General features: G+C 70.8%; 47 protein-coding genes (1 of these 47 only partly in view). 28 read left to right on the forward strand and 19 right to left on the reverse strand.

What is annotated here, in order from left to right:
- Window positions 1-95: 95 nt before the first annotated feature.
- From aqpZ to AC1DXJ_RS14350, 3 genes are all read left to right on the forward strand, one after another.
- Complete coding sequence (gene aqpZ, locus AC1DXJ_RS14340) at window positions 96-887, forward strand: aquaporin Z (RefSeq protein ID WP_477624939.1); 792 nt, start codon at window positions 96-98, stop codon at window positions 885-887.
- A gap of 149 nt (window positions 888-1,036) precedes the next feature.
- The gene (locus tag AC1DXJ_RS14345) at window positions 1,037-3,250 is read left to right on the forward strand and encodes an NADP-dependent isocitrate dehydrogenase (RefSeq protein ID WP_477637310.1); all 2,214 of its coding nucleotides are present in this window, start codon (window positions 1,037-1,039) and stop codon (window positions 3,248-3,250) included.
- A 43-nt stretch (window positions 3,251-3,293) separates the two neighbouring features.
- Entirely contained in the window at window positions 3,294-3,704 is a 411-nt protein-coding gene (locus AC1DXJ_RS14350) for a nitroreductase family deazaflavin-dependent oxidoreductase (RefSeq protein ID WP_477637311.1), read from the forward strand.
- 49 nt (window positions 3,705-3,753) lie between these two features.
- On the opposite strand, the gene AC1DXJ_RS14355 is transcribed toward AC1DXJ_RS14350, so the two are convergent.
- Together AC1DXJ_RS14355 and AC1DXJ_RS14360 are read right to left on the reverse strand one after the other, a co-directional pair.
- On the reverse strand, window positions 3,754-4,158 hold the full coding sequence (locus AC1DXJ_RS14355) for a DUF6855 family protein (protein WP_477633619.1): 405 nt from the start codon (window positions 4,156-4,158) through the stop codon (window positions 3,754-3,756).
- Window positions 4,155-5,207: a GNAT family N-acetyltransferase gene (locus tag AC1DXJ_RS14360; RefSeq protein WP_477637312.1), complete on the reverse strand. Its 1,053-nt coding sequence runs from the start codon at window positions 5,205-5,207 to the stop codon at window positions 4,155-4,157. The genes AC1DXJ_RS14355 and AC1DXJ_RS14360 overlap by 4 nt, the downstream gene beginning before the upstream one ends.
- Window positions 5,208-5,296: 89 nt before the next feature.
- Between AC1DXJ_RS14360 and AC1DXJ_RS14365 the strand changes: the two genes are divergently transcribed.
- Window positions 5,297-6,289 carry a malate dehydrogenase gene (locus tag AC1DXJ_RS14365; RefSeq protein WP_477637313.1) on the forward strand — a complete coding sequence of 331 codons (993 nt, stop codon included), beginning with the start codon at window positions 5,297-5,299 and terminating at the stop codon, window positions 6,287-6,289.
- 393 nt (window positions 6,290-6,682) lie between these two features.
- Here AC1DXJ_RS14365 and AC1DXJ_RS14370 read toward each other — a convergent pair whose 3' ends face one another.
- From AC1DXJ_RS14370 to AC1DXJ_RS14390, 5 genes are all read right to left on the reverse strand, one after another.
- A complete protein-coding gene (locus tag AC1DXJ_RS14370; RefSeq protein WP_477614852.1) occupies window positions 6,683-6,952 on the reverse strand; it encodes a DUF3017 domain-containing protein in 270 nt (89 codons plus the stop codon).
- Window positions 6,953-6,957: 5 nt separating this feature from the next.
- Window positions 6,958-7,830 (reverse strand): bifunctional methylenetetrahydrofolate dehydrogenase/methenyltetrahydrofolate cyclohydrolase, encoded by an 873-nt coding sequence (locus AC1DXJ_RS14375; RefSeq protein WP_477637314.1) that lies wholly within the window; start codon window positions 7,828-7,830, stop codon window positions 6,958-6,960.
- Window positions 7,831-7,901: 71 nt separating this feature from the next.
- Complete coding sequence (locus AC1DXJ_RS14380) at window positions 7,902-9,308, reverse strand: YlbE family protein (RefSeq protein WP_477637315.1); 1,407 nt, start codon at window positions 9,306-9,308, stop codon at window positions 7,902-7,904.
- Window positions 9,305-10,894: an FdrA family protein gene (locus AC1DXJ_RS14385; RefSeq protein ID WP_477637316.1), complete on the reverse strand. Its 1,590-nt coding sequence runs from the start codon at window positions 10,892-10,894 to the stop codon at window positions 9,305-9,307. Before AC1DXJ_RS14385 ends, AC1DXJ_RS14380 begins: the two co-directional genes overlap by 4 nt.
- The gene (locus AC1DXJ_RS14390) at window positions 10,891-11,853 is read right to left on the reverse strand and encodes an oxamate carbamoyltransferase subunit AllH family protein (protein ID WP_477637317.1); all 963 of its coding nucleotides are present in this window, start codon (window positions 11,851-11,853) and stop codon (window positions 10,891-10,893) included. The genes AC1DXJ_RS14385 and AC1DXJ_RS14390 overlap by 4 nt, the downstream gene beginning before the upstream one ends.
- Window positions 11,854-11,933: 80 nt before the next feature.
- Here AC1DXJ_RS14390 and AC1DXJ_RS14395 point away from each other — a divergent pair, with 80 nt between their 5' ends.
- The 14 genes from AC1DXJ_RS14395 to AC1DXJ_RS14460 all read left to right on the forward strand — a co-directional run bounded on the left by AC1DXJ_RS14395 (window position 11,934) and on the right by AC1DXJ_RS14460 (window position 30,611).
- Window positions 11,934-13,640 (forward strand): PucR family transcriptional regulator, encoded by a 1,707-nt coding sequence (locus AC1DXJ_RS14395; protein ID WP_477637318.1) that lies wholly within the window; start codon window positions 11,934-11,936, stop codon window positions 13,638-13,640.
- A gap of 254 nt (window positions 13,641-13,894) precedes the next feature.
- Window positions 13,895-15,358, forward strand: coding sequence for a uracil-xanthine permease family protein (locus AC1DXJ_RS14400; protein WP_477624933.1), 1,464 nt, complete (start codon window positions 13,895-13,897; stop codon window positions 15,356-15,358).
- Window positions 15,359-15,468: 110 nt separating this feature from the next.
- Entirely contained in the window at window positions 15,469-16,371 is a 903-nt protein-coding gene (locus AC1DXJ_RS14405) for an FAD binding domain-containing protein (RefSeq protein ID WP_477614845.1), read from the forward strand.
- Window positions 16,368-16,946 (forward strand): (2Fe-2S)-binding protein, encoded by a 579-nt coding sequence (locus AC1DXJ_RS14410; protein WP_477637319.1) that lies wholly within the window; start codon window positions 16,368-16,370, stop codon window positions 16,944-16,946. Before AC1DXJ_RS14405 ends, AC1DXJ_RS14410 begins: the two co-directional genes overlap by 4 nt.
- A complete protein-coding gene (cutA, locus tag AC1DXJ_RS14415) occupies window positions 16,943-19,420 on the forward strand; it encodes an aerobic carbon-monoxide dehydrogenase large subunit (RefSeq protein WP_477637320.1) in 2,478 nt (825 codons plus the stop codon). The genes AC1DXJ_RS14410 and cutA overlap by 4 nt, the downstream gene beginning before the upstream one ends.
- Window positions 19,417-20,055 (forward strand): SRPBCC family protein, encoded by a 639-nt coding sequence (locus AC1DXJ_RS14420; RefSeq protein WP_477637321.1) that lies wholly within the window; start codon window positions 19,417-19,419, stop codon window positions 20,053-20,055. The genes cutA and AC1DXJ_RS14420 overlap by 4 nt, the downstream gene beginning before the upstream one ends.
- Window positions 20,055-20,951, forward strand: coding sequence for a carbon-nitrogen hydrolase family protein (locus AC1DXJ_RS14425; protein WP_477614841.1), 897 nt, complete (start codon window positions 20,055-20,057; stop codon window positions 20,949-20,951). The genes AC1DXJ_RS14420 and AC1DXJ_RS14425 overlap by 1 nt, the downstream gene beginning before the upstream one ends.
- A 40-nt stretch (window positions 20,952-20,991) precedes the next feature.
- Window positions 20,992-21,450 carry a VOC family protein gene (locus AC1DXJ_RS14430; RefSeq protein WP_477637322.1) on the forward strand — a complete coding sequence of 153 codons (459 nt, stop codon included), beginning with the start codon at window positions 20,992-20,994 and terminating at the stop codon, window positions 21,448-21,450.
- Between the two features lie 207 nt (window positions 21,451-21,657).
- Window positions 21,658-23,136, forward strand: a complete 1,479-nt coding sequence (locus AC1DXJ_RS14435) for a serine hydrolase domain-containing protein (protein ID WP_477614839.1) — start codon at window positions 21,658-21,660, stop codon at window positions 23,134-23,136.
- 75 nt (window positions 23,137-23,211) lie between these two features.
- A complete protein-coding gene (locus tag AC1DXJ_RS14440; RefSeq protein WP_477637323.1) occupies window positions 23,212-25,383 on the forward strand; it encodes a hydantoinase/oxoprolinase family protein in 2,172 nt (723 codons plus the stop codon).
- On the forward strand, window positions 25,380-27,308 hold the full coding sequence (locus AC1DXJ_RS14445) for a hydantoinase B/oxoprolinase family protein (protein ID WP_477614837.1): 1,929 nt from the start codon (window positions 25,380-25,382) through the stop codon (window positions 27,306-27,308). The genes AC1DXJ_RS14440 and AC1DXJ_RS14445 overlap by 4 nt, the downstream gene beginning before the upstream one ends.
- An 8-nt stretch (window positions 27,309-27,316) precedes the next feature.
- Window positions 27,317-28,498, forward strand: a complete 1,182-nt coding sequence (locus tag AC1DXJ_RS14450) for a CaiB/BaiF CoA transferase family protein (RefSeq protein ID WP_477637324.1) — start codon at window positions 27,317-27,319, stop codon at window positions 28,496-28,498.
- 29 nt (window positions 28,499-28,527) lie between these two features.
- Entirely contained in the window at window positions 28,528-29,619 is a 1,092-nt protein-coding gene (locus AC1DXJ_RS14455; RefSeq protein WP_477637325.1) for an alpha/beta fold hydrolase, read from the forward strand.
- 140 nt (window positions 29,620-29,759) lie between these two features.
- On the forward strand, window positions 29,760-30,611 hold the full coding sequence (locus tag AC1DXJ_RS14460) for a class I SAM-dependent methyltransferase (RefSeq protein ID WP_477637326.1): 852 nt from the start codon (window positions 29,760-29,762) through the stop codon (window positions 30,609-30,611).
- Window positions 30,612-30,726: 115 nt separating this feature from the next.
- Here the strand turns inward: AC1DXJ_RS14460 and AC1DXJ_RS14465 are convergent, their stop codons facing one another.
- Window positions 30,727-32,043, reverse strand: coding sequence for a fatty acid desaturase family protein (locus AC1DXJ_RS14465; RefSeq protein WP_477614833.1), 1,317 nt, complete (start codon window positions 32,041-32,043; stop codon window positions 30,727-30,729).
- A gap of 9 nt (window positions 32,044-32,052) precedes the next feature.
- Window positions 32,053-33,174, reverse strand: coding sequence for a ferredoxin reductase (locus AC1DXJ_RS14470; RefSeq protein ID WP_477637327.1), 1,122 nt, complete (start codon window positions 33,172-33,174; stop codon window positions 32,053-32,055).
- Window positions 33,175-33,326: 152 nt separating this feature from the next.
- Between AC1DXJ_RS14470 and AC1DXJ_RS14475 the strand changes: the two genes are divergently transcribed.
- From AC1DXJ_RS14475 to bar, 4 genes are all read left to right on the forward strand, one after another.
- Window positions 33,327-34,496 carry a PucR family transcriptional regulator gene (locus AC1DXJ_RS14475; RefSeq protein ID WP_477637328.1) on the forward strand — a complete coding sequence of 390 codons (1,170 nt, stop codon included), beginning with the start codon at window positions 33,327-33,329 and terminating at the stop codon, window positions 34,494-34,496.
- Window positions 34,497-34,524: 28 nt separating this feature from the next.
- Window positions 34,525-36,033, forward strand: a complete 1,509-nt coding sequence (locus tag AC1DXJ_RS14480) for a carboxyl transferase domain-containing protein (protein ID WP_477614830.1) — start codon at window positions 34,525-34,527, stop codon at window positions 36,031-36,033.
- A gap of 108 nt (window positions 36,034-36,141) precedes the next feature.
- On the forward strand, window positions 36,142-37,116 hold the full coding sequence (locus tag AC1DXJ_RS14485; RefSeq protein ID WP_477637329.1) for a carbamate kinase: 975 nt from the start codon (window positions 36,142-36,144) through the stop codon (window positions 37,114-37,116).
- Between the two features lie 5 nt (window positions 37,117-37,121).
- Entirely contained in the window at window positions 37,122-38,261 is a 1,140-nt protein-coding gene (gene bar / locus AC1DXJ_RS14490) for a barbiturase (RefSeq protein WP_477637330.1), read from the forward strand.
- 285 nt (window positions 38,262-38,546) lie between these two features.
- Here the strand turns inward: bar and purH are convergent, their stop codons facing one another.
- From purH to AC1DXJ_RS14505, 3 genes are all read right to left on the reverse strand, one after another.
- Complete coding sequence (purH, locus tag AC1DXJ_RS14495; protein WP_477637331.1) at window positions 38,547-40,184, reverse strand: bifunctional phosphoribosylaminoimidazolecarboxamide formyltransferase/IMP cyclohydrolase; 1,638 nt, start codon at window positions 40,182-40,184, stop codon at window positions 38,547-38,549.
- On the reverse strand, window positions 40,181-40,792 hold the full coding sequence (gene purN, locus AC1DXJ_RS14500; protein ID WP_477614826.1) for a phosphoribosylglycinamide formyltransferase: 612 nt from the start codon (window positions 40,790-40,792) through the stop codon (window positions 40,181-40,183). The genes purH and purN overlap by 4 nt, the downstream gene beginning before the upstream one ends.
- 69 nt (window positions 40,793-40,861) lie before the next feature.
- Complete coding sequence (locus AC1DXJ_RS14505) at window positions 40,862-42,097, reverse strand: cell division protein PerM (protein ID WP_477637332.1); 1,236 nt, start codon at window positions 42,095-42,097, stop codon at window positions 40,862-40,864.
- A 225-nt stretch (window positions 42,098-42,322) separates the two neighbouring features.
- Between AC1DXJ_RS14505 and AC1DXJ_RS14510 the strand changes: the two genes are divergently transcribed.
- Entirely contained in the window at window positions 42,323-42,823 is a 501-nt protein-coding gene (locus tag AC1DXJ_RS14510; protein WP_477637333.1) for an RNA polymerase sigma factor, read from the forward strand.
- A complete protein-coding gene (locus tag AC1DXJ_RS14515; RefSeq protein ID WP_477637334.1) occupies window positions 42,816-44,258 on the forward strand; it encodes a hypothetical protein in 1,443 nt (480 codons plus the stop codon). Before AC1DXJ_RS14510 ends, AC1DXJ_RS14515 begins: the two co-directional genes overlap by 8 nt.
- A 100-nt stretch (window positions 44,259-44,358) precedes the next feature.
- On the opposite strand, the gene sucD is transcribed toward AC1DXJ_RS14515, so the two are convergent.
- The 4 genes from sucD to AC1DXJ_RS14535 form a co-directional block, all read right to left on the reverse strand.
- Complete coding sequence (gene sucD / locus AC1DXJ_RS14520; RefSeq protein ID WP_477614822.1) at window positions 44,359-45,249, reverse strand: succinate--CoA ligase subunit alpha; 891 nt, start codon at window positions 45,247-45,249, stop codon at window positions 44,359-44,361.
- A 19-nt stretch (window positions 45,250-45,268) separates the two neighbouring features.
- Window positions 45,269-46,456, reverse strand: a complete 1,188-nt coding sequence (gene sucC / locus AC1DXJ_RS14525; protein WP_477614821.1) for an ADP-forming succinate--CoA ligase subunit beta — start codon at window positions 46,454-46,456, stop codon at window positions 45,269-45,271.
- A gap of 181 nt (window positions 46,457-46,637) precedes the next feature.
- Window positions 46,638-47,657, reverse strand: a complete 1,020-nt coding sequence (locus AC1DXJ_RS14530; RefSeq protein ID WP_477614820.1) for a DUF3048 domain-containing protein — start codon at window positions 47,655-47,657, stop codon at window positions 46,638-46,640.
- A gap of 222 nt (window positions 47,658-47,879) precedes the next feature.
- Complete coding sequence (locus tag AC1DXJ_RS14535) at window positions 47,880-48,851, reverse strand: threonine dehydratase (RefSeq protein WP_477637335.1); 972 nt, start codon at window positions 48,849-48,851, stop codon at window positions 47,880-47,882.
- 60 nt (window positions 48,852-48,911) lie between these two features.
- Here AC1DXJ_RS14535 and AC1DXJ_RS14540 point away from each other — a divergent pair, with 60 nt between their 5' ends.
- Window positions 48,912-49,400 (forward strand): hypothetical protein, encoded by a 489-nt coding sequence (locus AC1DXJ_RS14540; protein ID WP_477637336.1) that lies wholly within the window; start codon window positions 48,912-48,914, stop codon window positions 49,398-49,400.
- A gap of 110 nt (window positions 49,401-49,510) precedes the next feature.
- Here AC1DXJ_RS14540 and AC1DXJ_RS14545 read toward each other — a convergent pair whose 3' ends face one another.
- Window positions 49,511-51,574: a M4 family metallopeptidase gene (locus tag AC1DXJ_RS14545; RefSeq protein WP_477637337.1), complete on the reverse strand. Its 2,064-nt coding sequence runs from the start codon at window positions 51,572-51,574 to the stop codon at window positions 49,511-49,513.
- Window positions 51,575-52,032: 458 nt separating this feature from the next.
- On the opposite strand from AC1DXJ_RS14545, the gene AC1DXJ_RS14550 reads away from it, so the two are divergent.
- Window positions 52,033-53,940, forward strand: coding sequence for a CocE/NonD family hydrolase (locus tag AC1DXJ_RS14550; protein WP_477637338.1), 1,908 nt, complete (start codon window positions 52,033-52,035; stop codon window positions 53,938-53,940).
- Window positions 53,941-53,978: 38 nt separating this feature from the next.
- Here AC1DXJ_RS14550 and AC1DXJ_RS14555 read toward each other — a convergent pair whose 3' ends face one another.
- Window positions 53,979-54,389, reverse strand: a complete 411-nt coding sequence (locus AC1DXJ_RS14555) for a cobalamin B12-binding domain-containing protein (protein ID WP_477614815.1) — start codon at window positions 54,387-54,389, stop codon at window positions 53,979-53,981.
- A gap of 191 nt (window positions 54,390-54,580) precedes the next feature.
- Between AC1DXJ_RS14555 and AC1DXJ_RS14560 the strand changes: the two genes are divergently transcribed.
- Together AC1DXJ_RS14560 and AC1DXJ_RS14565 are read left to right on the forward strand one after the other, a co-directional pair.
- Window positions 54,581-55,498 carry an alpha/beta fold hydrolase gene (locus AC1DXJ_RS14560; protein WP_477637339.1) on the forward strand — a complete coding sequence of 306 codons (918 nt, stop codon included), beginning with the start codon at window positions 54,581-54,583 and terminating at the stop codon, window positions 55,496-55,498.
- A 113-nt stretch (window positions 55,499-55,611) separates the two neighbouring features.
- The gene (locus tag AC1DXJ_RS14565; protein WP_477637340.1) at window positions 55,612-56,388 is read left to right on the forward strand and encodes a M23 family metallopeptidase; all 777 of its coding nucleotides are present in this window, start codon (window positions 55,612-55,614) and stop codon (window positions 56,386-56,388) included.
- A gap of 141 nt (window positions 56,389-56,529) precedes the next feature.
- Here the strand turns inward: AC1DXJ_RS14565 and pcrA are convergent, their stop codons facing one another.
- Window positions 56,530-57,671, reverse strand: partial view of a DNA helicase PcrA gene (pcrA, locus tag AC1DXJ_RS14570; protein WP_477637341.1) — the end only. The gene runs 1,339 nt beyond the window's last position; only the last 1,142 of its 2,481 coding nucleotides appear in the window; its start codon lies beyond the right edge, outside the window; its stop codon occupies window positions 56,530-56,532.

The raw sequence follows: 57,671 nt of genomic DNA on the forward strand, positions 1-57,671 counted from the left end.
CGCGTGTGCAAAACGCGACGGTGCGGCAGAGTGGTCCCGGCAAGGGGCCACGGGGGCCCACCGGTCGCACCATCCGCCGCACCAAGGGGAGCTACATGCGCACACCGGCACTGACCTCGCGCCTCGGCGCAGAGGCACTGGGCACCTTCTGGCTCGTCTTCGGCGGCTGTGGCAGCGCCATCTTCTCGGCGAAGTACCTCGCCCCCAACGTCGTGTCCGGTCAGGGCGTCCAGGTCGGCATCGGGTTCCTGGGCGTTGCCCTCGCCTTCGGTCTCACCGTCCTCACGATGGCGTATGCCGTGGGGCACGTGTCGGGGGCGCACTTCAACCCCGCTGTGACGGTCGGCATCGCCGTCGCCAGGCGCTTCCCGTGGCGGGACGTTCCGGCCTACGTCGGCTCGCAGGTCGTCGGGGGACTCGTGGCCGGCCTGGCCCTGTGGGGTATCGCGCGCGGAGTCTCCGGGTTCGACGCCACGGGCAACCTCGCCGCCAACGGCTACGGCGACCACTCCCCCGGCGGGTACACCCTCGTCGCCGTGCTGTGCGCCGAGGCGATCCTGACCGCCTTCTTCCTCTACGTCATCCTCGGCGCCACCGACGACCGTGCGCCGACCGGCTTCGCCCCCATCGCCATCGGGCTCGCGCTCACCCTCATCCACCTGATCTCGATCCCGATCAGCAACACCTCGGTCAACCCTGCACGGTCCACCGCCGTCGCCTTCTTCAACGGCAACGGCGCCCCGGGCCAGCTGTGGGCCTTCTGGCTGGCGCCCGTCGTCGGTGCGGCGATCGCAGGAGCCACCTACCACCTGGTGACCGGCGTCGACCGCCGCGACGAGGACATCACCGGGGTCGTCGACCCGGACGACCTGAAGCCCACCACCTGACGGGTCCACCACCTGGCCGGTTGCGCGAGTATCTTGATATCAAGATACTGTGGGCGAGGTCGAGGGACGACAGTTCGAAGGGCCGATAGCCTGAAGGTCGTCTCCGCACCGCTTCGACATCCAGACCACCTCAGGAGAGAGTCGCCTCCATGGCCAAGATCATCTACACCCTGACCGACGAGGCGCCGATGCTGGCGACCTACTCCTTCCTCCCGGTGATCGAGGCGTTCGCAGGGACCGCCGGGGTCGACGTGGAGACGCGCGACATCTCACTGTCGGGACGCATCATCGCGGCGTTCGACGACCTGCTCCCCGAGGACCAGCGGATCGGCGACGCCCTGGCCGAGCTGGGCGAGCTGGCCACGACGCCAGAGGCGAACATCATCAAGCTGCCCAACATCTCGGCCTCGGTGCCGCAGCTCAAGGCTGCCGTCGCCGAGCTTCAGGCCAAGGGCTACGCCCTTCCGGACTACCCCGACGAACCGACCACCGACGAGCAGCGCGACGCGCGTGCCCGCTACGACAGCGTCAAGGGCAGTGCGGTGAACCCCGTTCTGCGCGAAGGGAACTCCGACCGTCGGGCTCCTTCCGCGGTGAAGAACTACGCTCGCAAGCATCCCCACTCGATGGGTGCGTGGAGCCCCGACTCGGCGACGAACGTCGCGACGATGGGCGTCGACGACTTCCGCTCCAACGAGCAGTCCGTGGTCCTCCCGACGGACGACACCCYCACCATCCAGCTCGTCACGGACAACGGCACGACGGTCCTCAAGGGGGGGCTCACGGTTCTCGAGGGCGAGGTCGTCGACTCCACCGTCATGCGCGTCGCCGCCCTCGACTCCTTCCTCACCGAGCAGATCGCCCGCGCCAAGGCCGACGACGTTCTCTTCTCGGTGCACCTGAAGGCCACGATGATGAAGGTCTCCGACCCCATCATCTTCGGCCACGTGGTGCGGGCGTTCCTGCCCGACGTCTTTGCGACCTACGGAGCGGACCTCGCTGCGGCCGGGCTGTCAGCCAACAACGGCCTCGGCTCGATCATCGACGGCCTGGGCGCCCTGGGCGACAAGGGCGCCGAGATCAAGGCCGCGATCGACAAGGGCCTCGCCGACGGCCCACGACTGGCGATGGTCAACTCCGACAAGGGGATCACCAACCTGCACGTGCCCAGCGACGTCATCGTGGACGCGTCCATGCCGGCCATGATCCGCACGTCCGGCCACATGTGGGGCCCGGACGGCGCCGAGGCCGACACCCTCGCTGTCATCCCCGACAGCTCGTACGCGGGCGTCTACCAGGCCGTCATCGACGACTGCCGCGCGCACGGCGCCTACGACCCGACCACGATGGGCTCGGTGCCCAACGTCGGCCTGATGGCCCAGAAGGCCGAGGAGTACGGCAGCCACGACAAGACCTTCGAGATCGCCGAGGCCGGCACGGTCCAGGTCGTCAACGCCGCCGGCGACGTGCTGATGGAGCACGAGGTGGCACCGGGCGACATCTGGCGCGCCTGCCAGACCAAGGACGCCCCCATCCGGGACTGGGTCAAGCTCGCCGTCACCCGCGCCCGCGCCTCCAGGACGCCCGCCGTCTTCTGGCTCGACGAGACCCGCGCCCACGACCGCAACCTGATCGAGAAGGTCACCACCTACCTCGCCGACCACGACACCGACGGCCTGGACCTCCAGATCCTGAACCCGGTCGACGCCGCCACGCTGTCGGTCGAGCGGATCCGCAAGGGCGAGGACACCATCTCGGTCACCGGCAACGTGCTCCGCGACTACAACACCGACCTGTTCCCGATCCTCGAGCTCGGCACCAGCGCCAAGATGCTGTCGGTCGTGCCGCTGATGAACGGCGGTGGCCTCTTCGAGACCGGTGCAGGGGGCTCGGCCCCCAAGCACGTCCAGCAGCTGGTCCAGGAGAACTACCTGCGCTGGGACAGCCTGGGCGAGTTCCTGGCCCTCGCGGAGAGCCTGCGGCACATGGCGACGAGCACCGACAACGCTCGCGCCGAGGTGCTCGGCGAGGCCCTGGACCGGGCGACCGAGCGGCTGCTCAACGAGAACAAGGGCCCGGCCCGCAAGGTCGGTCAGATCGACAACCGTGGCAGCCACTTCTACCTCGCACTCTTCTGGGCCCACGAGCTGGCCACCCAGACCCAGGACGCAGAGCTCGCCGCGTCGTTCGCGGAGGTGGCGCAGGCCCTTGCCGCCAACGAGGCGACGATCAACGACGAGCTCCTAGGTGTGCAGGGACACCCCGCCGACATCGGGGGCTACTACCGGCCCGACGAGGCGAGGACCGTGGCAGTGATGCGCCCGTCGGCCACCTTCAACGAGGCCCTCGCCTCCCTGGCGTGACTCCGCGCGGAATCGGATGCCGCGCCGAGGGGTTGCACCGGACATGAGCGACTGGTACGAAGGCGTGATCGCGGAGTTCCGCGCCAACGAAGGGAAGGTCGGTGGGTACTTCCAGGGCGCGCCGATGATCCTGCTGCACCACATCGGTGCCAGGAGCGGCACGGTGCGGGTGACGCCGCTGGTCTACTTCCCGCAGGACGACGGCTCGATGCTCGTCGTGGCGTCCAAGGGCGGCGCGCCGACCAACCCGGACTGGTACCACAACGTCCTCGCCAACCCGCGGTTCGAGGTGGAGGTCGGCACCCGGACGTTCAGCGTCGACGCGGAGGAGCTCAGCCCGGCCGATCGCGCCGAGCAGTGGCGACGAATCGTGGCTGAACGACCCGGCTTCGGCAACTACGAGACCAAGACGAGCCGGGTCATCCCGGTGCTGCGCCTGCGCCCGGTCGCCTGACCCGCTCGCAGCCGGCGACCGGGCGACGACCGACGAAGGGTGCGCTGCCTCAGATGGCCCGCATCCGGTTGTTGCGCGGGTTGTGCTCGACCTCGGCGAGCCCGAGCTCCTCGAGCAGGGGCGGCAGGTACATGCCGACCCGGCCGCGGTAACCCTTGCGCAGGCCGTACCACCCGCCGACCGGGTTGGACTCCGAGCGGCCCCACTCCTCGACGGTGCCGTCCTTGGCAGGCTTCTGCTCGTCGGCGCTGCCCAGCGGCACCCAGTCACCCTGCTCGCGCAGCCAGGCATGGAGATCCTCGACCACCCGCGCGTCGTAGAGCAGCTTGGTCGAGCCCACCTGGCAGACCAGCTGGGCCGGGTCCGCGTCGTCGTCGCGGTACATCGCGTAGTCACCCGTCCCGGGGGGCGTCTTCAGTGCCCAGGGGTCGTCCTTCGTGCCGCTTCCGCTCATCGCTGCTCCTCGGTGGTGGTGGCCTCGTCGCCCCTCAGCGTCATCTTGAACCCTTCGTGCGACGCGGTGAACCCCAACCGCTCGTAGAACCGGTGGGCGTCGGCGCGCCTCTTGTCGGTCGTGAGCTGGACGAGGGCGCAGCCGCGGCGGGCTGCCTCGGCCACCGCCCACCGGATCATCTGCTCCCCCAGCCGCTGGCCGCGGTGGCTGTCCGCGACCCGCACGGCTTCGACCTGCCCCCGCAGCGCGCCACCGCGCGACAGCCCGGGGATGAAGCTCACCTGCATCGTGCCCACCACGACGCCTCCGTCGTCCAGGACCACGAGCAGCTGCGCCGGGTCCGCGTCGATCACCGCAAACGCCCGCAGGTATGCCGCGAGGTCGCCGGGGTCCTCCCGGCCCGCGGCGAGCTGGTCGTCGGCGATCAGGGCGACGACCGCGCCCACGTCCGCGACGGTGGCCCGTCGCAGCACGACCTGGCGGCCGGCTGCCGCAAAGGTTGCGAGAGCCGGCGTTCCAGCGTCGTGGAGCGGACCACCGTCAGCGGGCGCGGCGGCATACCGGCCGGTGGGAGCATCCGAACCCTCGAACCAGGCGTGACCGCGGAACGCGAGGGCGCGCTCGAGGCGCACCCGCGAGCGCTCCATCATCTCGGGGAGGTCGTCCGGCGCGAACCAGCCGACGTCGAGCGACTCGTCGTCGTTGACCCGGGCCTGCCCGGACACGTACGTCGCGGTGAAGCAGAGGTCGAGGTACTGGGCGCGATCGCCGTTCGGGTACTCCTGCGGAGGCAGGGTCCAGACGCCGGTCAGGTCGTCGATGGTGGCCACCACCCCGGTCTCCTCCTCGATCTCGCGACGCAACCCCTCGGCGGGCTGCTCCCCCGGTTCGAGGATGCCGCTGACGAGGGCCCACTGGCCGTTGTCGACGCGGCGCGCGAGCAGGACCTCCCCCTGCGAGTTGCGCACCACCGCACTGACGCCCGTCAGGAAGAGAGGGTGCGTGCCGACCCGCTCACGCAGCGCCAGGATGAAGTCAGGAGTCGGCATGAGACGACCCTAACCACCCGGCTGCGTGCTGCGCGGCGCCTGCTAGCGTCGACGACAGTCACCCCACCAGAGACGCGAAGGGTCCCACCGTGAGCACTGCCCCCGTCAAGGTCGCCGTCACCGGCGCCGCCGGCCAGATCGGCTACAGCCTCCTCTTCCGGATCGCGAGCGGTTCGCTCTTCGGCCCGGACACCCCCGTCGAGCTGCGCCTGCTCGAGATCACCCCGGCGCTCAAGGCGCTCGAGGGTGTCGTCATGGAGCTCGACGACTGCGCCTTCCCGACGCTGGCCAAGGTCGAGATCGGCGACAACGCCGAGAAGGTCTTCGACGGCGTCAACCACGCCCTGCTGGTGGGAGCTCGTCCCCGCGGTCCGGGCATGGAGCGCGGCGACCTGCTCGAGGCGAACGGCGGCATCTTCGCCCCCCAGGGCAAGGCGCTGAACTCCGTTGCGGCAGATGACATCCGCGTGACGGTGACTGGCAACCCGGCCAACACGAACGCCCTCATCGCCATGAGCAACGCGCCCGACATCCCGCAGGAGCGGTTCTCGGCGCTGACCCGCCTGGACCACAACCGCGCGATCAGCCAGCTGGCTGCCAAGACCGGTGCCGTGGTCACCGACATCACCCACATGACGATCTGGGGCAACCACTCGGCCACGCAGTACCCCGACCTGTTCCACGCGGAGGTGGGGGGGCGCAACGCCGCCGAGCTCATCAACGACGAGGCGTGGCTGGCCGACACGTACATCCCCACGGTCGCCAAGCGCGGCGCTGCGATCATCGACGCCCGGGGCGCCTCCTCCGCCGCCTCGGCCGCGTCGGCGACGGTCGACCACGCCCGCGACTGGGCCCTCGGCACGGCAGAGGGCGACTGGGTCTCGATGTCGGTGCGCTCCGACGGCTCCTACGGCGTCCCCGAGGGCCTCATCTCCTCCTTMCCTGTCACCACGAGCAACGGCGACTGGCAGATCGTGCAGGGCCTGGAGATCAACGACTTCTCCCGCGCCCGGATCGACGCCTCCGTCAAGGAGCTCGAGGAGGAGCGCGAGGCGGTTCGCGGTCTGGGCCTGCTCGGCTGAGCCGGTCACGCGCATACCTCGAAGCGGCCGTCCCCTGCTGGGGGCGGCCGCTTTCACGTCGCTGCTGACCGCACTGGGTGCCGGGAGATCGTCACCGGGGCCCGATCCCCGCCCCTGATGACCACCAGGTGGCAACAAGTCCCGCGCGCCCCGCACTTGGTGCCGGGAGATCGTCACGCAGGCCAGATCCCGGCCCCTGATGACCACCAGGTGGCAACAAGTCCCGCGCGCCCCGCACTTGGTGCCGGGAGATCGTCACCGGGCCCCGATCCCCGCCCCTGATGACCACCGGGTGGCAACAAGTCCCGCGCGCCCCGCACTTGGTGCCGGGAGATCGTCACGCAGGCCAGATCCCGGCCCCTGATGACCACCAGGTGGCAACAAGTCCCGCAGTCAGCCGCGGGGACGCAGGTCGAGCACCGACGTGATGAACGCCAACGCCACCCCGAGGACCGCCATGGTTGCCACGTCGACGCCTCGCGATCGGACGGCAAGGCCACCGCTGCGCGCGGTGGGGAGCACCAGCCGCAGCAGCGCGGCCAAGCCGAGGCCGCCCGCGATCACGTAGCCGGCCGGGCGAACCTCGTCGAGAAGGAACAGGACCACGCCGAGCAGGAGCACCGGGGCGGCGACCCACCACCAGCCCAGGCGCGGCGCGGTCATCCGGGTCAGGCCGAGGTCTCGACGAGCTGACGCTCGGCGGCTGCCACGATGTTGGACAGCAACATGGCGCGGGTCATCGGACCCACGCCTCCGGGGTTCGGGCTGACCCAGCCGGCCACCTCGGCCACGTCGTCAGCGACATCTCCGGCGACCTTGGACTTGCCGTCCTCGGCGATGATCCGGCTGACGCCGACGTCGAGCACCGCGGCTCCGGGCTTGACCATGTCGGCCGTGATGAGCCCGGGCTGGCCGGCTGCGGCGACGACGATGTCGGCCTGGCGCACCTCGGAGGCGAGGTCGCGGGTGCCGGTGTGGCACAGGACGACCGTGGCGTTCTCGCTGCGTCGGGTGAGCATCAGCCCGAGCGGGCGACCCACGGTGATCCCGCGACCGACCAGGGCCACCCGTGCGCCGGCAATCGGCACGTCGAACCTGCGCAGCAGCTCGATGCAGCCGGCGGGGGTGCAGGGCAGCGGCGCCGGCTTGCCCAGGACGAGCCAGCCCAGGTTGGTGGGGTGCAGCCCGTCGACGTCCTTGGTCGGGTCGACCCGGGACAGCAGGGCGAACTCGTCGAGCCCGGTCGGCTGCTGCACGAGGAACCCCGTGCACTCCGGGTCGGCGTTGAGCTCGTCGATGACGGCCTCGACCTCGGCCTGCGTGGCGGTCGAGGGCAGGTCGCGACGAATGCTGGTGAGCCCGATCTCGGCGCAGTCCTGGTGCTTGGCGTTGACGTACCACCGGCTGCCTGGGTCATCGCCCACGAGCACGGTGCCGAGCCCTGGCACGACGCCGTGCTCGCGCAGCACGTCGACCCGTCCGCGGAGCTCGTCCTTGATGGTCGCCAGGACCGCTTTGCCGTCGAGGATACGTGCCGTCACGAGCCCGTATCCTGCCACGCCGCCGCCTCACCTCCGTCGGCGACCACGAATCGCCGACGCATCACCGGGCCTCAGGACTGCGCCTTGGCCGCAAGGGCGGCGATCGCCTGGGTGAAGCACTCGGCCGGTGGCGTCACCAGCCCGGCGCCCACCTGGCCGGTCCCCGCCACGCGACCGGCCATGCCGGTGTTGATCTGGGGCAGGATCCCGGTCCGCGCCACAGCGGCGACGTCGATCCCGGTCGGCGTCCCGCGGAACTCCAGGATGGGCACCTGGTATGCCGTGTGCTCGCCGACGGTGATCTCGTACATCGTGCGCGTGGCCCGCAGGGCGAGCGGCACGTCGCCGCCGACGAAACGCACGATGGCCGGGGCGGCCGCCATCGCGAAACCGCCGATGCCCGCGGTCTCGGTGATCGCCGAGTCGCCGATGTCTGGGTTGGCGTCGTCCGGTCCGTAGGAGCCCAGGAACAGGCCCTCTGGGGTGTTGGCCGGGCCCGTGAACCACTGAGCCCCGGTGCCGGCGGTCCGGATGCCGAAGTCGGTCCCGTTGCGGGCCATGGTGGTGACGACCGTGGAGCCCGGAATCCCTTCCGCCGCCAGCGTCGAGAGCTTGCAGGCCGGCATACCCAGGTTGAGGAAGAAGTGCTCGTTGGCACCCGAGAAGCGCACCGCCTCGGCGATGTCGGTCGGCGACCCGTCGGCGACGATGAGCGAGGGGAGCAGCTCGCGCAGCAGCATCAGCGAGCCGGCGCGGTTGCGGTTGTGGCCCTCGTCGCCCATCTGGAGCATCTGGGCGATGATCGACTTGACGTCGATCGGTCCGGCGGCGCGGATCGCCTGCTGCAGCAACGGCCCCAGGACGGAGTTCATCCAGTGCAGCCGTCCGATGACCTCGGGGCCGAAGGCGCCGTAGCGCAACACCTTGCCCAGTCCCTCGTTGAGCGAGCACCAGGACGTGTGGTCGTGAACTTCGTCGCGCAGCTCGTAGACCCACATCGAGGGTGAGATCACGCCGGCCATGGGACCCACGGCGTCGCGGTGGTGACACGGCTCGAGCTGGACGTCACCGCGGGCCAGGGCGGCCTCCGCCGCCTCGGCCGTGTCGGCCATCCCCTCGAAGAGCATCGCGCCGATGAGGGCGCCCTTGAGCGGGCCGGACGCGCGGTCCCACTCGATCGGAGGACCCGCGTGCAGGAACGTCCCGCGCTCGAGCCCCAGCGCCTCCTGGGCCGGACGCACGTCGACGAAGTCCGCCCCGGCGGCGGTCATCCGCTGCAGCGCAAGGGCGTTCGCATCGGTGCGGCGCGCGTCCCCGAGGACGATGCCGAGGTGGGGTGCCGTCCCGTCGAGCGGCGGCTGCCAGTCCGTCTCGGTCACGACGACCGCCTGGTCGCGCAGCGCGTCGGCGAACATCGAGGCGCCGGCCGTGGCGAGCACCGGGTCCGCGCCGAGCAGCCCGTGCAGAGTCGCGGTCATCGGGATCCTCCGGTGGGGTCGGCGTCGGACAGGAGCGACAGGGCCGTCCTGGTGGCTTCGGCGTTGGACAGGTGGACCGATGCGCCGGCCTCGGAGAGTGTCGCAGCCGTGGCGCCGACGTCCTGGGGGTCGCCGCGGGTGCCGGTGAGCGAGACCACCACCGGCAGCTCGCGCCCGCCGGCCCGCGCCGCCTCACGAGCACGACGAATCGCTCCGGCGAGCTCGGGCCCCGGGGCGGGATGGGCACCATGACCCAGGACCAGGTCGAGCAGGAGCACTCCACAGTGGGGGTCCTCACCCTCCGCCGCGATCCGTTCCAGCCGCAAGGTCGGGTCGATCATCGGGTGCGCCCTGCCGCGGGTCAGCCCGTCGTCGCCGAAGTCGATCACGACGTGGTCGTCGGCCCGCAGGTCCGCGTCGAGCGCCAGCTCAGGGGCGAGCGGGATGTTTGACCGTATGCCGCCGAGCGCACCGCTCGCGACCAGCATCGCCTCGTCCGCCAAGGTGCCTCCACAGAACAAACCGCGCAGGTACCTGCCACGGGGCGCTTCCCCCGCCTGCGCCCCCGCCCCATCGGTCTTCGCGGGATCCGACGTGCCGGGACCCGTCGGGTCCGGCAAGGACTCGGGGTCGAGGAGGGGCTGCCACGAGGGCCAGGTCGGAACGTCCCGCCCGGACTCACGGAGGAAGGCCTCGACGGCCGCCGTCAGGTCAGGGCGACCTGCCCCGAGCGTCGCCCAGTGGACCGGCTTGCCCAGCCCCGCGGCATACCCCTCGAGGTCGGCGAGCACCTCGGCGGCCGGCGGCTTGGAGACGACGATGATCGACTCGGTTGCTGCGTCCGCGGCGAGCGCCGCGAGCGCCTGCCTCGTGGAACGCCCACCCACGGCAGCCGAGAGGTCGCGCCCCCCGACCCCGAGGCAGTGGCTCACCCCCACACCGGCGGCATCGAGCAACGCCATCACCTGCTGCGCGCCCGTGCCCGAGGCCGCCACGATGCCAATCGGTCCCCGCTCGACGACGTTGGCGAAGCCGAGCGCGACCCCGCCGACCACGGCAGTCCCGCAGTCCGGACCCATCACCAGCACGTCGCGGGCGGCCGCGGCGTCCTTGAGCCGCACCTCGTCCTCGACCGGCACGTTGTCGGAGAAGAGCATCACCGAGACGCCCCGGTCGATGGCGTCGAAGGCTTCGACGGTGGCGTACTGCCCCGGGACGGAGACCAGGGCGAGGTTGGCCCCTCCGACGGCGACGGCCCGTCCGAGCGTGCGCGGCGCGGGCACTTCGCCGAACCCACCGGCCCTGGAACCAGCCGACTTGAGGGCGGCCAGCGCGGTCTCGAGGGCGGCCAACCCGTTGGCGACGCCGTCCTCCCCGTCGGCTCGGATCGCGACGACGAGGTCGTTGGGCTGGGCGCTGTCCGGCACCGAGAACCCCATGCCGCCGATCACCTCGAGGTTGAGCTCGGTGGCCATGGCGACCTGGGCTGCGGCCACGCCCGGCGCCCCGGCGACCTGCCGGGAGACCTGCATCAGGCTGACTGAGTCGTAGTAGGCCCCGCCGCGCAGTTCGAGGTGGTCGGTCACTGAAGGCTCCTGTGGGTCATGGCCGGTCCTGGGGGCTGGGCGAGCGGACCGGTGTGGTCCACCCTGTCGAGGGGGAAGAGGGCCCCGAGGGCGTGGAGGGCGTCGAGGGCGTCGAGGGCGTCGAGGCAGCCCGCGAGCCCGCCCAGCAGGTCGGCCCCCGACGAGTGGCCGATGGCGAGCACGGCCCGGACGGCCAGGTCGACCTCGCCGGACGCGGCCGGGTCGGTGGGGTCGAAGCCCGCGAGAGCCTCGGTGAGGCGCACGACTGGCACCACGGCATACCCCTCGGCCGCCTCGGTGAGCAGCGCGGCCGAAAGGCTCGTGGTGGAGCTGAGCCTCGGGAGCACCGCGTGCCACAACCGGTCCACCAGCGAGTCCGAGCCGCGCGGGTGCAGGCGCAGGCCGAGAAGCACGCCGCACAGGACGTCGTCGCCGCTGGGGGTCAGGCCGGGGCCCGTGCCCACGAGCGCGTGCACCCGATCCGGGAGGGCGTCCCGGTCACCCTTCGCCAGGGTCTCGGTCAGGCTTCGCGCAGGGGTGCGCCAGCCCAGGCGAAGGGACGAGAGGCGGGCGCCGACGCGACCCTGGTGGACCGCCGCGCTGTGGACCGGGTGCGGCCTCCACCTGCGGACGGCCCGGATCGTGACGTAGGGCAGAAGCACGTCTCCGCCGCCCACGACGACGTGGTCGCCCGGCTGGACACCCCACCCGACGGTGGGCAACGGCGTGGCCACGGCCAGGGCCGTCGGCAGACGCAGGCCGCCGGGCGTGACGATGGGCAGGACTCGCGCGTGACTGCCCACCTGGAGGTACAGCGCCGTGGGGAAGGTGCCGAGGACCGTCGCCCTGCGAGCCGGCCCGTGCACCAGCGCGACCGCGCGCTCGGACACCGCGGCAGGCCACAACGGCTCGGGTCCAGTCGCGAGCTCTGACGCGAGCCCAGTCACGGACGCTGTCACGAACGACCTCCGGCGCGGACGGGTTCCTCGTTTCCTCGGACTGACGCAGCGACGCTATCGACTGCCGTTACAGTCGCCTCATGGTGAATGTTGCCAAGGATGGCAGCCTGGTTGACGCGGAGTTGCCAGCGGCCCCCCCGACCCAGGCGCCCAGCCACGACCTCGTCGGCGGGGTGAGCCTCGAGGCCGTGTTGGCCCTGCCGTCGCTTGCCGGCGCCGAGCTGCTCCAGGACCCCGAGCAGCCGCCACGCGGCGTGATGCGGGCCTCGCTGCTCGGCGCCGCGCCGGACCCGCGCCAGCACCTCGTCTGCGCGGACGCCGACACCGTCGCGGCGTGGGAGGCGGCCGGGCGCGACCCGTTCGAACAGTCCTCGGTGGACGGCGCCACGGCCATCGCCATCGCCGGCGGTACCACCGTCCAGCTCCGCGACTGGCGCACCCGAGCTGCCGCAACGGGCCTCCCCCTGGTGCTGGCCTCCGCCACGGCCGCGCCCGAGCGGATGGTCACCGACGTCCTCGGCGCAGTGCTGGACCAGCAGTCGGGCATCCTCCAACGGGTCGAGGAGGCCCACCAGATCCTGGTCGGGGTCGTGCTGGCCGGTGGCGGGCTGGAGGACCTCTGCCAGCGCCTGGCCGGCTTCCTCGGAGGCGCCGCGATGGTGACCACGAGCGACGGTCGCGTGCTGGCCAGGGCAGGCTCGGAGGACGACCTCGCGGCGGCCCTGGCCCTCGACTGCTTCGACCGCACCGGGCGGTTGATCACCGAGCACGAACCGGTCGGCATCCGCCCCGCGCACGGCGCCAACGCCCGTCGCGCCATGGTGCGGATCGCGGCGGGCAACCTCAACCACGGGCTGCTGGCCGCGTTCGTGGGTGACCGCCCCCTCACCGCCGACGACGTCCACCTGCTGGAGCGCGCGGCGACAGTGGCGGCCCTGGCCATCACCAAGGAGCAGGCCGTCTCTGCGGTCGAGAGCAAGTACCGCGCCGAGTTCCTGCGCGACGCCCTGTCGGGACGGGCCGGCTCCCCCACCGAAGCAGTTGCCCACGCGGCCTCGCTGGGCTGGGACATCGACCGCAGGCTCGTGGTGGTCGTGGCCGAGACCGACGAGGACGACGCGCACTCGACGCGCCCCCCGGAGGAGGTCGGGGTCCTGCAGGAACGCTTCTCGCGGGCGTGGAGCCAGGCGATGGCGGTGCGCGATCCACGAGCCCCCGTCATGGGGTTCAGCCAGGAGGTCGTCGCCTTGTGCGGCGTCTCCCCGAGCGCGGACACCGACTCCATCATGCGCACGGTCTCCGAGGTCGTCCGGGTGATCAGCGGCATCGGCGGCGGCGGCCGGCGCACCTTCTCCACGGGCGTCTCGCGGCCGATCGACTCGGTCGCGGACCTGCCCCAGGCCTACGAGGAGGCGCTCAGCGCGGTGAGTGTCGGGCGCCAGCTCCACGGCGACTCGGCGGTCACCCACTTCGACGGCCTCGGAGTCTTCCGCCTCCTCGCGCTGATCCCCGACAGCGCCGACCTGCGCCGGTTCGTGGACGAGTCGCTGGGCGGCCTGGCGGCCGACGACTCCCCCGAGAACGTCGACCTGCGCCGCACGCTCTCGATCCTGATCGACACCAACATGAACGTCGCCGAGACGGCCCGCCAGCTGTTCTTCCACTACAACACGCTGCGCTACCGGATCGTGAAGCTCGAGAAGATGCTCGGCCCCTTCACCACCGACCCCCAGCTGCGGCTCAAGCTGGCCCTGGCCCTCAAGGTGCACCAGATGCGCGGCATCTGACCCCGCAGGTATGCCGCCCGGGCATGAAGGTGCCGCGCCCTCTGGCGGGAGGGACGCGGCACAGCCCATTCGACTCCTGCCGAGCCCGCAAAGCGAGCGCGCCACTCCGCATACTCTGCCGAAAGCCGCTCCGGCCCCGATAGCAACAATTGCCCAATGCAGCGGGCGGTCTGGCCGCTAGTTTTCGCCTATCCCGAACGGGACTGTGGGCCACGTCACCAAGGGGTGGCCCCGCTGGTGGATAAGGAGTCCGCATGTCATTGGGCCTGGGTTGGAAACTGCACGGAGACGGTCGCACCATGGGCCCCGACGACGTCGTCGCTCCCGATGAGCGACTGTCGTGGGGCAAGACGGTCGGGCTCGGCGCCCAGCACGTCGTGGCCATGTTCGGAGCGACGTTCGTCTTTCCCCTGATCATGGGGCTCAACGCCCAGCTCGCGATCATGATGAGCGGGGTCGCGACGATCTGCTTCCTCCTGATCGTCAAGGGCAAGGTCCCCAGCTACCTCGGGACGTCGGCCTCGTTCGTCGGCGCCGTCGTCGCCATCCGGGCACAGGCGGGGGCCACCTCCGCCACCGTCACGGGTGCGATCCTCGTCGCGGGTGTCGTGCTGGCGCTCGTGGGCGTGCTCATCCACTTCCTCGGATCGAGCGTGCTGCACAAGGTGCTCCCGCCTGTCGTGACCGGTGCCGTGGTCATGCTCATCGGCTTCAACCTCGCCCCCGTGGTCGCCAACATCTACTGGCCACAGGACCAGTGGGTTGCGCTGTTGGTGATGACCTTCACCATCATCTGTGCGGTCGCCTTCAAGGGCTTCATCGGCCGGATCGCGATCTTCCTCGCGCTCATCTTCGGCTACGTCGTGTCGTGGCTGTTCGACAAGGGCTTTGGCCAGATCACGGCCTTCGACCCCGGCGCCGGCAAGATCACCACGCACTTCCGCACCAACTTCCAGGGCATCAAGGACGCCGCGTTGTTCGGGTTCCCCCCGCACACCGAGGTCGTTGCCGGCAAGGAGGTCGTGGGCTGGCACGCACCCTCGTTCTCGATGGCCGCCATCCTGTTGGTCGTTCCCGCCGTCATCGCCCTGATCGCGGAGAACACCGGCCACGTCAAGGCCGTCGCCGAGATGACGAAGACCGACCTCGACCCCTACATGGGCCGAGCCATCGCCGCTGACGGCTTCGGCACGGTGGTGGCCTCCGCGGTGGGTGGCTCGCCGACGACGACCTACGCGGAGAACATCGGGGTCATGGCGGCGACGCGCGTCTACTCGACGGCCGCCTACTACGTCGCCGCGCTCGTCGCGATCCTGTTCGGGTTCTCCCCGAAGTTCGGTGCCCTCGTGGCGTCGACCCCCGGTGGCGTCCTGGGCGGCATCACGGTCGTGCTCTACGGCATGATCGGCCTGCTCGGCGCCAAGATCTGGAAGGAGAACGGCGTCGACTTCGGCAACCCGATCAACCTGGTGCCCGTCGCCGCGGGCATCGTCATCGGCATCGGCAACGTCACGCTCAAGTTCACCGACAGCTTCTCCCTCACCGGGATCGCGCTCGGCACGATCGTGGCCGTCGTGGCCTACCACGTCGCCAAAGCGTTGGCACCCGCCGAGCTGCGTGCTCGGGCCGAGGGCACGGTGCTGACCGTCGGCGGCAAGGACACCTATGGCGACAGCGACGGGATCGACGACCTGTACCAGGGCGACACCCGACGCTGACCCCCCTGGTGTGGGCCCTCGATCCAGCATCGGGGGCCCACACCCTTTCCCCCGCCCACCGCTCCAGTGCGGAACTAGCCCCCACCGACTCGAGAAGGCAGGATCAGTCCGTGAAGCCCGCCCCGTTCGTGCACCACGCCCCTCGCACCGTCGCAGAGGCGGTCGCGGTGCTGGCCGAGGTCGGGCACGAAGGGAAGGTCCTGGCGGGCGGCCAGAGCCTCATCCCGATCCTGAACATGCGCCTCGCCTCCCCCGCCCACTTGGTCGACATCAACCAGGTCGCCGGCATCGCCGACGTGACCGTCAGTGACACCGAGGTGCGGGTGGGTGCGTTGGTGCGCCACGCGCAGCTCGAGCACCACGACGAGGCGTATGCCGCGTTGCCGCTGCTGCGCCAGGCGCTGGTCAACGTGGCGCACCCCGTCATCCGCAACCGGGGGACCACCGTGGGCTCGATCGCCCACGCCGATGCTGCCGGCGAGATGCCCGCGATGCTCGCCCTCACCGACGGGGTCGTCGAGGCGGTCTCAACGTCCGGCTCCCGCGAGATCGCTGTGGCCGACTTCTTCCAGGGCGCCCTCGAGACGTCCCTGGAGGCCGAGGAGCTGGCTGTCGCGGTGCGGTTCCGGCGGTTCGCTGTCGGCACGGGCACGGCCTTCATGGAACGCGCCCGCCGACACGGCGACTACGCGATGGCCGGCGTGGCCGCCGCGGTCCGCACGACCGACGGTGTCGTGGCGGACGCCCGCCTGTCCTTCGTCTCGGTCACCGACGTCCCCCGCACCCTGGACGTGACGTCCCTGTTCGTGGGGCAGGAGCCGGGCGCCGTCGACTGGTCGACGTCGGCCGACCTCGTCCGCGACGCCATCGAGCCCGAGGGCGACATCCACGCCACCGCCGAGTACCGAGCCATGCTGGCAGCCGAGCTCGCCCGACTGACGTTGGCCGAGGCCGCCGCGAGCTCCCTTGCCTGGCAACGGAGCTCACACGACACGGAGGGTCCAGCAGCATGACCGAACCGGCCATCGAAGAGCTGCTCGACCTGACCGTCACGGTCAACGGGGTCCCCCGCCACGCGAAGGCTCCGGCCCGACGCCTGCTGTCCGACTTCCTGCGCCACGACCTGCGACTCACCGGCACCCACGTCGGCTGCGAGCACGGGGTCTGCGGTGCCTGCACCGTGCTCGTCGACGGCCAGCCGATGCGGTCCTGCCTGATGTTCGCGGTCACCGCCCAGGCCCACGAGATCACCACGGTCGAGGGCCTCGGCACCATCGAGGCCATGGGCCCGGTCCAGCAGGCGTTCACCGAGTGCCACGGCTTGCAGTGCGGCTTCTGCACGCCCGGCTTCCTGACCACCATCACCGCCTACCTCGAGGACCACCCGCACCCGACCTCAGAGGAAGCTCGCGAGGCGATCTCGGGCAACCTGTGCCGCTGCACCGGCTACCAGAACATCGTGAAGTCCGTCCTGCGCGCAGCCGAGATCCGTGCCGAGCGCGGACGCGCGGGGTATGCCGCGGAGCCGGGCACGCGGCATACCGCTGAGCTGGCGAGCGGTGGGGCCGAGACCGGGGAGGCGACGTGACGACCCAGATGTTCGGGGCGCGAATCACGCGCAAGGAGGACCCGCGCCTGGTCACCGGCGGCGGTCGCTACCTCGACGACATGGGTCACGGCGCGCTGGCTGCCGCCTTCGTGCGCAGCCCGCACGCGCACGCCCGCATCGTCGACATCGACGTCACCGACGCGTTCGAGATCGACGGACTCGTCGGGATCTGGACCCACGAGGACCTGCCGGGCAAGGTCGGCGAACCGCTCCCCCTGCTCATCCCCCACCCCACCCTGACCCACGGCCGCACGCAGTTCGCCCTGGCGCGTGACGAGGTCAACTACGTCGGCGAGGCGATCGTCATGGTCGTCGCCCGCGACCGCTACGTCGCCGAGGACGTCTGCCAGCGGATCCGGGTGGACTACGAGCTGCTCACCCCCGTCGTCGGGATCGCCAACGCCCGCGACGGGTCGGCGCTGGTCCACGAGGACGTGCCCGGCAACGTCGCCTGTCGCATGCTCCAGGAGGTCGGCGACGTCGACGCGGCCATCGACGCCGCGCCCCACACGCTGGAGCTGGACCTCGACATCGAGCGCAGCGCCTGCATGCCGATGGAGGGCAAGGGCGTCCTGGCCCGGTGGGACACCGACAAGGGTGAGCTGCGCATCTTCTCCTCCACCCAGACCTCGACGGGGGTCCGGGCAGCCGTGGCCGCCAAGCTGGACCTGCCGCTCGCCAAGGTCGAGTGCATCGCCCCTGACGTGGGCGGCGGCTTCGGGGTCAAGATCAACCACCCGTGGCCCGAAGAGGTCCTGATCCCCTGGGCCGCAAGACTTCTCGAGCAGGAGGTGAAGTGGACCGAGGACCGTCGCGAGCACTTCATCTCCAGCGCGCACGAGCGTGGGCAGCTGCAGCAGATCCGAGTCGGCTTCGACGACGAGGGGCGCATCCTCGGTCTCGACGTGAAGTTCTGGCACGACAACGGTGCCTACACCCCCTACGGCATCATCGTCCCGATCATCACCTCGACCCAGCTGCTCGGTCCCTACAAGCCGGGCGCCTACCGGTGTGAGTTCTGGTCGCTCTACACCAACACCGTGCTCGTGACGCCCTACCGCGGCGCCGGACGGCCGCAGGGCTGCTTCGCCATGGAGCGCACGATGGACGCCATCGCCGACCGCCTGGGTCTCGACCGGGCCGAGGTGCGGTCGCGCAACTTCATCCTCCCGAGCGAGATGCCCTACGACCACGGGCTGCTCTTCCAGGACGGGCGGCCGCTCAAGTACGACTCGGGCGACTTCCCCGCCTCCCTCGCCAAGCTCAAGGCCCTCGTGGGCTGGGACGACTTCGCGGCCTACCGCGCCCAGGCCGAGGCGGAGGGTCGCCGGGTCGGGCTGGGCATCGGCTGCTACGTCGAGGGCACCGGCGTCGGCCCCTACGAGGGCGGTCACATCCAGATCGAGACGAGTGGTCGGGTCAACGTGTCCACCGGCCTGACCTCGCAGGGCCAGGGACACGAGACGTCGTTCGCCCAGATCGTCGCGCAGGAGCTCGGCGTGCGCCTGGAGGACGTCTTCGTCACCACCGGCGACACCCGCCGGATGCCGTATGCCGTCGGCACGTTCGCCTCCCGCGCAGCGGTGATGAGCGGCAACGCGATCGCCCTCGCCGCGCGCAACGTCAGGGCCAAGGCACTTCGCATCGCGGCGGACGCCCTCGAGGTGTCGGCTGAGGACCTCGAGATCGTCGACGGCATCGTGCAGGTCAAGGGTGCCCCCGGAACCACGATGTCCTTGGGCACCATCTCCGTCATGTCCAACCCGCTGCGCTACGCCTTCGACGACGCGGCCAAGGCGGCCACCCAGTTCGCCGGGAGCAACGACCCCGACAAGCCCCCCGTCGCCGACGACGACGAGCCCGGCCTGGAGGGCAAGGACTTCTACTCGCCGACCCAGGCCACCTTCGCCAACGGCATGCACGCGGCGATCGTCGAGACCGACCCGGTCACCGCCGAGATCCGCATCCTGCGCTACTGCGTCATCCACGACTGCGGCAACATGATCAACCCGCTCATCGTCGAGGGACAGGTCCACGGCGGCGTCGCCCAGGGCGTGGGTGGAGCGCTCTACGAGCGGATGGTCTACGACGAGTCCGGGCAGCTGCTCAATGCGAGCTTCATGGACTTCCTGATGCCCTACGCCTCCGAGGTGCCGCACATCGAGACCGACCACCTCGAGACCCCGTCGCCGCTGAACCCGTTGGGCATCAAGGGTGCTGGCGAGGCCGGCTGCATCCCCGTGACGGCGGTCATCGCCTCGGCCATCGAGGACGCCGAGGGCTTCCCGATCACCTCGATGCCGATCTCCCCGGTCGAGCTGTGGGAGCTGCGCCAGCGGCACGCCCGCGGTGAGATCCCCTCGCTCGCCCGCACGCGGCATACCTCGGCCCCACCTGCACCCACCACGTCGTCAGGCTCCGCACCCGCCCCGCCTGCCCAGGAGGCACCATGAAGATCTCCGGCACCGCCGCCCTCAAGGCGACGCCCCAACAGGTGTGGGACGCGTTCCACGACCCCGAGGTGCTGGCCCGCTGCCTGCCCGGCTGCGAGGCGCTCACCGAGGTCGGCCCCGACGAGTACGCCATGACCGTCACCGCGGGTGTCGCGGCGATCAAGGGCACCTACGAGGGCAAGGTCGCGCTGCGTGACCCGCAGCATCCCGAGCAGTTCACGATGAAGGCGCAGGGCGCCGGCGGCCCGGGCACGGTCGACGCGGACGTCGTGGTTCGCCTCGCGCCCTCGGCCGGCGGTGGCACGGACCTGAGCTACGACGCCGACGCAGCGGTCGGCGGGGTGATCGGTGGCGTCGGTCAGCGGATGCTCGCCGGTGTGACCAGGAAGATGGCCGGGCAGTTCTTCGAGGCGGTGGACGACGACATCGCCGGGGTCCGCCAGGAGAAGAAGGCCGGCAAGGGCGTCAGCCCCGGCGTCTCCGTCGAGGAGGTGCCCAGCGGCCCCCGGCCCATCCAGGGGGTCGGCACCTCCACGGCAGCGTACGGCGGCCGTCCGTATGCCTGGGGCGTCCTCACGGGCGGGGCGATCGCACTGGCCGGGGTTATCGTGGGATGGGCGATCGGAGGACGTTGATGCGTGCATTCACAGCCGCTGCCATCCAGCTCGCGCCGGTGCCGGGACCACTGTCCCCGGAGTCGGTGCGCAAGAACCTCGACAAGTGCGTCGACTTCACGCGGCGCTGCGTCGACGCGACGGGCGCCGAGCTCGTCGTGCTCCCGGAGTCGGCGACGACCGGGTTCACCCCCGACTGCACGACCGAGGAGCTCTGGGACCTCGTGTCCGAGATCCCCGGACCCGTCACCGAGCCGGTGCAGGCGGTGGCCCGCGACCTCGGCGTGTATGCAGTGCTGGGCACCTACGAGCGTGGGCCCGAGCGGGGGGTCGTCTACAACTCCTCGGTGCTGATCGACCGCTCTGGTGACGTCATCGGCGTCTACCGGAAGACCCACCCGTTCTGCACCGAGCACGTGGACGGTGGCGGGTGGGTGACCCCCGGCAACACCGTGACTGTCTGCGACACCGACCTCGGCAGGATCGGCATGATCATCTGCTTCGACGGCGACTACCCCGAGCTGTCCCGGATCCAGGCCGTGCAGGGGGCTGAGGTGATCGCCCGGCCGTCGGCACTGCTGCGGTCGGCCGACATCTGGGAGCTGACGTCTCGGGCACGCGCCTACGACAACCACGTCTACGTCATCGGCGCCAACGCCACCGGCATCGACCCGGCGGGGGTGCTCTACTTCGGCAACTCGCACATCGTGACGCCGAACGCCCACATCGCCGCCAAGGCCGCGTCGCACGAGGGGTGGGTATCGGCCCTGCTCGACCCGGCGACGGCCCTGTCTTCGCTCACGCCGGGCTCCAACATCGGCCAGGGCTTCGACCACCTGCGGGACCGCAACCTCGACCTGATCCGCAACCACCGCGACGAGCTCGAACGCCCGGCGGAGACGTCCTTCCCCCACTGACGTCCTTACAGCGCGGAGGCGAACCCGGCAGGATGGCGCCATGGACTGGACCCTCGAAGTTGTCATCCTGCCCGTCTCCGACCTGACGTCGGCCATCGAGTTCTACCGCGACAAGGTCGGCTTCACCCTCGACCACCGCACCACCAACGACTTCATGGACGTCGCCCAGCTGACCCCCGAGGGCTCCGGATGCTCGATCGTCATCGGCACGCTGCCCTCGCAGCAGGAGATGGCGCCGGGCTCGATGCGTGGCCTGCAGCTCGTCGTCGCCGATGCGGCAGCGGCCCGCGAGGAGCTCACCGGTCGAGGCGTCGAGTGCAGCGAGATCACGGTGTTCGACGAGCGGGACGGAGGCACCTTCTTCGGTTTCGCCGACCCCGATGGCAACACCTGGGGCGTCCAGCAGCTCAAGGTCCGTGGCGAGAAGCCGCTCATCCCCCTCGACCACCGAGGCCGCTTCGGAGCGGACCAGCCGGAGCCCGGACCGGAGCCCGCCTAGCAACTTTCAGAAAGCGAAACCAGCCTGCACGATCGCGAAGGCCGGTTTCACGTTGTGGAGAGACCTTCGCGGCCGCGAGCACCAACGGCGAGACTGGCTCCTTGAGGACTCGCCCCTTCTCGGGACGGTGCGCGGGCACGGCCCGGGGTCTCCGACGATCCGTGGCACCAGTGGCACGAATGCACCTCGGCAACGAGACTGACCGGCATGCCGCTGCCCACCAGCACACCCTCGGCCCAGGGCGTCGACGCGCTCGGCCTCCTCGCCGTCATCGACGCCCTCGAGTCGGACGGTCACGACCCGCACAGCCTCCTGGTCGCAAGGCACGGCCACGTCGTCGCGCGCGGGTGGTGGGCGCCCTATGCCCCCGAGCGCGTCCAGCTCGTCTACTCACTGAGCAAGTCGTTCACGGCCACGGCGGTCGGGCTGCTCGTCGACGAGGGACGGCTCTCGCTCGACCAGCCGGTCCTCGACCTGCTGCCTCCCGGCGACCTGCCTGCCGGGGTCGACGTACCCGACCGCTACCGGCGGCTGACCCTCGGCCACTGCCTCACGATGGCGACCGGTCACGACGGGGAGGGCTGGGGTCCCGACGTCACGCGGGCGACCTACGACCAGCCCAGCGAGGGCGACCGCACCGACCCCGTGCTGGCCGCGATCCTCGCGTCCCCGCCCGAGCACGAGCCGGGGACGGCCTGGGCCTACAACCAGACCGCCACCTACCTCGCCGCGGGTGCCGTGCGGGGGGTCACGGGCTCGTCGGTGCTGTCGCTGCTGCGCGAGCGGGTCCTGCCGCTGCTCGACCCCCGCAGCGGGGGCGACGTGGTGTGGCACCGCACCGTGACCGGCCGTGAGCTGGGGTTCTCGGGGATCCACGTCGGCTCCGAGGCCATCCTCGCCCTCGCGCAGCTCCACCTCGACCACGGCCAGTGGGACGGGTCCGCGCTGCTGTCGCCCGATTGGGTCAGGACGGCCACGACACCGACCGGCCTGCCCAACCGTGAGGCCGACCCCAACCCCGACTGGCGCGAGGGCTACGGCGTCTCGTTCTGGAGCGCCCGGCACGGCTACCGCGGTGACGGCGCCTACGGCCAGTACGCCATCGTGCTCCCCGAGCAGGACATGGCGGTCGCCATCACCAGCGAGACCCTCGACATGCAGGCCGTCCTCGACCTGCTCTGGGATCACCTCCTGCCAGCCGTCGGGCACGTGGACGAGAGCGGCGACGAACTCGCCGACGCCGCACTCGAGGAGCGGTTGGCCACCCTGGCGGTCCCCACCCCGTCGTCCTCGGCCCAGGGCCCGGAAACCGGGTGGTGGGTGCGCGCCGAGGACAGCACCCTTCCCCCTGCATATGCCGCGATGAGCCTCTCGCCCGGCGGCGCGGCATACGAGATGGTCCTGGACTGCCACGGCACCAAGGTGGTCCTCGACGTGGGCGACGGCACGTGGGCGTCATCGACGCTCGCCGTGGGTGGCGTCGAGCTGCCCGTCGTCGCCTCCGGCGGCTGGGACGGTGACGGCTGCTTCAGTGCGGACGTCCGCCTCATCGAGACCCCACACACCATGCGCCTCCACACCCGCACCGACGGCACGGTGCATCTCGGCTGGCGCGCGGTGCCGATGCTCGGAGCCGACCCGCTCCGGAGTGCCGTGCGGGGGCCGGCGCTCCCCGCGCAGGACTGACGACACAGCCTTCACCGGCGTGGTTGGCAACATGTGCCAAGGCGAGGTGGACGCCTGACCGGTTGAATCTCACCCATGGCTCAGCGGCGGATCAGGATCGGTATCGACACGGGCGGCACGTTCACGGACGTGGTGGCGTTCGACGAGGACTCGGGCGAGATGGTGACGACCAAGACGCCGTCGACACCGAGCAACCCGGCGGACGGCTTCATCAACGGCGTCGCGAAGGTGCTGGACCTCATGGGTGCGGCCGGGCCGGACATCACGGCGGTCTGCCACGGGACGACGGTCGCGACCAACAAGCTGCTCGAGGGCAAGGTCGAACGGCTCGGCTTCATCACCAGCGAGGGCTACGAGTTCATGCTCGAGATCGCCCGCCAGGCGGTCCCTGACGGCTACGGCAACTCCTACTTCTGGGTGAAGCCGCCTCGCATCGTGCCGGCGGACGCCGTGCGCACGGTCGGTGGCCGGATGGACTTCCAGGGCAACGAGCTCCGGCCGTTCGACGAGGCCACGGCCGTGGCTGCGGCCCACTGGTTCCGAGACCGCGGGATCACCACGCTCGGCGTGTGCTTCCTGCACTCCTACGCCAATGACTCGCACGAGCTGGCGATGCGCGAGATCCTCCAGCGCGAGCACCCCGAGGCGATCGTGTCGATCTCGAGCGAGGTGCTGCGTGAGTACCGCGAGTACGAGCGCTCGATGACGACCCTCGTCGACGCGGCCGTGAAGCCCAACGTGAGCCGCTACGTCACCAACATCCACACGCGGCTCGACGACTTCGCCAGCGGGATCCCCTTCTACATCATGAAGTCCAACGGCGGCGTGCTGTCGGCGGACGAGGTCGTGCACCAGCCGATCACGACGGTGCTGTCCGGGCCGGCAGCGGGCGCGCTCGGGGCCGGCCTGATCGCCAAGCGGGCCGGGTTCCCCAAGGTGCTGACGTGTGACGGCGGGGGCACGTCGACCGACGTCAGCGTCGTCCTCGACGGCGAGCCCACCCTGACGACCGAGGGCACCGTCGGGGCCTACCCCAGCAAGATCCCGATGATCGACGTGGTCACCGTCGGCGCCGGTGGGGGTTCCATCGCCTGGGTCTCCCCCGAGGGCACGCTGAAGGTGGGACCGCACTCCGCCGGCGCCGATCCCGGCCCGCTCTGCTATGCCAAGGGGGGCACCCAGCCGACGATCACCGACGCGCACGTCGTCCTCGGCCGGATCCCTCCGCACCTGCTCGGCGGCGAGATCCCCCTCGATGTGGACGCCGCTCGCGCGGGCATCGACGCCCTGGCCGACCAGCTCGGCATCGACCCGGTCCGGTGCGCCACCGGCATCCTCGAGATCTCCGCGTGGAACCAGGCCAACGCGCTGCGCCAGGTCTCGGTGAAGCGTGGCCTGGACGTACGCGACTTCATGCTCACGACGTTCGGCGGCTCCGGCTCGCTGCTCGGCTGCCGGCTCGTGGACATCCTCGACCTCGCCGGGGTCGTCGTCCCGCAGAACCCGGGCAACGTCTCCGCCTTCGGGCTCCTCACCGTGGACGTCAAGAACGACTACGTCCAGACGATGGTGTCCAAGCACGCCACGCTCGACTACCCGGGGGTGCAGAAGACGTTCGACGAGCTCACCGGCAAGGCCGCGAAAGCCCTTGACGGAGAAGGCTTCCCGCGCGACGAGCACCGCTACTCGCGCACCGTCGACCTGCGCTACTTCGGCCAGGCCTTCGAGGTGCGCGTCGCCGCCCCCGAGGGCACCGTCGACGAGGCGTATGCCGCGGGCGTGGCCGATGCGTTCCACGCGGAGCATCGCGCGTTGTACGGCTACGACTTCCGCGACGACCCGACCCAGCAGGTCGAGTGGGTCAACCTCCGGGTGACGGGAGTGGGCCCGATCACGCGTCCCGAGCTGCGCGAAGTCGAGACCCGCGACGCCGCGACTTTGAAGGCCAGTCCGGGTGATGGTCACCACGATCCTTCAAACTCGGCCGGTTCTGCCGCCTTGCCCGCGCCCACGAGCACGCGGGTGGTCTGGTTCGACGCCGACACCGGGACCGCCGACACCCCGATCTACTGGCGTCCGGACCTGCGGGCCGGCGACACCCTCGACGGTCCTGCGGTCATCGAGGAGTTCGGCTCCACCGTGCCGGTCCACCCCGGCTTCACGGTGCGGGTCGACTCCATCGGCAACCTCGTCATCACGCGGAACCCCCCAGCAGCCCCCATCACCTCAACAGAAGGTGCGCGATGAACAACGCCGGCCTGCCCACGGCATACGAGCACGGCAACCGGCTCACACCCCCGGGAAGCACCGTCGACCCGATTCTCGTGGAGATCGTCCAGGGGACGCTGGCCAGCGTCGAGATGGAGGTCGAGACCGCCATCGCGCGCACCAGCCGCTCCCCCATGATCCGCGACGCGCACGACTTCCGGGCGGGCATCCACGACCGGCAGCTGCGCAAGCTCACCGGCCGGTCCTACTCGGCCCTCGTGCACCCGATCGCCCGCGACTTCCCGCTGTCGGAGATGAGCGAGGGGGACGTCTTCTTCCACAACGACGTCTACGAGTCCGAGGGCGGCATCGGGCACCTCCCCGACCTGTGCGTGACGGTGCCGGTGTTCAGCGGCGGTGAGGTCGTGGCGTTCGTGCAGGCGTTCGGCCACCACGACGACATCGGTGGCGCGGTGCCGGGCTCGATGCCCAGCAACGCTTCCAGCGTCTACGAGGAGGGCCTGGCAGTCCCGCCGATCAAGCTGTGGGACAAGGGAGTTCCCAACAAGGCCGCCCTGCGGATCATGACCCGCAACTCCCGCATGCCCGACTCCCTGGCTGCCGACCTCGACGCCGAGTGCTCGGCCTGCCTGATGGGCGCTCGGCGGCTGTCCGAGCTGTTCGAGCGCTATGGCCGCGACACCATCGAGGCGGCGTTCGACACGATCCTCGACCAGACCACGGAGACGTACCGGCGAGAGATCCTGTCCAAGATCCCCGACGGCACCTACGTCTGGGAGGACTACGCCGAGCACGACGGGGTGGACGACCCCAGGCTGCACACCCAGCGGATCACCCTGACCAAGGAGCCCACGGGGGGTCCTGGTCCGGGGGACGGGGGCCCTCGGCTCATCATCGACTTCACCGGCACGGCACCGCAGGCCAAGGGGCCGATCAACCACTGCGGTGACTACGTCGGCGGCAACTTCCTCAAGAAGTGGCTCGCGCCGATCCTGCGCAACCTCGCCGACACCCCGGAACGGATGGCCGAGCTCGACGTCAACGAGGGCATCGTGCCGCTCATCGAGATGCGCTTCCCGGACAAGGGCACCCTGCTGACGCCGATCTTCCCCGCCCCCACGAACGCCCGGACCTTCGTCATCCTCAGGCTGCTCGGGGTGCTGGCCGGCGTCGTGGCCAAGGCCGTCGACGGCAAGATGCCCGCCGACCAGGAGACGATCCGCTACACCGGCGTCTACGGCAAGGACCGCGACGGCAACGACTACCTCATGCGCGAGGTGCTCGGCGGCGGCTCGGGAGGGCGCTACTACGCCGATGGCGAGGACACCATCCACGTCGTGCCCGACTCGCGGAACCTGCCCACCGAGTTCACCGAGAGCCGGTTCCCTTTCATCGTCGAGCGGCTCGGGCTCGCCGTCGACTCCGGCGGCGCTGGGCGCTTCCGCGGTGGCCTGGGCTACGAGAAGCAGATCCGGATGCTCAAGGACGCGCACTTCATGTCCATCGCCGACCGGTCGATCCTCGCCTGCTGGGGAGTCAAGGGCGGCAAGGCCGGCAGCTCCTTCAACGTCACCATCGACCTCGGCGGTCCCGACGAGCGCGAGGTCGACGCCCTGGCCGATGCCGAACCGGTCAAGGCGGGTCAGGTCATCAGGATCCGCACCACCGGCGGCGGTGGCTGGGGTGACCCGCTCGAGCGTCCCTACGAGGACGTCGAGCGCGACCTGCGCTGGGGCAAGGTGTCCTTCGAGGGCGCCCGCGCGGCATACGGCGTGGTCGCCTCGGGGACCAAGGACGCTCCGGTCGTCGACACAGCGGGTTCCGACGCCCTTCGCGCCGAGCTGCGCGCCGCCCGCGCAGGCGAGGAGCCGTTCTTCGACCGCGGCCCCGGCTACGCTCGCCTCGCCGACGGCAAGACGTCGGCCGACGTCGACTGGATGTGAGCAGCCTCGTGAACGCGCCCCTTGAGGACATCGTCGTCATCGACCTGTCGCGAGCCCTCGCCGGACCCCACGCGGGAATGATGTTGGGAGACATGGGCGCCCGCGTCATCAAGGTCGAGTCGCCCGGCACCGGTGACGACACCCGCGGCTGGGGACCCCCGTTCGTCGGGCCCGAGGACGACCCCATCTCGACGTACTTCCTCAGCGCCAACCGGAACAAGGAGTCGATCACCCTCGACCTGAAGTCCGACGACGGTCGCGATGTGCTCACCCGGCTGGCGACCCACAGCGACGTGCTGATCGAGAACTTCCGGCCGGGCGTCCTCGACCGGCTGGGCTTCTCCGCGGCCCGCCTCCACGAGCTCAACCCCCGACTCGTCATCCTGTCGATCAGCGGGTTCGGGCACGACGGGCCCCAGGGCGGAAGACCCGGCTACGACCAGATCGCCCAGGGTGAGGCCGGGCTGATGTCGGTGACCGGACCAGGCGCCGACACCCCCCAGCGCGTGGGGGTGCCGATCGGTGACCTGCTCGCCGGGATGTACGGCGCCTACGGGGTGGTGACCGCACTGCACGAGCGCAACACCACCGGTGTCGGGAGGGTGGTGCGCACGAGCCTGCTGGCTGCCCTCGTCGGCGCCCACGCCTTCCAGGGCACGGCCTACACCGTGGCCGGTCACGTCGGGCACGCGCAGGGCAACCACCACCCCTCGCTGTCGCCCTACGGCCTGTTCCACTGCCAGGACGGTGACATCCAGGTGGCCTGCGGCAGCGAGTCGTTGTGGGTCAAGCTCGCCCAGGCCTTCGACATCGACCCTGCCACGCCCGGCATGGCCACGAACCGCGAGCGCACCGTGAACCGCCCCCAGGTGACGGCCGCCCTCAACGCCGCCTTCGCGGCATACCCCCTCGACGTCCTCCTCCCGCGCCTGGCCGAGCTGGGCATCCCCGCGGGCGAGGTGCGCAGCATCGACCGCGTCTACGACTGGGACCAGACGCGTTCGCAGGGACTCGTGCTCGACATCGACCACCCCGTCCTGGGGCACATCGAGATCCCTGGGCCACCGATCCGCTTCGACGACAACGCGTATGCCGGTGGGCGCAGTGAGCACCTCGCGCCACCGACGTTGGGCCAGCACGACGAGAGCGTCCGCGCGTGGCTCGACGAGATGGACGCACCGCCGGACTGAGCGCAGGGACCGGACGTACCATCGGGGAGGTGGGCGTGCAGGCGCAGCAACCGAGGCAGGAGATCCGGTTCTGCCGCGCGCCCGACGGCGTGCGGATYGCGTATGCCGTGCACGGCACCGGTCCGCCGATGGTCGTGGACTCGTGCTGGCTGAGTCACCTGCAGTACGACTGGCAGTCCCCGGTCTGGCGGCACTACCTCGAGGAGTGGGGTCGTCGGAACACCGTCATCCGGTTCGACGAGCGCGGCCACGGCCTCTCGGACCGAGGCGTCACCGACCACAGCCTCGAGGCGCGGCTCGGCGACCTCGAGGCCGTCGTCGACGACGCCGGGATCGACCGCTTCGCGCTGCAGGCGATGGCCCAGGGCGGGCCGGTCGCGATCGCCTACGTCGCGAAGCACCTCGAGCGGGTCTCCCGGCTGGTCTTCTACGGCAGCTACTCCGGACAGCAGTCGAAGGACCCGACCGAGGCCGAGATGAACGACACGCTCGACGCGCTGATCAAGGTCGGCTGGGCGCGGCCCGACTCGGCGTTCCGTCGCGTGTTCACGTCCTTGATGATCCCCCGCGCCACCGAGGAGCAGCACACCTGGCTCGACGAGCTCCAGCGGGTCTCGACCGACGCCGACACCGCGCGGAGCTCACGTCGCCAGCGCCTGGCGGCCGACAGCAGCGCCCTGCTCGGGGAGCTCGACCTGCCCACCCTCGTGATCCACTCACGCGGCGACCGGATGAACGACTTCGAGGAGGCCCGCTACCTCGCGGCGGGCATCGAAGGGGCCCGACTGGTGGCCCTCGAGAGCGACAACCACATCGTGCTCGAGGACGAACCCGCCTGGCAGGTCTACTGCGCGGAGCTGCGTGACTTCCTCACTGACGAGGGCTCGGCGCCCGCGAGGCCCGCCTCCGGGCACCCCCAGTCCCTCGATGGGTTGTCCACGCGCGAGGTGGAGATCCTGCAGCTCGCCGCGAGAGGGATGGACAACGACACCATCGCGACCGCGCTGACGCTGAGCGTCCGCACCGTCGAGCGCCACCTCAGCAACGTCTACGCCAAGCTCGACCTCCACGGGAAGTCCGCCCGCACCGCGGCCGTCGCCCGCCTGCTCACCCGCGCCTGACGGCATACACGCACTGCGGCATCCGCCACGCACCCCGAAGTTGGGTACCTCCACGGATGCCGCCCTCCTCCGGGCAGTCCTACCTTCGGGATCGCAGGGGCAACCGGACGAACGACAGCAAACAAGAGGGGAAAGACGGCATGACAACCCAGACATCAGGGACGGCGATCACCGACACCGACGAGGACCGCGCCCTCAAGGCCAGGCACAGCGCGATGTGGGCGCTCGGGGACTACTCCGCCGTGGCCAGCGAGGTCATCGCCTCCCTCGGCCCGATCGTGGTCGAGGCAGCCGGCATCACGGCTGGCCAACGCGTGCACGACGTCGCGGCCGGATCCGGCAACGTCGCCCTCCCGGCTGCGCGCACCGGGGCCGAGGTCGTGGCCACCGACCTCACCCCTGAGCTGCTCGACAAGGGGCGCAGCGACGCCGAGGCCGAGGGCCTGACGATCGCCTGGCGGGTCGCCGACGCAGAGGCGCTGCCCTTCGCCGACGGCGAGTTCGACGCGGTCGTGTCGTGCGTCGGCGTGATGTTCGCGCCGCACCACCAGGTGGTTGCCGACGAGCTGGTCCGGACCTGCCGGCCGGGCGGCACGATAGCCCTGCTCAGCTGGACGCCGGAGGGCTTCATCGGGCAGATGTTCGCGACCATGAAGCCGTACGCCCCGCCGCCGCCTCCCGGCGCGCAGCCCCCGCCGCTGTGGGGCCACGTGGACCACGTGCGCGACCTGTTCGGCGACCGGGTCGAGGCGCTCACGGCACGGCAGCAGGACCTCGTGGTGGACCAGTTCGCCACGCCGGAGGAGTTCCGCGACTTCTTCAAGGCCAACTACGGCCCGACGATCGCTGTCTACAAGGCCATCGCCGACGATGCCGACAAGGTCGCGGCCCTGGACCGTGACCTCGTCGCCCTGGCCGAACGGTTCGACCGCGGTGACGGCTACACCGTGCTCGACTGGGAGTACCTGCTGGTGACCGCCACGCGAGTGTGACGGTCGCCGCGACCGGCCCCAGCGCCAACGCGTCAGCCCGCCCGGAGTCCGGGCGGGCTGACGTGGTCGTTCGTGGCGCTGGGCGCCGGGTGAGGGGGGGTGAGGGGCTCCGGGCTCAGGCGGTGCGGACCGGGCGACGGTTGCGCAGCTTGCGGCGCACCTGCTTGCCGATCGCCTGAGCGGCGATGCCGACACGGTTGCGACCGGGCTCCGGGTTCGGGAGCGACAGGGAGATGACCTGGCCCCACGCGGACGCGACCTGCTTGTAGAGCGGCCCCGTCGTGTAGGTCAGGCCGTAGCGCTCGCAGATCTCCTGCACCCGCGGGGCGATCTCGCCGTAGCGGTTGCTCGGCAGGTCGGGGAACAGGTGGTGTTCGATCTGGTGGCTCAGGTTGCCGGACATGATGTGCAGGGCCTTGCTGCCCGAGATGTTGGCCGACCCGAGCATCTGCCGCAGGTACCACTCGCCGCGGCTCTCGCCCTCGATGGACGCGCGGGCGAAGGTCTCGACGCCCGAGGGGAAGTGACCGCACATGATGATCGAGTGCGTCCAGACGTTGCGGACGAAGTTGGCCGTCGCGTTGGCCGCGATCGTGTGCAGGAACGACGGGCCGGACAGGAGCGGGTGCAGGAGGTAGTCCTTGCGGGCCTGGCGACCGACCTTGCGCAGCACCATCTTGCCGTTGCGCTTGAACTCCTCCTTGTCACCGCGGCCGGCGAGCTGCTTGCCGATCTCGAGGTCGTAGGCCGCGATGCCGTACTGGAAGAAGCACATGTTGACGAAGTTGTAGATCGGCTGGCCGAGGTAGGCCGGCGTCCAGCGCTGGTCCTCGTCGACGCGCATGATGCCGTAGCCGAGGTCGTTGTCCTTGCCGATCACGTTCGTGTAGGTGTGGTGCAGCTCGTTGTGGCTGTGCTTCCACAGGGCGGCCGGGGTGGCGCTGTCCCACTCCCAGGTGGTCGAGTGGATCTTGGGGTCGCGCATCCAGTCCCACTGGCCGTGGAGGATGTTGTGGCCGACCTCCATGTTGTCGAGGATCTTGGCGACCGACAGGCCGGCGGTGCCGACGATCCAGGCCGGCGGGAAGATCGAGAACAACAGCACCGCGCGCGAGGCGAGCTCGATCTTGCGCTGCACGTCGATCACCTTGCGGATGTATGCCGCGTCCTCGGCCCCGCGGGAGTCCAGGACTCCCTGGCGCAGCTCGTCGAGCTCCATGGCCAGGGCCTCGACGTCCTCGGCGGTCAGGTGCGCGGTGGGGTCGGCCTTGCCGGAGCGCTTCGGCACGTGGCGACGCTCGGCGATGGCGGTCGACAGCCGGCTGTTCGTGGTCCGGGTCGCGGTGCGCACGGAGGGGGCGCCCGGCGCCTTGGGGGTGGAGGCAGCGGAACCATCGATCGTGAGGTCAAACTTCTCTGCGGTGGCAGTCATGACGTCTCCTTAGAGGTCGATCTCGCAGTGGCCGGCAGCCGCCGACACACAGGTCTGGATGCGGATGCCGTCGCCCTTGGCGGCAATGGTGAGGTCGCCGCTGCGCAGGTCGCGCACGGCACCCTCCTTCAGGGGCACGACACAGCCGAAGCAGATGCCCATCCGGCAACCGGACGGCATCAGGACCCCGGCGGCTTCGCCGGCGTCGAGGATCGGGGTCGAACCGTCGGCATCGACGGTGATGCGCTGGGTACCGAAGGTGACCGTGCCACCCTCGCCCTCGGCGATGATGACCGGGCGGAAGCGCTCGGTGTGGAGTCGGTCGGCGATCTGGGCGTCGGCCCAGGCCGCCTCGAAGGCGTCGAGCATGCCCGTGGGGCCACAGGCCCACGTCTCGCGGAAGCGCCAGTCGGGCACGAGCTCGTCCAGCGAGTCGGTGCCGACCATTCCCTGGGAGTCGGTGTGCCGCTCGACGAGGCGGATGCGGCCGGCCTCGGCCCACTCGCGCAGCTCGGCGGCGAAGATGACGTCGGCCTCGGTGGGCGCGGAGTGGATGACGACGACGTCCTGCAGCTCGTCGAGGTGGTTGCGCAGCATCCCCATCACGGGTGTGACGCCCGAGCCGGCAGTGACGAACAGCGCGCGGGCCGGACGGGCCGACGGGAGCGTGAAGTCACCGGTCGCCTGGTCGAGGTGGACCAGGGTGCCGGCCTGGAGGGCGCGCACGACGTGGTTGCTGACCTTGCCGTCGGGGATCGCCTTGACGCAGATCGAGATGATTCCGTCCGGGGCTTCCACCGGGGAGGTGAGCGAGTAGGCGCGCCAGTTGCGCACCCCGTCGACGTCGACGCCGATCCGGATGTACTGGCCGGGCACGTGGCCGGCCCAGGAGCGACCGGGCTTGATGCGCACCGTGACGGCGTCCCGGGTCTCGGGGGTCACGGAGACGACGCGACCACGGAGGTCGGCGCCGGCGCGCATGGGTGCGATCAGGTCGAGGTAGTCGTCGGGCAGCACCGGGGTGACGACTGCCTCGGCAACTCGGCGGAGAACCGTGCGCAGGGACGGGCGCGACCTTGCCGACGGCCCGGTGGACCCGGGCGACGTGCGGAGCGGGAGAACTGCGGTCATGGTTCCACTATGGGCGATCAGGTAGGGTAATTTCCTGACCACAGCGCGTGAGAATCGCGACCAGAATTGTTCGCAAAGGACAAAAGTCCATGGTGACGTCGGCCAGCGGGACCGCTGCTGAGCACGCGGCGGAGCTCAGTATCCCACCTGAGGTGCAGAGTGAGCTCAAGCGCGCTCTCCCCCAGGTGGCGGCCGACGCCGTCCAGGCCATCATCGTCGAGGTGCCCAGCTACGCGGAGGCCCGCGACTACCTCGTCGGCAACATCGAGTCGGCCGTGCAGGTGGCCCTCGGCAGCTTCCTGACGATGGCCGCCCGGTCCGACGACCCCAGCTCGCCGCTCGGACCCGCGCGCCAGGCGTCCTACGCCCTGGGCCGCGGCGAGGCCCGCAGCGGGCGGAGCATGGACGCCCTGCTGTCCGCCTACCGCATCGGCGCCCGCGTCTCGTGGCGCGAGCTGTCGGCCGTAGGGGTGCGGGCCGGGATGTCCGCGCCCCTCCTGGCGCAGTTCGCCGAGCTGGTGTTCGCCTACATCGACGAGCTCTCCGCGGCCAGCGTCGCCGGTCACGCCGACGAGCTCGCCACCGCGGAGCGCAGCCAGGAGCGCCGGCTCGAGCGGCTGGCCCTGGACCTCGTGCGCGGCGCGTCCGACGAGGTGACGACCCGCCGCGCGGAGCGTGCCGACTGGGCCCCACCGACGACGGTCACCGTGCTGCTGGTCCCGGACGAGCGGCTGCACCAGGCCCGAGCCCTCGTCGACCCGAGGTCGCTGTACCTCGGCGAGGACCTGCCCGACATGGCCGCCTCCGAGGACTACGTGGCCCTGCTGGTGCCCGACCTGCGAGCGCCCGCGCGACGTCGGCTGCTGCGGTCGCTGCGCGACTACGGCTGCGTGCTCGGTCCCGCAAGGCCGTGGCTGCAGACGGCCGCCTCCTACCGGCGGGCGCTGCGGGCGGCGCGCCTGCTGGCCGTCGAGAACCCCCGCCACACCACGGCATACGACACGGACGCCCACCTGGCCGAGCTGGTCCTGAGCGCCGATCCCGAAGCCCTCACGGACCTCAGGGCCCGCGCCCTCAAACCGTTGGACGACCTGTCCCCCGCGGCTCGGGAGAAGCTCGTCGAGACGCTGCGCCTGTGGCTGCTGTTCGGTGGGCGTCGCGAGGCGGTGGCGGCCGGCCTCTTCGTGCACCCGCAGACCGTGCGCTACCGCATGGGGCAGCTGCGCGAGCTCTTCGGCGACGACCTCGACGACGCCGGGGTCGTGCTCGACCTCGTCCTCGCGCTGGGCGTTCCCCCCACGGGCGAGACGCTGACGCCCTAGGCTCGTCGCCTCGTACCCGGGAGGTGGCATGTCAGACCCGTCCAGGCCCTCGCGCCGACTCGGCGGGCTCGAGCTCGCCACGACCGTGCTCGACGCCGACAGCTGGGTGTCGTGGGACGGCCCGGTCCGCGAGGTGGCGACGGAGGGTTCGGCGTATGCCGCGGAGCTCGCCGCGGCCCGCGAACGGTCCGGTGCCGACGAGGCCATCATCACCGGCGAGGGACGCATCCGGGGGCGCCGGGTCGCCCTCATCGCCGGCGAGTTCCGCTTCCTCGCCGGTTCGATCGGCAGCACGGCCGCGGAGCGGGTGGTGCTCGCGTTCGAGCGCGCCCGCCGCGAGGAGCTGCCGCTCTTCGCCGCCCCCTCGTCGGGCGGCACGCGCATGCAGGAGGGGACGCCGGCCTTCGTGGGGATGGTCAAGATCAGCGCCGCCTGCGCCGAGTTCAAGGAGGCCGGACTGCCCTACCTGGTGTACCTGCGCCACCCGACGACCGGCGGCGTCTTCGCCTCGTGGGGGTCCCTCGGGCACGTCACGGTGGCCGAGCCCGGCGCCATGATCGGGTTCCTCGGGGCCCGCGTCTACGAGGCGCTCTACGACCACCCGTTCCCCGAAGGAGTGCAGACGGCCGAGAACCTCTTCGAGCACGGCCTCATCGACGCGATCCTGCCCGTCGAGGCGCTCGCGGAGGTGGCCGACCGCGCCCTCACCGTGCTGACCGGCCCCCGGCAGGACCTGCCCGATGTCCCCGAGGTGCCCAAGGAGCAGCTCGCCGACACCCCCGCATGGGAGTCGATCACCCGCTCGCGGCGCACCGACCGGCCGGGGGTGCGCGCCCTCCTGCGACTCGGGGCGACGGACGTGCTGCCCCTGCACGGCACCGGGCAGGGCGAGTACGACCCCGGGATGCTGATGGCCCTGGCCCGGTTCGGGGGCGCCCCGTGCATCGTGCTGGGTCAGGACAGGGACCGCCAGACCCTCGACGAACCGTTGTCCCCCAAGGGACTTCGCGTTGCCCGGCGTGGCATGAAGCTGGCGCACGAGCTCAAGCTGCCCCTCGTCAGCATCATCGACACCGCGGGAGCCGCACTCTCCAAGGAAGCCGAGGAGGGCGGGATGGCCGGTGAGATCGCGCGCTGCCTCGCCGAGCTGGTGATGCTCGACGCGCCCACCGTCTGCGTGCTGCTCGGTCAGGGCACCGGGGGTGGCGCGATCGCCGTCATGCCGGCTGACCGCGTGATCAGCGCGCAGCACTCCTGGCTGTCCCCGCTGCCGCCCGAGGGCGCCTCGGCCATCCTCCACCGCGACACCAGCCACGCCCCGGAGCTCGCCACCAGCCAACGGGTCCGCTCGCTCGACCTGCTCCACGCCGGCATCGTGGACCGGATCGTCGCGGAGCACCCCGACGCGGCCGACGAGCCCGAGGAGTTCTGCCGCCGGATGTCCCAAGCCATCCAGCACGAGCTCGCCGTCCTCGCCCGCGAGGACCCGGCCGCCAGGCTGGCCGCGAGGCTGGAGCGCTACCGCCGCCTGGGGTGAACGTGAACACATCTGCCAAGGCGGGTCCGGCCATTGGGCAGGTCCTGCCAACGTCATCGGCCGTCGCGCATCCCTAGGCTCGCCGCACGGACGACGAACGGAGGTGGCATGCGGGTCCTGATCGCGCTCGGCGGCAACGCCATGACCGGTCCCGACGGCAGCGCCACCCCCCAGGCCCAGCGGGAGGCCATCGGGCGGGCGATGGGACACGTCGCCACGGTCGTCGCGGCGGGCCACGAGGTCGTCCTCACCCACGGAAACGGCCCGCAGGTCGGCAACCTGCTCGTCAAGAACGAGCTCGCGGCCAACGTCGTCCCACCCGTCCCGCTCGACTGGTGCGGAGCGCAGACGCAGGGAACCATCGGGTTCACCATCCTCGACACGCTCGAGCCGGCTCTCGCCGCACGGGGGCTGAACCACCCCGTCGCTGCCCTCGTGACCCGCACGCTGGTCGACCCCGACGACCCCGGCTTCGCCACGCCGACCAAGCCGATCGGCCGCTTCCTGCCCTACGACCAGGCCCGGCCGCTCATCGAGCACGGCGAGACCTGGGAGGACCGCGGCGACAAGGGATGGCGTCGCGTCGTGGCCTCACCCGCGCCCGTCGAGGTCCTCGAGACCCACACCCTGCTCACCCTGCTGCACGCGGGCTACGTCGTCGTCGCGGCCGGGGGCGGCGGCATACCCGTGGTCCGCGACGCTGACGGCACCGTCCGCGGTGTCGAGGCAGTCATCGACAAGGACCTCACGRCAGCGGTGCTCGCCCGCGCCATCGGCGCCGACGCGCTCGTCATCGCGACCGACGTCGAGAACGCCGTCCTCGACTTCGGGACACCGCAGGCGCGAGCCGTCGGCCGCGTCACCCTCGCCGAGATGGAGGGGTATGCCGCGGACGGCCAGTTCGCGTCCGGCTCGATGGGTCCCAAGGTCGAGGCCGCCATGCGGTTCGTGCGTGACGGCGGTGGGCGCAGCGTCATCACCGCCCTCGACCGCATCGCGGACGCGCTCTCCGGCGAGGTCGGCACCGTGGTGACCGACCGGCATACCGAATCGTCAACAACCGCAACGTCATCAGGAAGGTAACTCCCGTGCCCGAGCCCATTGAGGTCCGCAAGGTCCCGATCCACAGCGTGTCCGACGCGAGCGAGCTGGCCAAACTCATCGACGACGGGGTGATGGACGCCAGCCGGGTCATCGCCATCATCGGCAAGACCGAGGGCAACGGCGGGGTCAACGACTACACCCGCATCATCGCCGACCGTGCCTTCCGCGAGGTGCTGGTCGCCAAGGGCGCGCCCGCCGACCAGGTCAAGCAGGTGCCGATCGTCTGGTCCGGTGGGACCGACGGGATCATCAGCCCGCACGCGACCATCTTCGCGACCGTCCCGGCCGACCAGGCCGAGCAGTCCGACGAGGCGCGGCTGACGGTCGGGTTCGCGATGAGCGAGCCGATCCTGCCCGAGGAGATCGGCTACACCGGCATGATCGAGAAGGTCGCCGCGGCCGTGCGGGTCGCGATGGAGAAGGCCGGCATCACCGACCCCGCCGACGTCCACTACGTGCAGACCAAGACCCCGCTGCTCACCATCCACACCATTCGCGACGCCGAGTCCCGCGGCAAGTCCGTCTGGACGCACCACACCCACGAGTCGATGGACCTGTCCAACGGCACGACCGGTCTGGGCATCGCGGTGGCGCTCGGCGAGATCGAGATGCCGACCAACGAGGACGTGATGAACAACCGCTCGCTGTTCTCCGCGGTCGCCTCGTGCTCCTCCGGTGTCGAGCTCGACCAGGCGCAGGTCGTGGTGGTGGGCAACACCAAGGGGATCGGCGGTCGCTACCGCATCGGCCACTCGGTGATGCGCGACGCCCTCGACGCCGACGGCATCTGGGCCGCCATCAAGGACGCCGGCCTCGACCTGCCCGACCGCCCGCACACGAGCGACATCCAGGGTCGACTGGTCAACGTGTTCCTCAAGTGCGAGGTCAGCCAGGACGGCGCCGTGAGAGGTCGCCGCAACGCCATGCTGGACGACTCCGACGTGCACTGGCACCGCCAGATCAAGTCGGCCGTCGGCGGCGTCACCGCGTCGGTCACCGGCGACCCGGCAGTCTTCGTCTCGGTGTCGGCCGCGCACCAGGGACCCGACGGCGGCGGCCCCGTGGCCGCGATCGTCGACCTCGGTTCCGGCGAGCCCACGGGTTACCGCGCTCCCACCGCCTGAGACTCCCGCGCCCACCCGCACTTGTTGCCGCCTCGTCGTCACCAGAGGCCCCACGAAGGGGGTCAGTGACGACCTGGTGGCAACACGTCGCCCACCCGCCGGACCTGTTGCCGCCTCGTCGTCACCAGAGGCCCCACGAAGGGGGTCAGTGACGACCTGGTGGCAACACGTCGCCTACCCGCGGGACTTGTTGCCGCCTCGTCGTCACCAGAGGCCCCGACAAGGGGGTCAGTGACGACCTGGCGGCAACAAGTGCCCGGTGGGAGGAGTCAGTGCGCGCTGTGGCTAGTGACTGAAGTGACGGGTGCCGGTGAAGTACATCGTCACGCCGGCGGCCTCGGCAGCTGCGACGACCTCCTCGTCGCGCACCGAGCCACCAGGCGCGACGACCGCACGCACTCCCGCGTCGAGCAGCACCTGCAGTCCGTCAGCGAACGGGAAGAAGGCGTCGGACGCAGCGACCGCACCACGGGCCCGGTCGGCTCCGTCGGCGTTCGCCCGTGACACAGCGAGGTGGCACGAGTCCACCCGGTTGACCTGGCCCATGCCGATGCCCACCGAGCCGCCGTCCTTGGCCAGCAGGATCGCGTTGGACTTCACCGCGCGCACGGCTCGCCAGGCGAACTGGAGGTCGGCGAGGGTCGACTCGTCGGCGGCCTCGCCAGCCACGAGCCGCCAGCGGGAGGCGTCGTCGCCACCGGGCGTCTCGCCTTCGACGACCGCGTCGATCCGGTCCGGCAGCTGCACCAGCAGGCCACCGCTGATCGGCCGCGTCTCGATCGGGTCGCGGTGCGCCGCCATGTCTGCGGGGAGCTGGAGTAGGCGACGGTTCTTCTTCTCCCGCAACACCTCCAGCGCGTCGGCGTCGAACGACGGAGCCGCGATGACCTCGCTGAACGTCTCGTTCGCCGCGAGCGCCATCGCCTTGGTCACCGGCACGTTCGTGGCGATGATGCCCCCGTAGGCGGACACCGGGTCGCAGGCGTGAGCCGCGGCATACGCCTGCTCGACAGTGGCGCCCACGGCGATGCCGCAGGGGTTGGCGTGCTTGATGATCGCCACCGTGGGCTGGTCGCCGTGGTCGAAGGCAGCGCGCACAGCGGCGTCGGTGTCGATGTAGTTGTTGTAGGACATGTCCTTGCCGTGCAGCTGCTCCGCGGACGCCACGCCGGGACGCCAGTGCGTGTAGAGGGCGGCCGGCTGGTGCGGGTTCTCGCCGTAACGCAGCACGTTGGCCCGCTGGAACGTGGCGCCCGTCCACGCGGGGAAGCCGGTGCCGTCGGAGGTGTCGGTGTAGGCGTTGCCCATCCAGTTCGCGACCGCGTTGTCGTAGTCAGCGGTGTGCACGAACGCCTGGGCCGCCAACCGCTTGCGCTCGCTGAGCGTGAACCCCCCGCCCGCGACCGCTGCAAGAACTGCCGGGTATGCCGCGGGGTCGGTGATGACGGCCACGCTCGGGTGGTTCTTGGCCGCGGCCCGCACCATGGAGGGTCCGCCGATGTCGATCTGCTCGATGACCTCGTCAGGTCCGGCGCCAGACGCGACGGTCTCGCGGAACGGGTAGAGGTTCACGACGACGAGCTCGAACGGCTCGACCTCCAGCTCGGCGAGCTGGCTCAGGTGGTCGGCCTTGCGCGTGTCGGCGAGGATCCCGGCGTGAACGCGCGGGTGCAGGGTCTTGACCCGGCCCTCGAGGCACTCAGGGAAGCCGGTCAGGTCCTCGACCTTGGTGACCGGGAGGCCGAGGCCCTCGATGAGGGCGGCCGAACCACCGGTCGACACCAGCGAGACCCCGGCCTCGTGCAGCCCTCGGGCCAGCTCCTCCAGTCCGGTCTTGTCATAGACCGAGATCAGCGCCCGGCGGATCGGCCGGCGCCCGGGGTCCGGGGCATCGGTGGTGGGGGTGGTGGACTGCTCGGTCACGGGATGGTGGCCTTCCCATCGGAAACGGTGATTCCTTCGCGGGCCGCGCGGCCCACGACCTGGACGAGCAGCGGGTGCTCGACAGCTTTGATGCGCTCGTGGAGGGTGTCCTCGGTGTCGTCGGCAAGGACGTCCACCGCTGCCTGGGCGAGCACCGGTCCGGTGTCTATCCCCGCGTCCACGACGTGCACGGTGCAGCCGGTCTGCGCAACTCCGGCCGCGAGCGCGTCGCGAACCGCGTGGGCGCCGGGGAACGCCGGCAGGAGGGCGGGGTGGGTGTTGATGACGGTCCAGCGGCCGAGGACGGCCGGGCCGAGCAGCTTCATGAAGCCTGCGGACACGACGAAGGCCGGACCGTGGTCGCCGATCCGCTCCGCCAGCGCGGCATCCCAGTCGGCGCGCGAGTCGTGGTCCTCGACGCGGCATACGAAGGTGGGGATGCCCACGGCCGCCGCGCGGTGCAGGCCGCTGATGCCCGCGCGATCCGCGCCCACCGCGAGGATCCGGACGCCATAGGCCGGCTCGGCCGCGGCGTCGATGATCGCCTGGAGGTTGGTGCCCGACCCGGAGACCAGGACGACGATCCCGGTGGGCTCAGGCGCAGTCACGGTCAGGAACGATACCGACCGCCCCCGCAGCCGTGGTCACCGCGTCCATCCACAGGGCGACGGGCAGGGTCAGCCTCGGAGCTTCCACCGGTCCCATGCGAGAACCAGTGACGCGCCGGCGCCGAACTCGACCAGCAGCGCGAGGGTCAGCATCCCAGCCGGTGCCCCGATGTCGGAAAGCCGCGCGAGCCCGAGCGAACCGCCACCCAGGACGTCGAGCAGTCCCATCGCCCCCGCGGCCACCACCACGGCCGTGCCGGTGACGGTGAGCTTGGTGCGCTCGGTCGAGAGGCGGGCCACCGCGCGCAGCGAACGCCAGCCGATGAAGGCACCGGTCGCGACCGGCAGGAGGACCACGAGGGGAAGCAGGCCCGGAAAGGCACCCGGCTGGGGCAGTGCCCCGAACACCGGCACCATCGGCAACAGGGAGGTGCGGCTGCCGGTCCAGGTCGCCGAGGCCCCTTCGACCGCGGAGAACCCCGTGCCGGCGACGAACGACACTGCCCAGAGAGCCAGGTTGGGGAGCACGGACAGCTGGGCGACGACCAGGACCGCGCCACCGATGACGCCGGGAGCCAGCTCACCCTGGAGGTGGCTCACCTGGTCGAAGTGGAGCACCACGAAGAGCACACACAGCGCCATGCCGATCCCGAGCAGCGTGGCGGCACCTTCCAGCCCCGGGCGCACCGCGCGTCGCACGGCATCGGGGAACCACGAGGGTCGGCCCAGACCGGGTCCGGCGAGCTCGGGTCGCCCCTTGACCAGCCTGGCCAGTGCGGTCGCGGCGGAGAGGGTGGGCACGAAGAGCACGGGAAGGACGAGCGTCCACGCGACCGGGCTCGGACCCGCCAGGAACGCGACGAGGACCCACAGCAGCGCGCAGGCGGCATACCCGGCGGTCCAGGCACCGAGGGCGAAGGCGACGGGGCCGTGAACGGTGTCCCGGACGAGGCGGATGGTGCGCGCCTCGGCGGCCTCACGGGCCGCACGTGCGGCGGCCCACGAGCCGATCACGACGCTCACGCCGAAGGCGAGCAGGGGGACCACGGTCACGTGCGCGACACCGAGGGTCAGGTGCGCGCCGCCGGCCAGCAGCCACAGGCTCGCGCCGACGCCCAGGGAGGTGGTCCACGACACGGTGCTCTCGGGCGCGGCCACCCAGACGAGCAGCGCCGGGAGGACGAAGACGGCCGCCGAACCTGCCGCCGCCAGCGCCCCGGCCACCAGGGCCCGCCGGTGCGCGACGAGGCCTGGCGCGCCGTCGGTCGACGAGGTGCCCCCACGCAGTAGTTCCATCACAGTCATCGCTGCTCCATCGTCGCCGACCGGGACGACGCAGCCGTCGTGCAACGCCGAACACCTCGGAGAAATGTCCGAACGCGCCGCAACCCAACCTCGCGCGAGCGCGTCTGCTGCGGTGTGATGGCCCCAGCGGTTCCGATGGGCGCTGAAGTGCCGATGGGCACTGCGGTGCCGACGGGCAGTGCAGTGCAGCTGGGCACCGCAGTACCGACCAGACAGGGGGTGTCGATGGGCGCGCAGTCCGCCGAGGCGGAGTTCGACGCGTTCTACCGCGACACCGCCCGCCGGGTCGTGCACCTCGTCTATGCCTTCACCGGTGACCTCACCGTGGCCCAGGACTCCACCCAGGAGGCCTACGCCCGCGCCTGGCAGCAGTGGTCCACCGTGCGCACGCACGACGACCCGCTCGCCTGGGTGCGCACCGTCGCTCGACGGATCGCCATCTCCGGGTGGCGCAAGAAGTCCAGCCAGGACCGCGCCCACGAACGCCACGGCGCCCACGACACCACGGGCCCGCCGACCGAGGACAGGGTCGCGGTCGTGACGGCACTGCGGACGCTGCCCGACCCGGTCCGTGAAGCCGTGACCCTGTACYACATCGGCGACCTGTCCATCGACCAGATCGCCCACGAGACCAACACCCCCGCAGGCACCGTCAAGGCGCGCCTGCACCGGGGCCGCGCACAGCTCGCGCAGGCCCTGCGGCACGAGGAGAACCCCCATGGCTGAGCACGACGACTGGACGGCGGAGCACGACGCCCGGCTGCGGGCTGCCTTGACGTCGCTGCGCGCCGACGTCGAAGCCGCACCCCTGCCCGACGTCCGTTTCGTCAGGGCAAGGGGTATGGCGCGGCGTCGCCAGCGGCTGCTCACGTGGACGGCGGCTGCTGCCGCGGCAGCGGTGGTGGTCGGGACGGTGGGCTACTCCCAGTTCGGTCGCGAGGCCGCAAGCCCGCTGGTGCCGGCGACGCGCAGCGCCACGAATAGCGCCTCCTCCTCCCCTACGACCACGAGCAGTCTCGACGTCCCAGGCGTCCTGCCTGTCGCCACCGAGTGGCAGGAGTCGCTGCAGCTGCCCGTTGGCTCGGTGACGGTCACGCCGATCACCAAGGGCGGTGGGGTCGAGTGCGGCGACGCACTGGGCAAGGCGACTCGCCAGGAGTCGGCCACCCAGGCCAACTCCCCGGTGTCCGGCGCCGCGACCTACTGGCAGTACGACGGAAAGGGCGACCTCAAGGACCAGGTCGTTGCGCTCGAGCAGAGCGTGCCGAAGTGCCAGGCGGGACCGGGGTTCAAGGTCACGCCCGGGCTGGTCGGCGATGTCTCGGTCTACAGCTATGCGACGACCGACGCCGGTTCAGGCTGGTTCGCCGTCGCCGGGGGTACTGCTGGCGTGACCCTGCTCCAGGTGATCGACCCAGCGTTCAACGACGTCTCGCTCGGAGGTTTCACCGAGGACGAGGTGGCCACGCTCGCGCGCATCGCCCAGGCACGACTCGACCGCTACGCCGCCGCGGGCCCGTCGCCGACCACCACAGTGCCCAGCGGCCCCGGCGCGAAGGCGATCAACGAGCAGATGCCCGTCGCCGGCGCCGACCCACTCCCCTCGTCCGACTTGTTCGTCGCAGCCTCCCAGTGGACGTCGGCGCGGTTCGCGGCGGGCGCTCCCGCCTACGCCGGGGCGGCTGGGTCGTCGGCCGATCTGGGTGGCATCGGCGTGTTCTGTGAGACCGACGACTACCTGTCCGGCATCGGGGGCCAGTTCGGAGTAGTCGAGCTCCGGGCCGGAAGGGGCGACGCGAACGTGATCGGACACCAGCGGGTGCGCGTCGACCAGTCGGCCGACCCAGGCGCTCGCAAGGCGTGGGCGAAGGACCAGGTGTCGCAGGAGCAGTCACTGCGGGCCAAGGGGTGCACCGAGGCCGACGGCAAGGTCACCGCGACGCGCGGGCCGCATGCCGGCACCTTCCTGCTGACCAAGAAGGTCACCGGCGACGCCACCGGCACGGCCTATCGCTGGGTCGGCACCACGACCATGACGACGCCCGGCGCCATGACGACTGTCGTCTTCCACGGGACGAGCGACGGCCAAGGCTTCCAGGGCACGGCGGCCCAGGGCTTCGCGGAACTCGACCGGCTGCTCGCCCTGGCCCGCCAGAAGTAGCCGCCCACGCGGCATACCGCGGACTGCTCCACGACCTGAACGCGACGACGGCCGCCACCCTCCGGGGTGACGGCCGTCGTGAACCTTGGTGCGGCAGAAGCTACTTCTGCAGACCCTGCATGATCTCGCGCATCAGGTCGGCGGTCGCGGACGGCGTCTTGCCGACCTTGACCCCGGCGGCCTCGAGGGCCTCCTGCTTGGCGGCAGCCGTGCCCGCCGAGCCCGACACGATGGCGCCGGCGTGGCCCATCGTCTTGCCCTCGGGCGCGGTGAAGCCGGCGACGTAGCCGACGACCGGCTTGGTCACGTGGTCCTTGATGTAGGCCGCTGCCCGCTCCTCGGCGTCGCCGCCGATCTCGCCGATCATGACGATCGCGTCGGTGTCGGGGTCCTTCTCGAACGCCTCGAGGCAGTCGATGTGGGTGGTGCCGATGATCGGGTCACCGCCGATGCCGACGGCCGTGGAGAAGCCGAACTCGCGCAGCTCGAACATCATCTGGTAGGTCAGCGTGCCCGACTTCGAGACCAGGCCGATGCGTCCCGCGCCCGCGATGTTGGCGGGGATGATGCCGGCGTTGGACTTGCCGGGGCTGATCAGACCCGGGCAGTTGGGCCCCACGATGCGGGTCACCTTGCCGAGCGAGTAGTTGTAGAACTCCGCGGAGTCCTTGACCGCGATGCCCTCGGTGATGACCACCGCGAGCGGGATCTGCGCGTCGATCGCCTCGACGACGGCCGACTTGGCGAAGGCCGGGGGCACGAAGATGACCGACGCGTTGGCACCGGTCTCCGCGATGGCCTCGGCCACGGTCCCGAACACGGGCACCGAGATGCCACCGTCGAAGTCGACGGACGTGCCCGCCTTGCGCGGGTTGACGCCGCCGACGATCTGGGTGCCGGAGGCGAGCATGCGCTGCGTGTGCTTCATGCCCTCGGAGCCGGTCATGCCCTGGACGATGACCTTGGAGTTCTCGTCGAGAAAAATAGCCATTGGTATGCCGTTCCTTCGGTCAGTTCGTCGCGGCCGAAGCCAGCTCGGCGGCCTTGCGGGCCGCGCCGTCCATGGTCTCTTCGATGGTCACCAGCGGGTGGTTGGCCTCGGCGAGGATGCGCCGGCCCTCCTCCACGTTGTTGCCGTCCAGCCGGACGACCAGCGGCTTGGTGGCCTCGTCGCCGAGGTTCTGCAGCGCGCCGACGATGCCGTTGGCCACCGCGTCGCAGGAGGTGATGCCGCCGAACACGTTGACGAATACCGACTTCACCTGCTCGTCGCCGAGGATGATGTGCAGCCCGTTGGCCATCACCTCGGCCGAGGCGCCACCACCGATGTCGAGGAAGTTGGCCGGCTTGGGCTGGCCCGGGAACTCCTCGCCGGCGTAGGCGACCACGTCGAGGGTGGACATGACCAGCCCGGCGCCGTTGCCGATGATGCCGACCGAGCCGTCGAGCTTGACGTAGTTGAGGTTCTTCTCCTTGGCGGCGGCCTCGAGCGGGTCGGCCGCGGCCTTGTCCTCGAGGGCCTCGTGGTCGGGGTGGCGGAAGCCGGCGTTCTCGTCGAGCGTCACCTTGCCGTCCAGCGCGACGATGTCGCCGTCCACCGTCTTGACCAGCGGGTTGACCTCGACCAGCGTGGCGTCCTCGTCGCGGTAGACGGTCCACAGAGACTGCAGGACCGGCACGATCTTGGCGCCGGTCTCCTCGTCGAAGCCGGCCGCCGCCACGATCTCGCGTGCCTTGGCCTCGTCGATGCCGGTGTTGGGGTCGACCGCGAGCCGGGCCAGCGCTTCCGGGCGCTCGACGGCCAGCTGCTCGATCTCCATGCCGCCCTCCTTGCTGCACATCGCAAGGTAGGTGCGGTTGGCCCGGTCGAGCAGGATCGAGAAGTAGTACTCCTCGGCGATCTGCGCGCCCTGGGCGATCATCACGGTGCCCACGGTGTGGCCCTTGATGTCCATGCCCAATATCGCTTCGGCCGCCTCGACCGCTTCATCAACGGTCTTGGCGACCTTGACGCCGCCGGCCTTGCCTCGGCCACCGGTCTTGACCTGCGCCTTGACGACGGTCACGCCGCCGCTCTTGGGACCGATCTCCTCGGCGGCCGCGCGGGCCTGCTCCGGAGTGGTGGCGGTGGCGCCGGCGAGCACCGGCACGCCGTGCGCCTCGAACATGTCTCGGGCCTGGTATTCGAACAGATCCACGTCTGACGTCCTCGTCTACGGATGGGTTTGGTTCGACGCCGAGACTAGCCCTGTAGGGACCGGCTGGCTCCCTCGGGTGCAGCCCCGTGGGCCCAATGGGACCAATCTCACCATCAGCGGTGGGTATGCCCCGGGCGGCCGGTCTGCGGCACAGGCACCGCTCGGCGTGGCCTCGCCCTGCTCAGCGGACGGTGACGGCCTGCCCGGGCGCGACGAGGAGCACCCAGACGGGACCCTTCGGGTTGAAGGTGAGCGGCTGGGTGCCCACCGTGAACGAGGTGGGTGCCGTGAGGCCCTTGCGCGACCAGACGCCCTGCCACGACGTGCCGTCCCGGAGGACCACCGCCTTGCCGGAGCCGACCACGTCGACGACCGGGGTGGGCTGGCCGTTGACGTCGCGGTTGCTGGACTTGTGCGTCGCGACGTACTGGACGACGACGGTGCCGGCGCCGTACTGGCGACCGCTCGGGCTGACATCGGGGCGGCCATCGGTGGTGACGAGGTACTGCTTGCGCTTGGCGTTCCACGTCAGGGTGACCTTGGAGGAGGGCCACCGGGCGGCGACCGAGGTGGCCGGCGTGCCACCCGTGGCTGCGGGCCCGTAGCGGAACCCGATGTCGGCGGGCCTGACGCTGCCCCCCGCCCTGGCGAGGAGCACCGTGGGGCTTCCGATCACGTTGTAGGGAGCCGGCCGCGAGCGATCACGGTGGTAGCCGCGCGCGCTCTGGTCGTAGCTGAGGTTGACCTGGCGACCCGCGTCGAGGATCCGCTTCGTGTACTCGGACGACCCGGAGAAGGCCAGCGCGACCTTCCCGTAGTTGGCCACGAGGTCGACGTCCGACTCCCGACCACTGCGGACCGGCCCCACCTCGGGCGGCAGCTTGCGGCTGAAAACGGCCAGGAGCCTCGTGAGCCCACCCTCGACCGGCTCGACGTAGACGACGTCGGCCACGTCGAGCCCGATCCGGGGGCGCGCGGCCGGGGTGTTGTCGATCTTGACGGCGAGCACCGGCCCTCCCGCAAGCATCGCTGGACCGGCAGTGCTCGGGGTGGACGTGGGTGTCACCGGCGTCGAGGCCCTGGTGGTCGCGGAGGTGCGCGCGGCGGGTTTGCCACCTGAGCACGCGGCTGTGAGCCCGATGAGCAGCACGGCGACTCCGGCGACCGCTGCGGTGCGTTGACGCTGAGCACGGGAGGGCATGTCCGCGACAATAGGGGCCCGGCCCCGGTCGGACGCGGCGACGCCCCGTAGCGGCCCGGTGCCGTGATGGCACCCGGCCGTTACCGCCCCGTCGATCCGTGGCGCCAGCGTCACGAATCGACGTGCTGCCACCGGTTCGGCGTTGATCCGTGGCGTCGAGGCCACAGCTCGACGCCGGCAGATCGCTCGCGCGGCGCGGTCGCGGCAGCGCTCAACGAGAGCTCAGGCCTCCGGCGTGCTCCCGGCCAGGACCGTGGTGAGGATGTCGGCGTCGCAGTTGCCTCCTGAGAGGATGACGCCGACCCGCCGGCCGCTCTGGGAGCCGCCCTCGGCAAGCAGGCCGGCCAGCGCGATGGCGCCGGAGGGCTCGGGCAGCTGGTGGGTGGTGCGGAGCAGGACCCGCATCGCCTCGGCCGTGTCGTCCTCCGACACCTGCAGGATGCGGGCAGCCCCCCGAACCATCTCGGCCACGGCGTCGGCCATGGGCGCACGGCAGGCCACCCCGTCGACGAAAGTGGCGGCCTCCGGTGTCGTGACGACCTCGCCCGCCGCGAAGGACAGGGCCGACGCGGGAGCCCGCTCGGACACCACCCCGACGATCTCGGTGGGCAGGCCCAGGAGGTCGCGCACCCCGATGAGGCCGCAGATACCCGAACCCATCCCCACTGGCACGTACACCGTGTCCAGCGGGCCGGCCGCGTCGAACAGCTCGAGCGCATAGGTGCCCACCCCCACGACCAGGTCGCGATGGTAGGGCGGGACGGCTTCGAGACCGAGCTCGGTCTCCAGGCCCATCGCGTGCTCGCGGGCCTCCTGGTAGTCGTGGCCGCGCACGATCAGCTCGGCGCCGAAACCCTGCATCGCGGCGTTCTTGTCCGGGCTGTTGCCCTCCGGCACCACGATGACGACGCGCAGCCCACCCGCCCGGCCGGCATACGCGAGGGACTGTCCGTGGTTGCCGCGCGTCGCCGAGACGAAGCCCTTGACCTGCGGGCGCTCGCGGGCGGCGCGGTCTGCGTAGACCAGCCCACCACGGACCTTGAAAGCGCCTGTCGGAGTGTGGTTTTCGTGCTTGACCCAGACCTCCTCGCCGACGTGCTCGCTCAGCAGCGGCCACTCGAGCTGCGGGGTCGCGGCGAAGTGGCGGCGCACGACGCTGGTCGCGGCGTCGAGCTCGGCTCGGGTGAAGGTCATGGGCGTGAGTCTGCCCGAGGTGCGTGACGACGACCGGCAAGTGTGGGCAGGATGTCCGGTATGCCGCGAACCGCACCCTTGTCTTTCCGCGCCACTGGCGGCCTGGTCGGCCTGATCGGTCTGTCCCTCGCCCTGGTCGGCTGCGGGACCACGGACCCACGGATACCGGCCGCTCCCTCGCCGACCGTCACCGGCCGGGCGAGCTTTCCCCTGACGGTGAGCAGGCTCGGGGGGATCGCGGGCTTCTCGGACAGCCTCTCGATCCAGGACGACGGCGGGGTGCTGGCCACGACCAAGCAGGGAAAGGTCACCTGCACGATCGACAAGGCCAGCCTGGCCGTCCTCAACGAGGCAGCACTCGAGATCCACGACACGGACACCCCCACGGGCTCACCGAGCACAGTCGCCGACCAGCTGGATGTGCTCTTCGGGGCGGGGACAGGACTCGTGCACCTCGGCGACGAACGCGTGGCACGGGCCGAACCCGTCGTCACCCAGCTCCTGGCCGACGTCACACGTCCGGCCTCCCGCCGCAAGATCTGCACGTAGCCGACGCGAGGAAGCGGCAGGTCACGGACTGGAGGTTGCCCGCGACCTGCCGCTGATCAGGAGGGAGCCGGGCCGGCGCTCAGGGGGAACGCCGACCCGACTCCGGTTCGCTAGCTGGTGGCCAGCGCGGTGTCGTCGACCACGAAGGACGTCTGCAGCGTGGAGTCCTCGTTCATGAGGAACTTCACCGTGATGGTCTTGCCCTTGTAGGCCGTGACGTTGAACGACTTCTGCGTGTATGTCGCGTTCGTCCCCACGTTGGAGTACGTCGCCAGCGTCGTCGTCGTCGCGCCGTCGACCACCTGCACCTTCATCGTGTCGTATGCCGTGCTCCCCGACTCGGCGGTGTCGGTGCGGAGCCAGAACGACAGGGTTGCGGCCGTGACGGTCGACGGGATCGCCACGCTCTGCTGCACCGTCTCGGTCGAGGTCGAGCCGTTGCCACCGAGCCAGGCCTTCCAGCTGCCGGTCCGTGCCGGACGCCCGGTGTTGTTGGTGATCGGACCCGAGGTGCCGGTCCAGCTGACCGCACCGGACTCGAAGCCCGGGTTCAGCAGCAGGTTGCCACCGGTGGGCGGGGGCGTGGTGCCGCACGTGGCCGAGCCGGCCGGGACGGCGATGGCGGTGAAGGCCGCCTCGACCGACTTGCAGGTCTGGCTGGTCGCCCCGTAGAGCTCGATGGCGGAGTTGATCGCCCCGTTGCGCGCCGCGGCGTAGTTGCTGTTGCTGGTGAGCTTGGTCGAGAGGGTTCGGTACCAGACCTTCTCGATGTTGGCCCGACCGGCACCGGTCACGGCGGGGGCGGTGCCGCAGACCGGGCTGTTGTAGCTGACGCCGTTGATCGTCTTGGCCCCACTGCCCTCGGAGGCGAGGTAGAACCAGTGGTTGAGCGGACCCGAGGAGTAGTGCGGGTTGAGCTGCCCGAGGGTCGATGACCAGCAGTCCTTGGACGCGCCGTCCTTGCTGGGCTTGTCCATGTAGCGCAGCGGCGTCCCGTTGCCGTTGATGTTGATCTCCTCGCCGATGAGGTAGTCGCCAGGGTCGCTCGCGTTGGCGGCGTAGAACTCGACGGCGGTGCCGAAGATGTCCGATGTCGCCTCGTTGAGGCCGCCCGCGTCACCGCTGTAGACCAAGCCGGCCGTGTTCTCCGTGACACCGTGGGACATCTCGTGGCCGGCCACGTCGATCTCGGTCAGCGGGGCCGCGTTGGCTGCGCCGTCGCCGTAGGTCATCTGGGTGCCGTCCCAGAACGCGTTCTCCATCGCGTTGGCGAAGTGCACGCGGGAGGGAGCGCCGCGACCGTCGTTCCAGATGCCGTTCCGGCCCAGGATGTTCTTGTAGTAGTTGAACGTCGTCGTGGCGCCGTAGTGGGCGTCCACCGCGGCCGAGGCCCGGTCGGAGACGGCTCCGTTGCCCCAGAGGTCGTCAGAGTCGAGGAACAGGTCACCCGCCGGGCCGACACCGGTGTTGGGGTCGCCCAGGTTGTGGGCGTCCCGCGTGTTGTTGCCGTGGGTGTCGGTCAGCTCGTAGCCACCGCCGGTGTGCGCCTTGGTCTCGAGGGTCGCGTTGTAGAAGATGCCGTCGCCGGTGCCGGTCTGCACCTCGTCGTAGCTGATGAGGATGGCGCCGGACCTGGCGTCCACGAGGGTGTGCATCCGCGAGGGCACCTGGTCGGCCCGTACGCTCTTGACCAGCACGTCGTAGGCCAGGACGGGCTTGGCGCCGCCGGCCCATACGACCAGCTCACCGGACGGGGACTCCGTCTGCCTGCCGGCAGACCGACCCTCGGACACCGCCTTGCTCCGCGTCACCGTCGGGGTCGTCGAGGTGACGGCGACCTTCCCACTGGCGTTGTAGTGCACGCTCTTTTCCTGGCCGGCTGCGGTCTTCTCGACGATGAGGTCGCCACCCACGACCCGGAGGCCCTTGAAGGTGCGGTCGTAGCGGACGTGCTGCGTGCCGTCACGGTCGGTGAGGACGTTGCGCAGCACGAGCTTCTCGTCCTTGGAAAGGCCCAGCGCGGCGTGGTCCTGGTCAGCGCCGGACTGTGCGGAGGCGGCGCTGGCGACGTGGGTTGGCGCGGACTGTGGAGCGGCTGCCGCTGCGGACAGTGGTGTGGCCACTGCGGCTGCGACTGCGACGCCGAGTGCGGCGCCGGTGGACAGACGGATCACGAAAATCCTCTTCTCGGACATGCGCAGGTGTGTTGCCCGCGCTGCGTGTGGCGTCGAGTCCCCCTCCAGGGACGGCTCAGGGTTGCCGTGGGCCTCGCGCCGTGCTGACCTAACCGGCCGCCTGAAGAGCGGGTCAATGAAACTGGCGAAGACTTTGCCAAATGCGTGGGAACCCGCTGATTCGTACAGATACCAGGCACTTTTTCTCTGCCGTTGCCCAAGACGACGTCAGCCGTATGCCGTTGGCTCTCCTTGCGCGTCCACGTCGTGGATCGCTGCGCTCACCATGCGGACGCTCGCGCAAGCTCCCGGGCAGCCTCGCCCCGAGCACGACGGGAGCCCGAGCAGGGTCGGAGCCGCACCGAGCGACCCCGGAACGTAACCGGCCCGGCCACGGCGTCGTTGTCAGACCACTGCTGCGGCGCCACCCCGGCCCGCGCGCCCACCGTGGAGGCTCGATGTCGCGCCGCACCTCGTCCCAGATCCGGTCCGTCGCCGTGCTTGCGGCCGCAACCCTTGCGGGCCTCGGGCTCGTCGCGCCCGCCGCCGGACCCGCCGCCGCCGCGCCCGGCGCCGCCGCGGCCTCCACGCCGGACTCGGTCGACACCTACACCGGCCTGAAGTTCAGCGTCCCCGCGGGCAGCAACRACCTCGGGCAGCCGCAGACCTGCGCGATCGACGCGGACCTCTACAAGCCGCATTCCGCGACCCCGTCCGCGAGGGTGCCGGCCATCTTGACCACCAACGGGTTCGGCGGCAGCAAGGCCGACCAGGCAGGGCTGGGCGAGGCCTTCGCCAAGCGCGGCTACGCGGTGCTGTCCTACACCGGCCTCGGCTTCCCCGACAGCGGCTGCAAGGTCTCGCTCGACGACCCCGGCGTGGACGGCGTCGCAGCCACCTCGTTGGTGACCTTCCTCGGGGGTGGCGGCTCCGCGGCATACACCTCATCGCAGGTGGGGGGCGCCGCTGGTGGGCCGGGCACGACGACCGTGGACTTCACGGTGCTCGACAACCCGGCCACCCACGACCCGCGGCTGGGCATGATCGGCGGGTCCTACGGTGGACAGATCCAGTTCGCTACTGCCGCAGTTGATTCCAGGGTTGACACGCTCGTCCCGCTGATCACGTGGAACGACCTGCGGTACTCCCTCGCGCCGAACAACACGAGCTTCACGAGGGGCGTGACCTATGCCAACTCTGCTCCGGGAACGGAGAAGATCGGCTGGACCGGGCTGTTCTTCGGCGTCGGCATCGCCGACGGGCTGCAGGGCGCCGCGATCGACCCGACCCGCAACGTCGGCTGCCCCAACTTCGTGCTCGAGGCCTGCGAGGCGAAGGCCACGCTGGACACCCTCGGGTACCCCACTCCGACGACGTTCGAGCTCACCGACCGCGTGTCGGTCGGCCACTACATCGACAGGGTGAAGGTGCCGACCTTCCTGATACAGGGGGAGAACGACACCCTGTTCAACCTGCAGGAAGCCGCCTCGACCTACCGCTCGCTCAAGGCGCGGGGCGTGCCTGTGACCATGGCGTGGCAGTCCTGGGGCCACTCCGGCGGGACCGGTACGAACACCGGGGCCGCCCCGGGCGAGCTCGACCTGAGCGGGCATCACATCGAGGACACCTACCTCGGCCTGCGCATCAAGAACTGGTTCGACCACTACCTCAAGGGCTCCAGCGTCTCGACCGGTCCGGTGTTCTCCTACTTCCGCGACTGGGTCGGCTACACGGGCAGCGCCGCTCCGGCCTACGCCAGCGCGAGCAGCTACCCGGTGGGCACGCGCAAGGCGCTCTACCTCTCGTCGGCCGACGAGCTGGTCTCGTCGAGGTCCTCGATCCTGCCCGGCTCGACGTCGTGGTCCAACCCGGGAGGGGGCGCAGCCGCGTCCTACAGCGAGGTCTCCGGGCTCGAGGGCCAGGTGGCGCTCCCCAGCGGGCTCAAGACACCGTTCGACACCCCCGGCACCTTCGGCGCCTGGTCGACACCGGCGCAGTCGAAGCCACTGACGATCGTCGGCGCTCCCACCCTGGACGTGCGCTTCGAGTCCCCCACCGTGGCGCTCAGCCAGTCGGTCGGCCCCAGCGGTCAGCTGCAGGTCTTCGCCAAGCTCTACGACGTCGCCCCTGACGGCTCGAAGACCTTGGTGCACAAGCTGATCAGCCCGGTCCGCGTGGCCGACGTGACCCAGCCGGTGCACATCGAGCTGCCCGCGATCGTGCACCGGGTCGAGGCCGGCCACCGGCTCCAGCTGGTGCTCGCCAGCACCGATGCCGCCTACAAGAACGCGTATGCCGTGCAACCGGTGACGGTGCGCGCGTCACCGCAGGCTCCGGCCACCCTCAGCCTGCCCGTGGTGCCCTGAGTCCCAGCATGCGCAGCGTCAGCCGCGAGTCAGGTGGGTCAGGCGTCCTCGTCGGGCCGGACCGCGCCGCGCACCCACGCCACGATCTCGGTCGTGGTGGCTCCCGGGGTGAAGACCTTGGCGACACCGATCTTCTCGAGCTCGGGGATGTCGGCCTCAGGGATGATGCCGCCGCCGAAGACGATGATGTCGGCGGCGTCGCGCTCCCTGAGGAGCTCCATCACCTTGGCGAAGAGGGTCATGTGCGCGCCCGAGAGGACCGACAGGCCCACCAGGTCGGCGTCCTCCTGGATGGCGGCCTCGACGATCTGCTCGGGCGTCTGGTGCAGCCCGGTGTAGACGACCTCCATGCCGGCGTCACGCAGGGCGCGCGCCACGACCTTCGCGCCACGGTCATGGCCGTCCAGTCCGGGCTTGGCCACGACGACGCGCAGGGGAGACTCAGTCATGGCCGCAGACTAGCCACTCCCGGTCGCAGACAGCGCCTCGGGTGGCGAACGCCACGGGCAGACACGCGGCAAACTTCGGCTGAACACACCATGGCCACCCCTCCAACCGCTACGTTCAGCTAGATATGTCGCAGAGCCTCCCGCGCCCTCACCGACCCGCCGCAGCACAGCGGCGCCCGTCGGCGCAGACGGTGCGCCCCGGCCTCCTCACCCGGGCGACGCGTGGCGTCCGGGCCGCCGCCGCGGCGGCCGACGACGTCGTCGGGGGCGCAGCCAGGGCCCTGGCCACTCCCACCGGAGCCCTGGGTGCCGCGGTCGAGGCGGCCTGGGTGACGACCCATCTCGCGCTCTACCCGTGGGGCCTCGTGGGCCGCCACGGACGCGACAGCCAGCTCGGCTTCGGGGTCGAGCACCTGCCCCCCATCCAGCGCGGCCTGCTCATCTCCGACGTCGAGGCGGCAGGCACGCCGATCCTGCTCGTGCACGGCATGGTGGACAACCGGTCGATCTTCACCCTGCTCAGGCTCGGCCTGCGTCGACGGGGCTTCGGCCGCGTGACGAGCATGAACTACTCCCCCTTCACCGCGGACGTGCGCGTGGCCGCTGCCCAGCTCGCCGAGGAGGTCGAGGCCCTCGTGGCCGAGACCGGCTACGAGCGGATCCACGTCGTCGGCCACTCGATGGGCGGCCTGATCGCCCGCTACTACGTCACCCGGCTGGGCGGCGACGAGCGCGTCCACACGCTCGTGACGCTGGGAACGCCCCACCAGGGCACCTACACGGCATACGGATGGCACAACCAGCTGACCCGTCAGCTGCGCCCGGGAAGCGGGTTGATGCGCGAGCTGGACCAGCCGGTGCCCGACTGCCGCACGAGGTTCGTCGTGTACTGGTCCGACCTCGACCAGATGGTCTTCCCGCAGCGCAACGCCGCCCTGACCCACCCCGACCTGCAGGCCCGCAACATCGACCTGCACGGCGTCGGCCACATGTCGCTGCCCATCATCGGGAGCGTCGTCCACGGCATCTCGAGCACGCTGGCGCACCTGGACTCCGAGGGGCACACCCTCACCCCTGGCGTCACCGAGCTGCGACGGCGTGGCTCCTGAGGGCGAACATTTCGGACATATCTCGCGGATTTCTGGGGAACGATTTTGGATAACGAACTGATCACGCTACCCTCTGTCACTCCGTGTCCCCCCGCACGCAAGGTCATCACTTCGTGAGTTCAGATTCCTACTCGGGCCGCCACCGCGCCCCAGGTCGCCACCGCGCGCCTCGTCGGGGACCCCGTTTCGCCAAGAGTGGGTACCTGCTGCCGGGGGCAGCCGCTGCCGCCCTCGTCGTGACCGCGACCGGTGCAACCGTCGCCGAGTCCGCCCCGGCCTACTTCGACCTGAACGGTGCTGCCAAGGCCCGGACCCAGGACCAGGCCGCCGCCAAGTTCAACCGTGTCGAGGCCGCCCAGCAGCGCGAGGTGCAGGTCACGGCCGTCCAGGCCCGCGTGCTCGAGGCGCAGCGGATCGCCCGCACCGCCGAGCGCAAGGCCGTCGCCAAGCGGACTGCCGCCGCCGCGGCCCTCCGCAAGGCCGAGGCCGACCGCAAGAACCGCGAGAAGTGGGTCATGCCCATCAACGGCGCGGTCTTCACGTCCGGCTACGGCTGGCGCTGGGGCCGACTGCACGCCGGCGACGACTTCGGCACCCCGGTCGGGACCCCGCTGAAGGCCATGTCCACCGGCACCGTCACCTTCGCGGGCTGGGAGGGTGGCTACGGCAACAAGATCGAGATCGAGTACTGGGACGGCACCGTGTCGGTCTTCGGCCACCTGAGCCAGCTCGAGACGAGCGTCGGCGACAAGGTCGCCCCCGGCGACGTCGTGGGGCTGTCGGGCAACACCGGCCACTCCACCGGCCCGCACCTGCACCTCGAGATCCACCCCGACGGCGGTGCGGCCATCGACCCGGCCCCCTGGTTGCACGACCACGGCCTGCAGTAGTCAGCCCGCCCCTCCCCGCAAAACGGCCGTTGCGCCGCAAAACGGGGTCTACAACTCCCGTTTAGCCGCGCAACGGCCGTTTTGCGGCCATCGCCACGGCGTCGGGTATGCCGCGTCGCGAGTCGGTCGCGCGCCTCCGGGTCAGAGCTTTTCGAGTGGGGCGTAGCGCAGCAGGAACCGCTTGACGCCGGTGTCGCCGCCGAAGTCGACGTGCGCCTGCGTCTTGTCACCCTCACCCTCGGTCTTGACGACCGTGCCCATGCCGTAGCTGTCGTGGGTGACCTTGTCGCCGGAGTGCAGCGAGATCAGCGGGCGGTTGCCCGGAGAGCGGACGCCGGGGCGCTGGGCCAGGGTCGCGACGGCGGGCGTGCCCGGTCGACGCGAGGTGGTGGCCGCCTCGGCCCGCTGCCACTCGACGAGGTCGGGCGGGATCTCGTCGAGGAACCGGCTGGCCGGGTTGTACTGCGGAGCCCCCCACGCCGACCGCACGGCCGCCCGCGACAGGTGCAGCCGCTCGCGGGCGCGCGTGATGCCGACGTACGCCAGCCGGCGCTCCTCCTCGAGCTCCTTGGGGTCGCCGAGCGCCCGCAGGTGCGGGAACGTGCCGTCCTCGAGGCCGGTGAGGAAGACGACGGGGAACTCCAGGCCCTTGGCGGTGTGCAGCGTCATGAGCGTGACGACCCCGAGGTCCTCGGCCTCTTCGCCGTCCGGGATCTCGTCGGCATCGGCGACCAGCGAGACCTGCTCGAGGAAGTCCTCGAGGCTGGCGACCTCGCCGGTCTCGGCGCGGGTCTCGTCGAACTCCTGCGCGACGGCGACGAGCTCGGCGAGGTTCTCGACCCGGGTCTCGTCCTGCGGGTCGTGGCTGGCGCGCAGCTCGGCGAGGTAGCCGGACTTCTCGATGACGGCCTCCAGGAGCGCCCCCACACCCTGCTCGTCGTCGGCGTGGATGGTGCCGAGCTGCTCGAGCAGCCCGGTGAAGCCCTTGATCGCGGCGACCGAGCGGGTCGCGATGCCCGGGGCGTCCTCGGGACGGCCGAGGGCCGCGATGAACGGGATCCGCTCGCGCTCGGCGAGGGCCGCGACGCAGGCCTCGGCCCGGTCGCCGATCCCCCGCTTGGGCACGTTGAGGATGCGCCGCAGGTTGACGGTGTCCGTCGGGTTGGAGATGACCCTCAGATAGGCGAGCGCGTCCTTGACCTCACGCCGCTCGTAGAACCGTGTGCCGCCCACGACCTTGTAGGGCAAGCCAACTCGCACGAAGACCTCTTCGAGCGCTCGCG

The organism is Pedococcus sp. P2_D9 (assembly GCF_056404275.1).

What these genes read in the sequence shown, in the direction of transcription:
- aqpZ (WP_477624939.1), top strand. Translation starts at nt 96, where the DNA reads ATGCGCACACCGGCACTGACCTCGCGCCTCGGCGCAGAGGCACTGGGC.
- AC1DXJ_RS14350 (WP_477637311.1), top strand. Translation starts at nt 3,294, where the DNA reads ATGAGCGACTGGTACGAAGGCGTGATCGCGGAGTTCCGCGCCAACGAA.
- AC1DXJ_RS14355 (WP_477633619.1), bottom strand. Translation starts at nt 4,158, where the DNA reads ATGAGCGGAAGCGGCACGAAGGACGACCCCTGGGCACTGAAGACGCCC.
- AC1DXJ_RS14360 (WP_477637312.1), bottom strand. Translation starts at nt 5,207, where the DNA reads ATGCCGACTCCTGACTTCATCCTGGCGCTGCGTGAGCGGGTCGGCACG.
- AC1DXJ_RS14370 (WP_477614852.1), bottom strand. Translation starts at nt 6,952, where the DNA reads ATGACCGCGCCGCGCCTGGGCTGGTGGTGGGTCGCCGCCCCGGTGCTC.
- AC1DXJ_RS14380 (WP_477637315.1), bottom strand. Translation starts at nt 9,308, where the DNA reads ATGACCGCGACTCTGCACGGGCTGCTCGGCGCGGACCCGGTGCTCGCC.
- AC1DXJ_RS14395 (WP_477637318.1), top strand. Translation starts at nt 11,934, where the DNA reads ATGGTGAATGTTGCCAAGGATGGCAGCCTGGTTGACGCGGAGTTGCCA.
- AC1DXJ_RS14400 (WP_477624933.1), top strand. Translation starts at nt 13,895, where the DNA reads ATGTCATTGGGCCTGGGTTGGAAACTGCACGGAGACGGTCGCACCATG.
- AC1DXJ_RS14410 (WP_477637319.1), top strand. Translation starts at nt 16,368, where the DNA reads ATGACCGAACCGGCCATCGAAGAGCTGCTCGACCTGACCGTCACGGTC.
- AC1DXJ_RS14420 (WP_477637321.1), top strand. Translation starts at nt 19,417, where the DNA reads ATGAAGATCTCCGGCACCGCCGCCCTCAAGGCGACGCCCCAACAGGTG.
- AC1DXJ_RS14425 (WP_477614841.1), top strand. Translation starts at nt 20,055, where the DNA reads ATGCGTGCATTCACAGCCGCTGCCATCCAGCTCGCGCCGGTGCCGGGA.
- AC1DXJ_RS14430 (WP_477637322.1), top strand. Translation starts at nt 20,992, where the DNA reads ATGGACTGGACCCTCGAAGTTGTCATCCTGCCCGTCTCCGACCTGACG.
- AC1DXJ_RS14435 (WP_477614839.1), top strand. Translation starts at nt 21,658, where the DNA reads ATGCCGCTGCCCACCAGCACACCCTCGGCCCAGGGCGTCGACGCGCTC.
- AC1DXJ_RS14440 (WP_477637323.1), top strand. Translation starts at nt 23,212, where the DNA reads ATGGCTCAGCGGCGGATCAGGATCGGTATCGACACGGGCGGCACGTTC.
- AC1DXJ_RS14445 (WP_477614837.1), top strand. Translation starts at nt 25,380, where the DNA reads ATGAACAACGCCGGCCTGCCCACGGCATACGAGCACGGCAACCGGCTC.
- AC1DXJ_RS14460 (WP_477637326.1), top strand. Translation starts at nt 29,760, where the DNA reads ATGACAACCCAGACATCAGGGACGGCGATCACCGACACCGACGAGGAC.
- AC1DXJ_RS14465 (WP_477614833.1), bottom strand. Translation starts at nt 32,043, where the DNA reads ATGACTGCCACCGCAGAGAAGTTTGACCTCACGATCGATGGTTCCGCT.
- AC1DXJ_RS14470 (WP_477637327.1), bottom strand. Translation starts at nt 33,174, where the DNA reads ATGACCGCAGTTCTCCCGCTCCGCACGTCGCCCGGGTCCACCGGGCCG.
- AC1DXJ_RS14480 (WP_477614830.1), top strand. Translation starts at nt 34,525, where the DNA reads ATGTCAGACCCGTCCAGGCCCTCGCGCCGACTCGGCGGGCTCGAGCTC.
- AC1DXJ_RS14505 (WP_477637332.1), bottom strand. Translation starts at nt 42,097, where the DNA reads ATGACTGTGATGGAACTACTGCGTGGGGGCACCTCGTCGACCGACGGC.
- AC1DXJ_RS14515 (WP_477637334.1), top strand. Translation starts at nt 42,816, where the DNA reads ATGGCTGAGCACGACGACTGGACGGCGGAGCACGACGCCCGGCTGCGG.
- sucD (WP_477614822.1), bottom strand. Translation starts at nt 45,249, where the DNA reads ATGGCTATTTTTCTCGACGAGAACTCCAAGGTCATCGTCCAGGGCATG.
- AC1DXJ_RS14530 (WP_477614820.1), bottom strand. Translation starts at nt 47,657, where the DNA reads ATGCCCTCCCGTGCTCAGCGTCAACGCACCGCAGCGGTCGCCGGAGTC.
- AC1DXJ_RS14535 (WP_477637335.1), bottom strand. Translation starts at nt 48,851, where the DNA reads ATGACCTTCACCCGAGCCGAGCTCGACGCCGCGACCAGCGTCGTGCGC.
- AC1DXJ_RS14540 (WP_477637336.1), top strand. Translation starts at nt 48,912, where the DNA reads ATGCCGCGAACCGCACCCTTGTCTTTCCGCGCCACTGGCGGCCTGGTC.
- AC1DXJ_RS14555 (WP_477614815.1), bottom strand. Translation starts at nt 54,389, where the DNA reads ATGACTGAGTCTCCCCTGCGCGTCGTCGTGGCCAAGCCCGGACTGGAC.